Genomic DNA, 56525 nt, shown 5'->3' on the forward strand with positions numbered 1-56525 from the left:
TCTTGTTCAGGAATCCCGACGAAATCTCGCAGATTTGTGGTGGTGTCGCATGCGCCCGATGAGCAGGAACAACGGCCCACGCAGGAACTCTGGGGCTCAACGAACCCACGGCACTAGGGACATGACCAGCCGGGCCATGCCACTGCCTAGCCGCCTCCTCAGCCGAGTCCGCCGCCTGCGCCGAGCCTCGACTGCGCGCGACGAGCGGGGATCGGCGGGTGTCGAGACCCTCATCATGGCGACCGCCGCACTGAGCATCGTGCTGGTCGTGGTCGCCGCCGGTCGATACGTCGACGGCTCAGCGCAGGCCAACGACGCCGCGTACGCCGCCGCCCGCGCCGCGTCCCTGGAGTCCGGCATGGGCCCGGGCACCATCGCCGGCCGCCAGGCCGCAGAGAAGTCACTCGCCGAGCGCGGCAAGAGTTGCCAGAACCTCACCGTCTCCTTCGCCGGCAGCGACTTCACCTCCGGCGGGCAAGTCGTCGCCGAGGTCACCTGCACCGTCAGCCTCATCGATACCGGCTCCCTCGGCAAGCAGCTGGGCCTGCGCCCGAACACTCAGTTCACCGAGCGCGCCGTCGTGCCGATCGAGACGTACCGGAGCGAGTCGTGACCACGCGAGCACCCGAGAGAGCCGTACGTCGCGCCGTCCTTCGAGCCGCCCGAGTGATCGCGACCGCCAGCGGCCCAGGACCACACGAGAACCGACCGCCCGCACCCGCCCGGCCTGCCGGACGCTTCCGGCGGGCACGCCGCATCCGAGACGAGCGCGGCGCCGCCGCGGTGTGGACGATGATCATCGTCACCACCGCCTTCGTCGCGCTCATGGGTCTGGTCGGTGGAGGAGGCGAGCTCATCAACGAGCGCGTCGAGGCCAAGCGCGCCGCCGAGCAGGCCGCGAGGGCCGGCGCCGACGAGCTGTCCGCCTCGGCCGTGCGCTCGGGCACCGACCAGGTCGACGCCGGCGAGGCCATCGCACGAGCCAACAGCGTGCTTCACCAGGCGGGCTGGTCCGGGTCGGTCCAAGTCCAGGGCAGCCGAGTCGTGGTCACCGCCACCGGCAGCCGCAAACCCCAGTTCCTCAGCCTCATCGGCGTGGGGGCGATCCAGATCAACGAGACCGGCACCGCCGACGCCATCTCCACACCCGACGGCTGAGACGCCGGTCAGAGCACCGAAGCGGCGACAGCGCGGACAACGCGACGCCGACCCGAGAAGGAGGAGCACCATGCTGAAAAGGCTGATACGCGGGGTAGGAGCCCTGATCGTGTTGGTGGCGCTCCTGGTGGGCGCGCCCCTGGTCCTGCTCGCGTGGGTCGGGAACCCGTGGCCGGCCGGCGGCTGGTCCGAGGTCCAACTGCTCACCAACCGGACCATCCTCGGTGCCCTGGCCGTCGTCGGCTGGCTGGCCTGGGCGCAGATGGCCGCGTGCATCCTGATCGAGCTGGCAGGCGCAGTCCGCGGCAAGGCGCCCCAGCGGGTCAGGTTCGCCTCTGGCGGCCAGCAGCAGTTCGCCCGCGTGCTCATCACGTCGGTGATCGCCCTCGGGATCGGCGCCAGCACCGTCGGACCGTCCCTGGCCGCCACCACCGCCGCCACTCCGCAGCCCGAGACCGCGCCGACGACCAGCCACACAGTCGAGCGCCGCGACGCCGGCCAGGTCGCGCCCGGGCCCACCGTCACCATCGACCGCGACACCACGGTCTGGAAGCTCGCCGAGGTCCACCTCGACGACGGCTCGCGGTGGCGTGAGCTCCTCGACCTCAACCGCGGCGAGGCCCTTAGTGACGGCACCGCCCTCACCCAAGCCACCCAGACCATTCCTGCCGGGTCCACGCTCCGCCTCCCCGCCGGCGCACACCTCAACGACGCCCCCACCAACCAGCTCGGCCAGCGCGGCCAGCAGGACCGGCCGGACGGCAGCTACACCGTCAAGCCGAACGACACCCTGTGGGACATCGCCGAGACCAAGCTCGACGACCCCGCCCGCTACATGGAGCTCTACGAGGCCTCCACCGGCACTGTCCAGCCCGGCGGCGAGCACCTCGTCGACCCCGACCACATCGAGGTCGGTTGGAAGATCACCATCCCCGGTGGCGGCACGGCACATGACAGCGGAGACCGAGGCGGCCAGGAGGACCGAGGCGGCCGGGGTGACGGGGCCGACGAGCAGACGCCTGAGACCCCCCACGTCACGCCCGAGGACCAGGGTGAGCAAGGCGAGCAGGGTCAGCAGGGCGGCGAGGCCGGCGCTACCGAGGAGCAGAACCCCAGCGCAGAGACGGCGGGGGACCAGAACGCCGACGAGGCCAACGACGAGAGCGTCCTCGACGCTGGCTGGGTGCTGCCCGGCCTGACCGGTGGGGGAGTGCTACTCGCCGGATCGCTCTACCTCGGCTTGCAGCGTCGGCGCCGGGCACAGTTCGGGGTGCGCCGGCCCGGCCGAGCGATCGCGGCACCGCCGCCCGAGCTGGCGCCGACCGAGATGACGATCAACGCCGCCGGCGGACCCGTGGCAGCCACGGTCGCATTCATGGACGAAGCGCTTCGCCGTCTCGCCGAGCACGCCCGCACCCACCAGGCCGAGATGCCGCCCCTCGCGGCCGTGCAGCTCCGTGAGGATCTGGTGACCCTCCACCTCAGCGGCCCGGCCGACCTGCCCGCTCCCTGGGAGGGGAGCCCGGACCGGCTGCATTGGTCGTGCTCAACAACTGCGGCGGTTGAGGACCTCGGTCCTGACCACGGGTGGGCCGAGGCTCCCTACCCGATGCTCGTCACGATCGGCGTCGACGACCGAGACGACGCGGCCGCGGCGCCGTCGGTCGGCGACAGCGATCACCGCAGCGAGCACCACGGCGACTTGTGGTTGCTCAACTGTGAGGAGCTCGGGACGCTCGAGGTCGTGGGTGACCCGACCCGGGCCGGGGACTTCGCGCGACACCTGGCCGCCCAGCTGGCGGTCAACCCGTGGTCGAAGCAGGTGAACGTCGACTGCGTGGGCATCGCTCAGGAGACCGAGGGTCTGGGCGAGCGCATCCGCTACTACGACGTCGGGTGGGAGGGCGACCGCGCCACCTCGGAGGTCCTCGCCGAGGCGGTGTCGATGGTCGACCGTGCCGACAGTCACGACACCGACGTCAGCACCGGCCGAACCGGCGGCCTCGACGACGACGTGTGGCCCGGCCGGATGCTCGTGGTCACCACCGAAGCAGCCACCGAGGGCGCCGTCGAGGACGCTGTCGACGGCGGTGTGCTGCACGAGCTGCGACACCTGGTCGCCACGCACGTCGGCCGGACGGGAACCTCGATCTTGGTCGCCGCGACCTCGCCGGCCGCGCAGGACCTGGCCGGTGATCGTGTCGTGCTGTCCGGCGAGGGGCAGACGGCGACCACCGTCGTGGAGCTGACCAGCACCGGCCGCGTGCTCCTCCGCGACCAGGGGCTTGATCTGGCGGCGGTCGGATTGACCTGCGAGGAGGCGCACGGCTGTGCGCTGCTCTACGCCCACAGCGAGATCCTCGACGACGTCGAGATCCCCGTCGACGAGGAGGCCACCGAGGGGTGGGAGGCGCTGGTCGACCAGACCGGCGCAGTGCGGCGGGAGCTGACCTTGCCGCGCAGCACGTCGGAGGAGGACCTCGACGAGCCGGCGACGAGCCTGCTGGACGCCGCGGACGAGGAGTACGTGGCAGCCGCACCAGTGGTGGTCGAGGACCTGGACGCGGTCGCGCCGAAGGTGCCGGAGAGCGTGCTGGCTCAGGTGAAGGCAGAGGACCCGGCCCTGGACGCCGACCTGGCCGACTGGTTCGACCCGCACTGCCCGCGCCCCAAGCTCACCCTGCTGGGCCCGGTCGCGGTCCGTACGCACGGCCGCCCCCTGGCTAAGTACAAGGCGTTGTGCACCGAGATCGTCGCCTACCTCGCACTGCGGCCGCGGAACGGCGCGACCCGCGACGAGCTGGCCGAGGCCGTGGGATGGGACGACCCCGCCCGCGTCCGCAAGTACATCGACCTCGTCCGGCACTGGCTGGGCGAGGACCCCGAGACCCACGAGCACTACCTGCCCCACGCCAGCAAGTCGCCCGCGGCCAAGTCCCGCGGGGTGAACGTCTACCAGGTCACCGTGATACCGGGGACTGGCCTCCTCACCGACTGGGACCTGTTCCGCCGCCTACGGGCCCGAGGCACGCACAGCGACCTCCTGCAGGCGCTGGAGCTGGTCACCGGCCGGCCCTTCGACCAGCTGCGTCAAGGAGGCTGGAGCTGGCTGTACCAGGGCGACCCGCACGACCAGCACGCCGCCCACGCCATCGCCGACGTCGCCTTCACCGTCGTCACCCACTGCCTGCACGAAGGGGACCTGGTCCGTGCCCGGGCGGCCACCGAAGTCGCCATCCTGGCGGTCCCGGACGAACAGGTCGTCCAGCTGTGCCAGGTGGCGCTGACCGAGGCCGAGGGCAACAACACCGAAGCCATGCGCATCCTGCTCGAGGACGTCTGCAACCGGTCCGAGGACGGCGACGGACCGCTCGACCTCCCCGAGCGCACCCAGGAGATCATCCGCAACCACCAGTGGATTGCCAGCTAGGGGGACGAGGAGCGGCGTGATGTTCGACGACGGGCCGCTGCGGGACTGGCTACACGACAACGTGCGGGCAGTCCTCGATCAGCACGAGGACATGGACGGCACACCGGTCCCGTCACTCGCCGTCGCGAGCGAGGCCGTCGAGCGCAGCCTGACCCAGCTCGGCATCGACTGGCTCTACAGCTCTGGGCTGGAACGCAAGAACCGGTGGGGTGCCGATGAGAGCAACCGGGCGGTGAGCCAGGTGGTGGGTGTCGCAGAGGCCGTCACTCAAGAGGCAGTCGCCAGACGCTGGCCTGCTCGGTGACGCGTCGGGGCGTCACCGTCCGGCTTGACGGGGTCACACGCCGACGACGTCGACGAGCTGCTCGAGGCCGGCGAAGTCGACCGGGTTGCGGGTGTACAGCCGGGCGCCGTGCGCGTGTGCGGTGGCCGCGATGAGAAGGTCCATCACCCGGCCCCGGGGCCGTCGCCCGGCGTCGACGACGGCCGCCGATAGGCGGCCGTAGCTGGCGGCGACCGCGTCATCGACCGGTAGGGCGTCGAAGCGCTGCTGGAGGATGCTGAGCCGACGCAACCGCTCCGCGCGGACCTCCGTGGTCTTGGCTACCAGGACGCCGAAGTGGAGCTCGGCGAGTGTCACCGCACTGATGGCCAGCACGCCGGGCATCGGGGACAGGCCCTCGTCGATGACCACGCTGGTGTCCAAGATCGCCCGATCAGCCGGCGACCCGCTAGGGCCCAGGTCCGAGGTCACCGACCGGCCCAGGGGTCACGCAGCTCGTCGTCGACGAGCTCTCGGTCCTGCGCCCAGTCCGGGTCGGCGGGACCGTGGAACAGGTCCTCGACCTCCCGCCAGGTCCTCCACCGGGTGGGTCGCACCGGCACCAAGACGGCACTAGGACGTCCGGAGACGGAGATCGTGATCTCCTCGCCCGCCTCGACGCGACGGACGAGCTCAGAGGCGTCCTGTCGCAGCTCACGCAAACCAACGGTCGTCATGAGCTCATAGTAGTAGCACCTGTGCTACCCAGGGCTAGTTCGTTGCGACCGTGTTCGGCGCACCGGGTGAGACGAGCCGAACGCAACCCCTTCCCTGAAGATTCTGCAACTTTCGGGGGGACGCCCTCTGACCTGCGCAAACGCGCGTCCCCCGACTGTGTCCCCCCATCGATTTGAGGTGTCGGGGGGACAACGAGAGGGACACCCGAGAGCCACCTTCCTGCCGTGCAACGACACGACGGAAGGGAGGCCCCGGCATGAGTGTGGGCGACCAGCTTGGACTGGAGGAGAACAGCGAGCTGCTGGACCAGGCGAGACGGATGTGGCCCCGCTGGGTGGCCGCCGACAGCCGCCTGGGAGTCGTCGAGAGGTTCGACGACCTGCGGCCCTGGCTCCCCACGGTGACCCGCGAGGAGGCCGACGAGGTACTCCTCGCCCTGGCGATGCTCGCCGCCCCCGACGGCGGCGACGACATCGCGGCCGCGGCGGCGCTAGCCAAGTGCCTGCTCCCCGGCGCGTGCCGGCTGGCTGGCTGGCTCAGCTCCCTGCCCACCAAGGAGGTCTTCCGCGACAGCCAGCCGATCCAGGCCGGGGCCTGGTGGGCCGTCGAGCGCATCGACGAGCTGGTGGCCTCGCAGCTGTGGATCGAGGTCCGCTCGTTCCCGTGGCGCCGACTGACCAAGGTCGCCTCCAACATCATCGTCAACACCAAGGTCGGGGTCCTGCGGGAGGTCGGCGACTACTTCTACCTCACGCGCGCCGACCGGACCTGGGCGCACACCGACCTGGTCGAGTCCTTCTCCTTCGGCGACCTGCCCAGCGGCGGCAGCGATTGGGCGGACGGCGAGCGGCCTCCCACCGAGCGCGGTGCCAGCGCCCTGGGCCACCAGCCCCACGCGCTCGCGGCACCTGACCCGGCCGAGCCGGACACTTCACCGGCCGAGGAGCTGCTCGAGCTGCTCACCTGGGCGTGCGAGCAGGACGTGATCAGCGAGGCCGACCGGCGCCTGCTGCTGTGCCTGGTGCACGAGGCCGACCGGGTCCAGACCCGCAACCTCGGCCGCGGCTACGGCGGGCTGATCGGCAACGAGCTGTCGATGCGCGTCGCCCCTCAGCTGGGGGTCTCCCAGGCCACCGTCCGGCGCAACGCCTCACGCAGCGTCCGTGCGTTGGCGCAGGCGGCCGGGAGGTTCGGCCATGACGAATGAGCCGAACAAGAAGCCGGCGAGTGATCGCTCCCGCCCCTCCCGCGGACCTAGGCGACTGGAGGTGGTGAAGGACATGACCGACACCCAGCACACCATCGGGATGGACGCGGAGCACGGGCGCTCGGTGCAGGAGATCTCGACCCTGTTCGACATCGCCGGCCGCGAGAGCGAGGTGATCGCCGGCCTCGCGGGCGGGATGGACGACCTGCGAGCCGTCCAGGCCGCCAAGCAGGCGCTGGCCCGGCTCAGCCCGGCCGAGGTCCGCGACGCCCTGGCCTACCGGCGCACCCTGCAGCCCGGGCTGCTGAGCCAGCCCGGCGCCAGGCCCGCGGGGGAGTCGTCATGAGCAGCAGCACCCTGAACCGCGGCAGAGGCCCGACCTCGCGGCCATACGCCCTGGAGGAGGTCCAGGCCGCGGTCCGCGCCCTCCAGGCTGGCGAGTTCCGAGACGCCCGCCCCATCACCCGGGCCGCGTCCCCGGACGGACCTACGGCAGAGCCGCGCACCGCGGGCCGGACTCCGGCGCGGGCCGACGCAGCCGACTGGACAGCTCAGCCGGGGGAGCGGGTCCTTGCGGTGATCGGCACCTCCGGCTCGTGCGGAGCCAGCACCGTGGCTCTCGCCGTGGCGTTGAGCGCCGAGCAACCCGCGCGGGTCGTCGAGTGCTGCTCGGCCAGCGCCTCCGGTCTGGCCGCCGCCACCACCGCCGAGCTCGGCCTGCACCCCACCGGATGGCGGCAGGGCCGGCGCGAGCAGGTCCTCATCGAGCGCGTCTGCGAGGTCCTCGCCGGCGTCGACGAGGTCCCCTCACCCACACCGGCCGCGCACACTACCCAGCTGACCGTCCTGGACATCGGCTGGGAGGTCGGTCAGCTGACGACCACCGACTCTTGGGTCAGCGACGCCGTCACCAGCGCCGACCAGGTCCTCCTGGTCAGCACCGCCACCGTCCCCGGCATGCGCCGACTCGAGGGTGCCCTCGAGCTCCTCGTCAACCACGTCGGCGCAGACGTGACCGACCGGACCTGGGTGGCCGTGGTCGGCCCCCGACGCAAGAAGTGGCCGCGCGGCGTCGAAGGCGCCGGCGGACCGCACGCCCGGCGGGCACTGAACAGCGGGCGCGTCGTCGAGATCCCCGAGGACCGGGGCCTGTCAATCCATGGCCTCGACTCCCGCCCGGTACCGCCGCCCCTGCTCGCCGCTGCCGCGCGCGCACACACCGCCGGCCCGGACGTCGACCACGACGCCCATCACGACGTCGTCGACGAGGCGGGCGCTGACGAGCTCGACCTCTTCGCCGATCACGACCTCACCGACCAGCCGGCCGACCGGTCCGGCTGACACCCACGCAACACCAGTCCGCAACACCACCCGCAACACCACTCCGCGACGCCAGTTCGCGACATCGAAAGGAACCGACCGATGGACCTGATGACCCGCACCACCGTGATGGCCGCCAAGGTGTGCCCGAAGGCACCGCCCGGGGCCGAGGGGCCGACCAACGAGATCACCGGCTACGTGCTCTGGGGGGTGATCATCCTCTTCGGTCTTGCCATCATCATCGGGATCGGTGCGGTGATCGCCGGCCGGATGTTCGCCCTGCCCCACGCCTCGAAGGTCGGCGTGATCTCGCTGGTCGTCGTCTTCGGCTGCGCGATCGCCTACCTGGTCCTGCCCGGGATGCTCAACGGCATCCTCGGCAACGGCTGCATCTGATCGGAGCTCGCCGATGGGTGCCATGCAGTCCAAGAGCACGGGTCGCTCCGGTCAGGAGACCTCGGGCGTCCGCGAGTGGAGTCGCGGGCGCCTGATCACGATCCTGACCGGAGCCGTCGTGGTCGCCGTCGCACTGCTCGTCGGGCTGGGGTACGCCATCTACCTGGCGGTGTCCGGGCTCAACGGCGACGACTCGGCGACCAGCGACGTAGCCACCGGCGAGACCGAACGCTCCACCGTCGCTAGGGGCGCCAGCCACCGCGACGAGATCGCCGCCGAACCGATGCTGAGCGTCCCGCCGGGCGCCGCGTTCCCCGAGGACCCCAACGACCCCGATGCAGGTGGGGGCACCGCCGCCGACCAGGACGCCATCAAGATCCCGACCGGCACCGGCATCAACGGTCCCGGCCTGGTCATGACGGGCTTCCCCCGCACCCCCGAGGGCGCGATCGGGCAGCTCGCTCAGATCGACACCGCGGTGTTGCAGTCGATGAGCCTGCAGACCGCTCACGAGGTCTACGCGAGCTGGGCGTTGCCCGGCGGCGTCGGGGCCGACGACTGGTGGATCACCTCGAGCGTCGAGGCCTTCCTGGGCAGCAGCGAGATGGGCAGCGTCAAGAGCGCCACGGCCTCGGTGGCCGTGGAGCCGGCGGCAGCCCTGGTGAAGGGCACAGACGGGCCCGACTGGGCCACGGTCTGCGTCCTGATGAAGGTCACCGCGACCTACCGCTCCGAGGGCCACGCCGCGTTCGGCCACTGCGAGCGCATGCAGTGGGTCGGGGGTCGCTGGATGCTCGCGCCCGGCGCACCCCCGGCGCCCGCACCGGCCACGTGGCCCGGCACCGAGCTGGCCGTCGAGGCGGGCTGGCGTACCTGGACCACGGACCCGTCGACCGGAGCGCCCGGCGAGCACGGCGAGGACCACAGCGACGAGCAAGGAGGAGCACACTCATGAGCAGCCGCAGCACATCCACCATCCCCACCCCGGCGGGCAACATCGCCCGCGTCGCCGTCCTGGTGGTCATCGCCATCGTGGCCGCGAGCGCGGTCTGGCTCGGCACCCGCGGAGACGACGAAGCCGCAGATCGCGACGCCGGAACGGGAACCGCGGCCGGCACCCCAGGTGAGTCGGTAGGGGACTCTTCGGGTGGCTCCGCAGGTGGCTCGGGCAGTGAGCAGCTGGCACCGGAGAGCGCCGCGGCCGCACCGGACGACGGTGTCGCCCTGCCGACCGGGTCGAGCCAGACCGACGGCTACCCGACCGGGTTCCCCTACACCGACCTCGGTGCGGTGGCGCTGCAGGTGGAGCTGGCCAAGGCGCAGGTCGGGTTCGACTACGACCAGGCCGCCACGGTGGCCCAGCTGTACGCCGACCCCGCCGACCAGGCCGTCTTCGAGCAGCGCTCCCACGACGCGGTAGCACTGCGACGCGAGCAGGCGGGAGTGCCGGCCGAGGGCCAGGTGCCCGCACCCGCCTCGTACGCGGTCACCCCGATGGCCTACACGCTCACCGAGCTCGACACCGACTACTACGTGGTCAACCTGCTGAGCTACGTCACGCTGACCAGCGTCGATGGCGAGGCCCGTGACGGTCTCTACGCCGGCACCCAGCTGGTGCGCTGGGTGGCCGACCCCGACGCCGACAACGGCGGTGACTGGAAGGTCGTCGAGGGCAGCACCACCGACCTCGAGAACCTCGTCGCGCAGGGGCAGCCCAAGGCCGTCGCGCCGGAGACCAAGGAGTTCCAGGACGCCGGCTGGATCATGATCGACCCCACCGGCGGCACCTCCTCGGCCGAGGCCGGTGAGTCGTCGTGACCAGCGAGCTCCTCGCGCGCCTGCGCGGCCTGCGCCGGGCTGGCGCCCTGGCCCTGTTCGCCGGACTCCTGGTGGGCCTGTTGAGCGGGCTCATGGGCCCCGCCGCGGCAATCGAGCCGGCCGCGGCCGCGCCGGCCACCGGCGCAGCCACCAGCAGCAGCTCCATCAGCTCCAGCAACACGGTGGTCGCGCTCGACACCCGGCTCGTCGCCGCCCCCGGACTAAAGCAGGGCTGCCCCGGCCCCGACGCGCTGTGCGACCTCGGCGGCGACGTCCTGGACTGCGCCGGCAGTCCCGTCGACTGCGGTAAGGACGCCGCCGGCGAGGTCAAGGATGGCGTCGAGAACGGCGTCGACGCCGTCAGCGGCGTGGCAGAGAACCTGCCCGGCATCCCGGGCCTCGGCGGGTGCGGCGTCCTCGACGCGGTCTGCGACGTCGCCAGTGGTGGGCTGCCCGGCATCCCGGGAATCCCGGGCATCCCCGGACTGCCCGACGTCGGTGACATCTTCGGCGGCGGGTTCCCTGGCCTGGGCGACATCCCTAACCCCATGGCCGAGCTCGGCGACATCATCGCCAAGGCGGCCGCGGATGCCTGGACCGCCGCGATGCTGGCCATCTGGAACTCCGGGCTGTTCGTGCTGCGGATCGTGCTGACCTACTCCGAGCTGTTCCTCACCCCGGACCTGCGCGGCGACGGCCCCGGCAAGGACGTCTACAGCTTCGCGCTGTGGCTGGCCCTCGCGATGGTGGTGCTCCTGACCGTCATCCAACTCGGAGCCGCCGCCTTCAAACGGGAGGGCAAGGGCCTCGCGCGAGCACTGATCGGCGCGGGCCAGTTCGTCGTGGTGTGCGCCACCTGGTTCGGCTACTGCGTGACGATCGTCGCCGCCTGCGGTGCCCTCAGCAGAGCGCTGATGAAGGCGCTGCTCAACGTCAACACCTGGCCGGAATGGGAGCCGCTCGGCGGGCTCGGCAGCGAAGACATCGCCGACGCCACCGTGGCGACGGTGCTGGCCTTCCTCGGCATCTTCTTGTGGCTGGCCGCCATCGGACACATCCTGGTCTACCTGGCCCGCGCCGCCTCGTTGCTCGTGCTGACCGCGACCGGCCCCATCTCAGCGGCCGGCCTGGTCTCCGACTTCACCCGCTCGTGGTTCTGGAAGAGCCTGCGCTGGTTCCACGCCGCCGCGTTCACCCCGGTCCTGATGATCATGGTGCTCGGCATCGGCGTACAGATGTCGAACGGCGTCGCCGCCCACCTCTCCGACGGCACCCAGAAGGCGATCGGCACCGCACTCCCCGCGGTGATGCTCATCCTGGTCAGCGTCGTCGCCCCGCTGGCGCTGTTCAAGCTGCTTGCCTTCGTCGACCCCGGCACCCCCAGCGGTGCCTCGTTCCGCCAGGGCATGGCGGTCCAGGGAGGCATCCAGGGACTGCTCTCCGGTGGCGGGGGTGCCGGCGGCGGGTCCTCGGCCGCGTCCTCGGCCGACTCCAGCGGCCGCTCGGCCGGCGAGCAGAACGCCGAGGGCTCCACCGGCGACCGGTTCAATCAGTCCGCCCAGGGGTTCCTCGGCAGCCTCGGGGCCGGGGGCCAGGCGATGGCCAAGGGCATGGGGATGATCAGCAGCGCCGGCGCCAAGGCCACCTCCCTGATGGCCGACGAGACCAACCAGGCCGGCGTCGGGCAGAACACCTACGGACCCGACTTCAGCGGCGCCCGCAGCAACAACCAGAACAACAGCCAGTCCAGCGACCAGTCCGGCAACGACTCGGGCGGCCAGTCGGGTGGGCAGGGCGGAAACCAGCCCGGCGGACCGGGCCAGGGCCCCGGGGGAGGCCAGGACGGTGCCGGCTGCTCGTCGGGTGGCAACGGTGACGGCGGCGGGTCGCCGACTCCACCGACTCCGTCGGTCACCCCGGCGAACCTCCCCGTGGGCGCACCCAGCGGCGGCAGCGGAGGCGGTGGCGGTGGCGGTGGCGTCACCGGCGGCGGTGGCGGTGCTCCCAAGCCGCCGGGAGGTGCCGGCGGTGCCGGGGGAGCGGGAGGTGCCGGCGGAGCAGGTGGAGCGGCAGGTGGCGCCGCGGCCGTCCCGCCCGTCGCCTAGCCCAGCCATGGCACCTACTCGCACGCCTCACCTCCGCGTTAGCGCCACCAGGTCATCTGCCGGCCCGCTCGGGTCGACCAGCCAGGAAGGAAACCACCGACCATGACGACGTACGCCGACTACCAGCGAGACCGCATCGGTTGGTTCTTCGGGCTCTCCGGCGGCCAGCTGCTGCTGCTGGCGCTAACCAGCCTCCCGGCCTTCTGGGCCATCAGCCGGGGTGCGTGGTTCTCCGCGCTGCTGTTCGCCGGCATCTGGGTGATGGTGCTCGCCGTCACCGTCGTCCCCGTCCGCGGCCGCTCGGCCACGGGCTGGATGATCGCCTCGATCGCCTACGCCTTCGGCGGGCTGCTCGGCTGGACCTCGTTCCGAGCCAAGGCCACCCGCGGCCGGGCCGAGGACCTCGAGACCCCCGACCTGCCCGGGGTGCTGCAGGGCATCCAGATCCACGACGGCCCGCCCCACGGTTCGCAGCTGCAGCGGGTCGCGGTGGTCCAGGACCACTCCACCCGCACCTGGTCGGTCACCGCCGCGGTGGTGCACCCCGGGATCGGCATGCAGGACGGCGACGAGCGCACCCGCTACGGCGAGGCGCTCGCCGGCCTGATCGACGTCGCGGGCCGAACCGAGAAGATCGACGAGATCCTCTTCGTGGTCCGCACCGTGCCCGAGGACGGCGCCGAGCGGGAGCTGTGGGTCACCAAGCACCGTCGGCCCGGCGCCCCCGAGCTCGCCGAGCGCGTCAACGCCGACCTGGCCCGCGGCCTGACCCAGGCGTCGGTGCGAACCGAGGTGTTCGTGACCCTCGTCGTGCCGGAGGCCCGCATCGCCCGCTCGGCCAAGGAGTCCGGCGGGGGACTGGAGGGCAGGTGCCGCGAGCTGTACCTGCTGCTCGGCGAGATCGAGGCGCAGCTGCGTGGCCCGCTGGGGATGACCTCGGTGCGGTGGCTGACCTCACCGGAGCTGGCTCTGGCCTGCCGCACCGGCTTCGCGCCCGGCGACCGGGCTGGCATCGTCGAGGCGCTCTCGATGCGCGAGAAGGACCCGAGCGTGGCCGCCGACGTCCCCTGGGCGATGGCGGGCCCGTCGGGTGCCGACGCCACGGTGCGCCACTACAGCCACGACGCGTGGAACTCGATCAGCTCTACCATCAAGCTCCCGACCCGCGGCGCGGTGATGGGAGCCCTGGCGCCCATCCTGACCCCCAGCGAGGCCGGCGAGCGGCGCAGCTTCGTGGTCGCCTACCCGATCGTCTCGCAGTCCAAGGCCGACCGGCAGAGCGGCAACGCCGAGTGGGCCGCCGACATCGCCGAGGGCATGAACGAGCGACTGGGCCGCAAGACCCGCGCCAAGCAACGCGACGACGCCAGCAAGGCCCGCGGTCTGGACATGAAGCTGGCCCGCGGCAACGCACTCACCCGTCCGTACGCGGTGTGCACCGTGACCGTCCCCAAGACCTCCCGGATCAGCGAGTTCGGCCGCCGCCTCGACGCCTCGATCCGCCGCGCCGGGTTCGCCCCGCTGCGCCTGGACCTCGCCCAAGACGTCGGATTCGCCGCCTCCACGGTGCCGCTCGGCATCAGCCTGACCCGGGCGGGAGACGCCTGATGAGCAACAACACGATGCGTCGCCGCGGTGGACGTAGGGGTGGCCGCGACATGGCCGCGCTGCTCTCCGACTTCGGCCACGACCTGCCCACCGTCCCCACGCCGGCACCGCAGGCCAAGGAGGCCCGGCTATTCCGACACACCCCGCGCCGAGGCGCCGCCCGCCCCGGCCGAGGGTGGGCGGCCGCCAAGGCCACCGCGATGGCCTACCGGATGACCAGCGACCAAGCCCCGGTGTTCTGGCCCTTCATCTCCGCCCCGGCCCTGCCGCCCACCGGCGCCCAGATGGGCATCGACCAGCTCTCCGGCGGCTCGTTCTACTTCGACCCCTTCGGCTGGGTCCTCGACGACGCCGTGCCGGTGACCAACCCCAACGTCTTCTTCTTCGCCAAGCCCGGACTCGGCAAGTCCGCGACCACCAAGGCGTTCTGCCTGCGGATGATGCCGTTCGGCTACAAGGTGCTCATCCTGGGCGACCCCAAGGACGAGTACGAGCGGCTGTGCCGCGCCTTCGGCGTCGAGCCCTTCGCGATCGGCCCCGGCATGCGCACCCGGATCAACCCGCTCGCCATGGGGCCGCTGGGCCAGGGCTGGGAGAACCTCTCAGCCGAGGAGGCCCAACGACGCGCCACCATCATCTTCGGCCGCTGGCTCACCCTGGTCCGCGGCCTGGTCGGGTCGATGCGCATCGGCACCAACCACGTCCCCTTCGGCCCCACCGACGCCGACGTGGTCCACACCGCACTGGAGCACCTCACCGGCTACAGCGAGGGCAGCTCGGTGCTGCGCGAGACCACCATCCCCGAGCTGTGGCACCTGCTGCACAACCCCACCGAGGACCTCGTCGAGCGCTCCCGCTACGCCACCCGCCAGCAGTTCCTCGACGAGACCCGGCTGCTGCGCGACGCGCTCGGCCAGCTCGTCAAGGGCGCACTCGCAGGCCTGTTCGACGCCCCCACCAACATCGAGGTCGACTGGTCCGCACCGATCCAGTCGCTGTCCCTGTCGCGACTCGACGACCTCGGCGACGAGGCGGTGGGCATCGCGCTCCTGGCGCTCAACTCCTGGGGCCGCGGCATGCGCGAGACCGCCGACGCCGGCGACCTGCGCATCGTCGTGCGCGACGAGTCCTGGCGCCAGCTCCGGCTGGGCCCGGACGCGGTCAAGAGCTTCGACGCCGACCTGCGGCTGAGCCGCGGCATGGCCGGCCGTGGTGGCGACATCCAGTTCGCGATCGCCCACAAGCCCTCCGACCTCCTCGCCGCCGGCGACGTCGGCTCCCAGGCCGCCACCATCGCCAAGGACCTCCTCGACCTCGCCGACGTCAAGATCCTCGGCGGGCAAAACCCCAAGGTCGCCCGCGAGCTCGACTCCATGCTCGGCCTTGGACCCATCGCCCAGGACCTCGTCACCGGCTGGGCCCGGCAGGACAAGGGCCGCGCCCTGTGGTCGGTGGGGGAGTCGACCTACAAGGTCCAGACCGTGCTGCACCCGCTCGAGAAGCAGCTCACCTGGACCAACGAGGCCATCGAGACAGCTCGTTAGAGCTGGCTGATCTGAGGTCGAGACTTCGTGAAGAAGGTACTCCTAGCGGCTCTGCCGGTGCTGGTGATCCTCACCGCGCTGCCCCTGATCGGCGCCGTGATGATCACGATGTCGACCCAGGCGGCCGCCGAGTGCCGCACTCAAACCGACACCACGGTGTCCAGCGCGCTGGGTGACCTCGGCGAGATCGAGGGCCCGGTCGGCGGTCCGGTCAAGGGATCGGTCACGTTGGCGCAGGCCAACATCAAGGTCAGCCTCCCGCTGTCGGCCTTCAACTCCGACCTCACTACGACACTCAGGTCCGATCCGGACTTCGTCACGCTCAACGAGATCAGCAGCCGCAGCCTCGACCAGATCCAGAGCGCGGCCCCCGGCTACGAGGTCTTCCGTGAGGCCCCCGCGGGCGGCCCGGACTCGATCGAGTCGATGGGCAACGCCGTGCTGTGGAAGCGCGACACGTGGACCAAGGTCAACGCCGGCCGGGTCAAGATCGTCGCCGACGACCAGCTCTACTTCAAGGGCAACCCGCGCACCTGGGACCGCTACGCCACCTGGGTGATGCTGCAGCGCAAGAGCGACGGCGCCGTGGTCTCGGTCATCGCCACGCACCACATGACCAACCCCCACAAGTTCCCCCGCCAGCACGGCAACCCGGCCCTGACCCGGGCCCAGCAGTACGGCGCCGGGATGGACATCCTCGTCCAGCTGACGAACTCGCTGGCCTCCCACGGGCCCGTCGTCATCGGCGGCGACATGAACACCCACGCCTCCTACACCGACCTGCCCTGGTCGGCGGTCTCGAAGATGAAGGCCGCCGGCTACGGGTGGGCGAACCACTCGGTCGACTTCGTCTTCTTCCCCCAGAGCCAGGGCGCACGGCTGGCCAACAGCTCGACCGGGCCCCTGGTCTCCGACCACCAGTGGCTCACCGCCCGGATCGACATGAACGGCGCCGGACCCACGTCGACCTCCCCCCTCGACGCAGGCAACGTCGACGCAGGCACCGCCACGGTGGCCGACACCTCGAGCAGCACGTCAGGGAGCTCCGGCGACGTCGGCGCCGACGTCGACGCAGCCGCCCCGCCGGCCGGCGATGTCCTCCCCGCGCTGATGCAGCTGCGCTTCTCCGACGCCTACCCCACGCTGACGACCGAGCAGGCCCGCAACGCGGTCACCATCGCCCAGGTCGCGCGCGACCTGCGCGTCCCCCGGTACGGCCTGCAGATCGCGATCGCCACGGCGATCCAGGAGTCCAAGCTGGTCAACCTCGACGGCGGTGACCGCGACTCCGGCGGCCTGTTCCAGCAGCGTCCCTCAACCGGCTGGGGCAGCCGCGCCCAGGTCACCAACCCCACCCTGGCCGCCCAGGCGTTCTTCGGCCGCGCCCAGCACACCAGCAACCCCGGGCTGCTCGACATCCCCGGCTGGGAGCAGATGCCGTTGACCGAGGCCTCGCAGGCCGTGCAGCGCTCCGGGTTCCCCGACGCCTACGCCCAGTGGGAGGACGTCGCCGGCGACATCACCGACATCCTCGGCGGCGACCTGCCCGACATTCCCGGCGGCGACGTCGAGAACGCCTCCTCCACCACCAGCTGCACCGACGGCGACACGATCGCCCCGATCACGATCGGCACCCTCAACCTCCTCGGCGCCGGGCACACCTCCGGCCCCGACGCACGGAAGGGATTCGGCAGCTGGCAGGCGCGCCTGCCCGGGGCGATGAGCTCGCTCGAGGACGCCGGGGTCACCATCGCTGCGCTCCAAGAGGTCCACGGCCCGCAGGCCGACGCACTGGCCAGCCGCTACTCCCAGCAGTGGGGCATGTACCCGTCCTCGGGCCCCACCCAGAACAAGGTCATCTGGGACCTCAACGAGTGGACCGCCACCGACCAGCGGCTCGTCGACATCCCCTACTTCGGCGGCAAGAACGTCGGCATGCCACTGGTGCAGCTGACCTCGACCACCACCGGGCAGGCGATCTGGGTCTGGAGCATCCACAACCCGGCCAACACCCAAGGCAACGCCTCCGGTCACCGTGCCGAGGCGCTGCGCCGCCAGCTCGACACCCTCGACGACCTGGCCGCCACCGGTACGCCCACGGTCATCGGGGGCGACTTCAACGACGGCGGCGACGGCCAGAACGCCTCGCACTGCGTGCTCACCCCGACCCTGACCAACGCCTTCGGCGGCTCCTCGGCACCGTGTCGCCAGCCAAAGGAGGACGCCCCGATCGACCACATCTACGGCGCCAACCTCACCTGGGCCAGCGCACGGGTCGACAACAGCACCCAGTCGCAGAAGATCAGCGACCACCCGCTCGTCGTGGCCACGACCGCCGGCAGCAGCGCCGGATGCGCCGTCGCGACGAACACCGACTACAACCTCGGCCAGGTCAAGCCCCAGCTGACCCAGCTCGTCAACGTGCTGGGCCCGATGTTCGACATCAAGACCGTCGGCGGATACCGCGACAGCGCCACCGACCCCGCCGGCCACCCGGCCGGTCTCGCGGCCGACTTCATGGTGCCGCTCACCTCCGCCGGCCGGGCCCAGGGACAGGCGCTTGCCGACTACGCCAAGGCCCACGCCAGCGAGCTCGGGATCGACTACATCATCTGGTACCAGCAGATCTGGTCGACCAGCCGCGCCGGCGAGGGCTGGCGACCCATGGGCGACCGAGGCAGCGCCACCGAGAACCACCGCGACCACGTCCACATCAACGTCAAGCCGGGCGCCGGCGTCAGCCCCATCTCTAGCGGCGGCGAGACGGCCAGCTGCTCCGAGATCGTCTACCCGGTCCCCGCCGCCTACGTCGGCAACGACGCCCACAACTGGCACAGCCAGGGCAGTGCCTGGGACTCCTGGCACACCGGCACCGACTTCGGAGCCCCCTGCGGCACCCCCGTCTACGCCGCCCACTCCGGCACCGTCGAGATCGACACCACCCAGGCGTGGGCCGGCCCCACCCTGGTCAAGGTCAGCACCGGAGCCAACTCCCTGACGACCTGGTACGCCCACATGCAGCAGGTCACCGTCAGCCGCGGCGAGACCGTCCAGGCCGGCCAGCAGATCGGCATGGTCGGCGACGAAGGCAACTCACGCGGCTGTCACCTGCACTTCGAGGTGCACCTGGAGAACGGCTCGATCTACGGCCCCGACAACGTCGACCCCTCCCAGTGGCTGGCCGAGAACGCCTCGCCGAACGGCGGCACTGCGGCCGCTCGCGCGGCGGCATGAGGGCCGCCGACACAACCAGCGGATGAGCGACGTCCAATCGTGCGGCTCAACACCAGCAGCACCGCGGTGATCGCTCCCGCGCCTCCCGCGGCCCTAGGAGACCGAGGGGACAACCGGGTGGACCCGGCCCCCGAGAAGCATCTGGCAACGGAAGGCGGAACATCGTGCAGCGAGAACGTCGACGAGACCCCTACCCCTGGACCTGGGAGATCCCCGTGGGCGTGGCCCTGGCCGGCGGGTTCGCCCTCGTCACCGGGCTGCAGCTCGGGCGCTCCCTGGCCAACCTCCTCGCCGGCGCCGGGTGGACCTGGCCCGACCCGGACGCGGGGCAGTTCACCTCGCCGATCGGCACCGCCTTCTGGACCAGCCTGCCCGGCGTCGTCACCGGTGACTCCAGTGCCGGCCTGGCCGAGCAGGAGGCCAGCAACGGCCGACTCGCCGGCCCTTCGCTGACGTGGGGCTGCCTGATCGTCACCGAGCTCTTGGTGGTCGTCGCGCTCGGCTGGTTGGCGATCTTCGTCCTGCTGCGCTGGGGGCCCGGTCGCATGCGAGGTATGGCCACCTCGGCCGAGGCCGAGCGGATGCTCGGGGTCACCAGGCTCCGCAAGGTCGCCGGCATCGTCCGTCCCGATCTGCACGGCAAGCACGCCGGCGCGGCACCCGCCACGTCTCTCGGTGGAGCGGGCGGCCGCGTGCAGCGCACACCCGGCGACCCATCTCTCGACGCTGCCGAGCAGCCCGGGCCGCAGCTCGGCCGGGGGCTGAGCCCGTGGCTGGTAGCCGGCCGAGGAACGAAGGAGAAGCGATGAGCAACCAGACACCATGCCCGACCCCGCTGCCGCTCGAGGTGGCGTCATGAAGCTCCGCTTCGACCCCTGGGACGTCGGCTGGCGCATCGGCGACGCCCACGAGCCGCGCGGCGGAGAGCTGTGGGTCCCGTGGGACCGCACCGCCGGCGTGATCGGGCCGCAGGGCTCCGGCAAGACCCTCGACCTGCTGACCCCGGCGCTGCTGGGTGCCCCCGGTGCCGCGCTGGTGACGCTCACGAAGGTCGAGGATCTGCTGCTGAGCCTCACCGAGCGCTCCCGCGACGGCCGGCCCTGCGTCGTGCTGGACCCGTTCGGCCTCGCCGAGGGCATCTGGGGTCACGGGGTCGACGAGCTGATCTGGGACCCGATCGCCGGCTGCGTCGACCCCAAGGTGGCCGAGCGCCGCGCCAAGGCCTTCACCGCCGGCACCGTCAAGGGCGCGATCAACGGCGGCACCGGCGACGAGGCAGCCCGGTTCTACGCCGCCGAGTCGGCCAAGGTCCTGCAGGGCTACTTCCATGCCGCAGCGCTGACCGGCAAGACGCTCGAGGACGTGCTGCAGTGGGTCGCCAACCCGACCGCAGCCTCACAGCCGATGGAGATCCTGCGACGACACCCGCACGCCGAGCCGTTCTGGCACGGTCTGCTCCACGGTGCGCTCAACGGCGACGACCGCACCGCCGGCAACACGATCACCACGGTGCAGCAGGCGGTCTCCCTGTTCTTCCAGGCCGAGACCCGCCGCCGCTGCATCCCGGGCCACGGGCGGCCGGCGACCGACCTCGCCGACGTCATCCGGCGCCGCGGCACCATCTACCTCCTGGGCCGCGAAGACCCCTACGCGAGCGCCAGCCCGCTGATGACCGCCGTCGCTGAGCACGTGCTAGACACCGGGCTGCTGCTCGCCAACAGCTCCCCGTGGGGCGGGCGGCTGTGCCCACCGCTGGTCTCGGTGCTCGACGAGCTGCCCTCGACCGCGCCGCTGCCGACCCTGCGCACCCGAATGGCCAACGAACGCGCCCTCGGCCTCTCGTTCATCTGGGCCGCGCAGACCCGGCCACAGCTGACCAGCATCTTCGGCGAACACGAGGCCCGGGCGCTGCTCGGCCTCACCAACGCCCTGGTCATGTTCGGCGGGTCCAAGGACGTCCAGTTCAACCAGGAGATCTCCGACCTCCTCGGCACGGTCCGCGTCGGCCGCGTCACCCACCAGGCCGGTGGGACCCACGGCGGCGGCCGCAGCTACTCCGGGGACGACATCCCGATCATGCGACCCGAGGAGGTCCGACAGCTGCCCGAGCGCCAGGCGCTCGTGATCGCCGAGAACGGCAAACCGATCATCGCCAAGCTCCACCGCTGCGTCGAAGGCAAGGCCGGTGCCCGGCTGCTCGCCGATCAGCGCACGCTGCGCGAGCAGCTCAGCAGCGACCGCCGCATGGTCGTCACCCCCGACGCCCGGGCGGCCGCCGCCCTCGCTGAGGCACGGCGCCTCGGCTTCGTCGACGACGACACCGACCACACATCGAGTGGCCTCGACCACGGCGACAACCGCGCAAGGAGCGATCGGTGACCAGTCCCCAGCACAACCGCCGTACGGCCCCCACGTCGATGGTGGGCGCGTTCCCAGCCCCGGGTGAGGAGGTCCGGCTGGCCTACCGCGAGCTCCACATCGCCGTCAACGGCTCAGAGGAGCAGAAGAAGGCGCTGGGCAACCACGCGCTGCTGCCGCGACCGTGGGAGCCGGCGAGCTGCCTGGACCCCGATCTGCGACACGGGCTGTGGGAGTGGCTCGAGGACGTCGTGATCTGGCTCAACCACGACTACTCCTGGGACGTCGCGGGCCTCATCCCCAGCTGCTGGCCACTCCACCCTCACCTGGTCCACGAGATCGCCGTCCTTGCCGACCAGCGTCGACGAGCCGGACTGGCGATGACCAGCGACGCGCTCGAGGAGTGGCACCGCTACTGCCTTCCCGCCTTCACCGACCGGATGCGCAACCGCCTACGCGCGCACTGCGACGACGACCACAAGGGCTGGCCGGCCAAACCACGGCACAGCGAGCACGTCGCCGAGGCCGCCACCGAGCGCCGCGAGAACGCCTTCGCCCACGACGTCGACGCCCTGCCCGCCAGCCGCCGCCGCGCCGATGACCAGTCGACCCGACGCGACGGGCCGCCCCGGCTCGGCCTGGTCGACCTCGACACCGGCGAGATCCAAGACGACGAGCAGCCCGGTGCGCAGAAGCGCACCCGCACCGAGAAGGGACCCCGGGAATGACGCAGGAGACGACTAGACGATCCAACGCCGCGGCGATGTCGATCGGCGAGCGCTCCCAAGCCATCGGACGCGCCCAGCGCGCTCTCAAGGCGCTGGGGGAGCACCCTCGCTCGAGCAAGAAGGAGCTCGGCCACGCGCGCGAGCACCTGAACGCCTGCTACTCCCACGGCTCGGGTGACCACGTCTGGGACGCGGTCTCCAAGGTGGAGACGATGGCCGAGCGGCGCTACGGAGTGCCGTGCCCGGACGAACAGGACCACACCGTCGAGTCCAGCCGTGAGACCTCCGACCCCGAGGAGCCTTCGACACACCGACGCGGCCGCGCCGAGGAGGACCGCGACGTCCCTTGGTCGACGCCGACCGATGCCGACGCGCGCCCGGCGCCCACCGCGGCGCCATGAATGGCCCCTCAGCACGCCTGACGGCCCGAAACGGGCTCAGAACGCCGCTGAGAGACGCGATCCACCGTCGCACGACCGCCCCCGAGCGGGCCGCTTGCGTGGGAGCGAATCTGAGCGCTTCCACGACGGCGACGCGACGGCCCTAGAACCATGCCCGAACCGGCACGCGACGCGGCACTGATCCTGCTGACCATCGCCTACCTGGGCGGTGCCGTGCTGATGCTTGTAGCGCTCACCAAGGTCCTCCTCGCCTGGTCGACCAGCTGGCGACCAGGCAAGGACGCCGACCCGGGCCATCTCGGGGCACCAGGAGGCCCGAGTGACGTCGACGGCCTGCGACGTCGAGCAGCCGCAGCGATGACCGTGGTCGCGTCGCGCGCACGCGTGAGGACGCCTGCCGTCGACGTCGTCGAGGTCCTCGGAGCGCCACTCGCCAGCAGCGGGGGACCGGTGACCGGCGATGGTGGGCTGGCTGTCACGCGGTTCCAATGCGGCCGCCCGCCCACCGTGGTGTTCGCGGCCGCTGCGCTGACCGGGCTGAGCCCGGCCGCGCTGCACAGCCTGGCTGCCCACGATCTATTGACCGCACCAACTGAAGTGTCCTGAGCCGTCCCAAGGGACATCCGGGCTGAGCGAATCGCCGATGGAGGTGGATGTCCACCGTTCGCGAGATGGTGCGTGCTGCCGTTCGACGCGACGAACGACGAGCGGAAGGACGCATGAGGTGGAGCGTGATGTGACGGGCTTGGTCGTCCCGAGGGTCGGCGCCGTGGCCCACAGCAAGGCAGTGCCAGGCACGGTGTTGCTGGATGCCACGGGCGTGCCGGTCGAGGAGGTCAGCGAGTTCTTCGCCACGATGCTGGCCTGCGGCGCGAGCTTCAGCTCGCTGCGCTCCTACGGCATGGCGCTGCTGCGATGGTGGCGGTTCCTCGCTGCGATCGACGTGCCCTGGCAGCGTGCGAGTCGGATTGAGGCGCGCGACTTCGTGCTGTGGATGCGGCTGGTCGGCCCAGGAGGTCGACCGGGTGGGTACGCGCCGGCGACCATCAATCATGCGCTTGCGGTGGTCAAGATGTTCTACGCCGACCGCCTCAGGGCGGGCGACGGGCCGTTGCTCAACCCGGTGCCTAGCGCCGACCATCGAGCCGGTCGAAGGTCGCAGGCGCACCACAACCCGTTGCAGCCTTTCGCGTCGGGACCGCGGGCCGCGTTCCGGCAGAAGATGCCCGAGCGGATCCCGCGCCACCTGCCTGATCGGCTCTTCGATGAACTGTTCGCGACGCTGCGCTCGGACCGGGACCGGGCGCTCTTGGCGTTCTACGCCTCGACCGGCGCCCGTGCCTCGGAGTTGCTCGGCGTCACTGTGGACCAGGTGAAGCCCGGCGACCAGCGCATCGGGGTCCACCGAAAGGGCTCGGGTCGGCTGCAATGGCTGCCGGCCTCGGCGGACGCGTTCGTATGGCTTCGGCTCTACGAGCAACAAACGAGGCGCCCGGACGGCGAGCAGGCGTTGTGGGTGACCCGGCGCAGCCCGGTACGCCCGCTGACGTACTCTGCGGCAAGGCGGATGCTGCAACGCGCGAACGAGTCGCTGGGCACCGCCTGGACGTTGCACGACCTGCGACACACGGCCGCGCAACGGATGGTCGACGACCCGAAGATGTCGCTGAGCGACGTGCAGTGGGTGCTGGGCCACGCCCACATCACTACGACCCAGGTCTACTTGCGTCCCCGGGAGGAAGAAGTCGTGACCCGGGTGCTCGCCCATCACCGCGACCGTGACGAACGGCCAACCTCGGCGCCACCGCGCCCCGTGGACACCGCGGGCTACTCAGCCGAGGTGCTAGCGGTGTTGTTCGGCGGTCCGCGACCATGAGCGATCACATCGACGCGGTCACGAATCTTCAGAAGGCCGCACGTCCCTCTCGCCACGTCCCCGCCAACAACGGCGCCCTACGCCCTAAAGCACCGACCCCGACGCTGCCGACACCTTCGATCGCCCGGTCAACGGTGTGGCCCGCCTCGCAGATGAGCTACGAGGAGGTGCTTGACGCGGTCCACGACCTTGAACTTGCCAACGGTGACACCTCACCGAAGCAGGCCCGCAGCCAGGTGCTGTTCGCCGAATCCCTGCTCGCGTGGCTGCTCAGGTTCCCCGGGGAGTCGTGGCAGCAACGGTGGCACGACTCGGGAGCTGACGCGGCCGGGAAGGAGTGGACCACGTTGGCTGCGGCGCCCGGCCGGCGCGGCCACCTCGTGGCTGCGGTTGGAAGGCTCCTGCTGCTGGACGTGATCCGCCCTGACTACTCCTGGCTCTACGCCACGCACGCCACACCAAGGCTCTACCAACGGCTGCGGGCGCTGCGTGACCCAGAGGGGTTCGCCGACATTGAGCGCCGCTGCGCCGCAGACGCGCGGATGCTTCAGAGCGACCGGCTCCAAGCACTGAATCAGCTCACACGAATCCTGGTCCACAACGGCGGCACGCTGGCCGGCATTACGCTGTCGGACTGCATCGAGGCCCACCGGGCACAGGACGGCTACCGCAACCGGTCTCACCCCCGCTGGTACACCCTGCTGCGAGAAGCCGCGATCCTGCCAGCCGACAGCCCGCCAACCATCTCCGCCGCGTCACGACGCGGGCAGCTCACGATCGAGGAGATGGTCGACCGCTACGACGTCGCCTGCCGCCCTATCAGAGACCTGCTCGTCGCCTACCTCTACGAACGCCGTCCCGCCATGGACTACAACTCCATCCGCTACCTGGCATCCAAGCTCGTGCTGCTGTTTTGGCGCGACCTCGAGATCCATGAACCCGGCATCGACTCCCTGCACCTGCCGGACGACGTTGTCCGCCGCTGGAAGACGAGGCTCAGCGGCCCGGTCCTCTACGGCAGCAACCGCATCGGGAAGAAGCGGGAGGACCCCTACACGATCCTGATGGCCGTCCGTGCCTTCTACGCCGACCTGTCGCACTGGGCGCTGGAGGACCCCGGCCGCTGGGCCGCGTGGGCAGCACCCTCACCGGTCGACTCCCGCGACCTGGCAGGCATGACCAAAATGCTCAAACAGTCGCGCTCACGCACGCACCAGCGCATTCGAGAACTCGCGCCGCTGCTTCCACGGCTCGTGGACGCAGCCAGCGACAACCGAGCCGCGGCCAAGGAGCTGCTCGACACCGCGACCGCGACCGCGCCCGAAGAGTCGTTCACCATCGCAGGCGAGACGTTGCGGCGGGTCTCCCTGAACGACGCGCGCTCGGGCATCAGGGCCAGCCGTGGGCATGTCTACGTCGACACTCCGGCGCGTAGCGGCAGCAGCGAACGCCCGCAGGACAACCGGAGAAACCTCAGCCTCGAGGCCGATCGCGCGTTCTGGGCGTGGGCGCTGGTCGAGGTCCTGCGTCACACCGGGGCGCGCATCGAGGAGGTCCTTGAGATCACCCACCGCTCCTTCGTGTCCTACCGGCTGCCCTCGACAGGTGAGGTGATCCCGATGCTGCAAATCACCCCATCCAAGACCGACAAGGAGCGGCTCTTGGTCATCGGCCCCGAGCTCGCCGTGGCGTTCGCCGAGATCATCTCCCGTGTCCGCGGCGATAACGCTCAGTTGCCGCTGGTCAGCCGTTACGACAGCGCCGAGCGCGTTCACAGTCCGGAGCTTCCGTTCCTGTTTCAACGGCCATGGGGCACGGGCAGGGTCGCCATGAGCTCTTCCTACGTCGTCAAACTGCTCGATGAGCTCGTCACCACTGCGGGCATCGCGAACAGCGACGGCACTCCGGCGAAGTTCAGCCCGCACGACTTCCGAAGGATCTTCGCCACCGAGGCAGTCGCGTCCGGGCTGCCGGTGCACATCACCGCCAAGATTCTCGGCCACGACTCGCTCGCCACGACCCAGACCTACATCGCGGTCTACGACCACGACGTGATCGAGCACCACCGCGCCCACATCGCACGACGGCGGTCCCTTCGACCGTCGCAGGAGTACCGCGAGCCCACCGACAGCGAATGGGACGAGTTCCTCGGACACTTCGCCCAACGCAAGCTCGAGCTGGGCACTTGCGGGCGGGCCTACGGTTCCGGCTGCCAACACGAACACGCCTGCATCCGCTGCCCGATGCTCCGCCCGGACCCCGACCAACATCAACGGCTCCAGGGCATCATCGACAGCCTCGAAGAACGCATCGCCGAGGCCAGCGAACGCGGCTGGCTTGGCGAAGTCGACGGCCTGCGGACCAGCCTCGCCGCCGCCGAACAAAAGATCACCCAGATGCAACGCACCGCAACCAACCTCGGCATGCCGATCGTTCCGCTCCGGCCCGACGCCGCACGGCAGTCCTGACTGCGCTGTACTTGTTGGCGCGAACGCTGAATGCGGCTATCCCCGGTGCGCGAAGCCATCTACTTGCCCAGGCGAGGTCGCGAGGGGTTGGACTCAAGACGATGAGCGGATGTCTCTCAGGCCGGTTCACGCCAGGCGTTGGCTGCTGAGGAGGTCGATGAACTCGTCGGCCATGTCCAGCCGTTTGGCGAGGGCCTCGCGTCGCTGCTTCGCCTCGCTCAGGAGTCTGGCCAGCCGTTCGCGGGCTTGGACTGTGCTCGTGTCAGGGTCAGGTCGCTGAATTGTCTCGATGTCCCTCAAGGCCGCGCTCATCTCGTCCAGGGTGAATCCGAGCGGCTTCATGCGGCGAATGAGAAGAATTTTGTCGACATCGGCCTCTGTGTAGAGCCGGAAGCCGCCGTCGGTGCGACCGGACGGGCGTAGGAGGCCGACGTCGTCCCAGTGTCGGAGGCTGCGCAGGGAGAGCTCGGTGCGGGCGGCGACTTCGCCGATGTGCATGGCTGGTGGCACGGTTTCGGAGTGGGTGCTGGGTGTTGCTTCGCTTGGCACAGTGGTCCCTCTCACTCCGGACGGATTACAACCCTAACGTTATGTGAGGGTAGGGTTGTTCTCAGACTTCCGCTGGCGACGACGCCGGCACTCGCACCGTCATGGTGCGCACCATCGACCCTCTTAGCCAAGTCGGTCGGGTCTGTCCTCACGCAGTGACGGGTCCGACCGGCTGTCCGAACGGAGCCCCCTTGAGCACGTCCACTACAGATGCGCCGGTGACCCACCGCGAACCGTCGGTCCGCGAAGCACTGCGGTCTCCGAGGATGCTTCGCACCGAGGTCCTAGCGGGCCTCGTTGTTGCGCTGGCTCTCATCCCTGAGGCCATCTCGTTCTCCATCATCGCCGGGGTCGACCCTCGTGTCGGTCTGTTCGCGTCGTTCACGATGGCGGTGTCCATCTCGTTCCTCGGCGGACGCCCGGCCATGATTTCTGCTGCGACCGGTGCCATCGCCCTGGTCATCGCACCGGTGATGCGCGAGTACGGCTACGACTACCTCATCGCCACCGTGCTCCTCGGTGGACTCATCCAGGTCGGACTCGGCTTGGGCGGGTTCGGCAAGTTGATGCGCTTCATCCCCCGCTCCGTCATGGTCGGGTTCGTCAACGCCCTCGCCATCCTAATCTTCATGGCCCAGATCCCGTACATGGTCGACGTGCCCTGGCTGGTCTACCCGATGATCGCCGTCGGCATCGCCGTCATGGTCGGCCTCCCGCGCGTCACGAAGGTCGTCCCGGCCCCGCTGATCGCCATCGTCGCCCTCACCGGATTCACTGTGCTGGCAGCCATCACGGTTCCCAACGTTGGCGACGAAGGTGAACTCCCCGACAGCCTCCCGGCATTGTTCATCCCCAACGTGCCCCTGAACCTGAACACGCTGGAGATCATCGCGCCCTACGCCCTCGCGATGGCGCTGGTCGGCCTACTGGAGTCGCTGCTGACCGCCAAGCTGGTTGACGACATCACCGACACGCACTCCAACAAGACCCGCGAGTCCTGGGGCCAGGGCGCATCCAACGTCATCACCGCGTTCTTCGGCGGCATGGGAGGTTGCGCCATGATCGGGCAGACCCTCATCAACGTGAAGGCCTCTGGTGCCCGCACCCGCATCTCGACGTTTCTTGCCGGCGTCTTCCTACTCATCCTGGTCGTCGGGTTCGGCGATGTGGTCGCCGTCATCCCCATGGCTGCGCTGGTCGCCGTCATGATCATGGTCTCGATCGGCACGTTTGATTGGCACTCCATCCAGCCCGCCACCCTGCGCCGGATGCCGAAGTCCGAGACCACCGTCATGGTCGCCACCGTCGCGGTGACCGTCGCCACCCACAACCTCGCCATCGGCGTCGTCGTTGGCGTACTGGTCGCGATGACCCTGTTCGCCCGACGGGTCGCCCACCTCACCGAAACCCGCCGCGAGGTCGTGGAGGACCGCAACGGCGTTCCCACCGCCGTCTACCACGTCACCGGGCAACTCTTCTTCGCCTCCTCCAACGACCTCTACACCCAGTTCGAGTACGCCGACGACCCCGACCGGGTCGTCATCGACCTCAGCGACTCTCACATCTGGGACGCCTCCACCGTCGCCTCGCTCGACGCCATCACCAACAAGTACGAGCACAAGGGCAAGACCGTCGAAATCGTCGGCCTGAACGACTCCAGCGCAGAGCGGCACGACCGGCTCACCGGATCTCTTCCCTCGCACTAGAACTGGTTCGCTCACCCGCGTTCTGTGCGTCAACGCGGGCGGATCTGCAGCTGCCAGTACGACCATCATTCGATCCACACGGCCAGGCCGGCGCGCGAGTCGCACCTGAGATGCATGACCAACGCGTGCACGCCTCGACTGCCCTGGTGCAGGAAAGAGCTCGCTCACGTCATCCGACGCGAACAAGGCTCGCCCGCGGGCCGCTACGTGTGGCTAGTCGGCTACCTGGTGCTCATGGTGGCCGGCGCCAGTCTCAGCGTGATTGCGATGGTGCGGGTGCCGCAGCTGGGTGGCCTGGCGTTGATGGCCACGCTGGCCACCGCGGTCGCGTTCCTAGGCCTCCAGGTCGCCTTCGACCGGCGCGAGGAGATCGCCGCGGACCTGTTCGCGGTCGAGCTGACCCACGACCTCGACGCGGCCGCCGAGCTGATGCGGTTCCTCGACGAGCACGTGACAAGGCCGCTGCCCGATGGGCGGCTCGCCCGAGCAGCGACCCGCCTCGAGCGCTGCTGGTTCGCAACCCACCCACCGGCGCCGGCGCGGCTCGCGGCCATGCGCCGTCACCTGGCCGAACAGGGCGGACGATAGAGGCACCAGGACCTGCGCGGCCGCCAGGTCCTGCTGGCGCCGATCGGCGTCCACGTGCGGCGCGGTCGACGCCAGCCAGCCCCAGCTGTCCCGGCGCTCGGTGCCGTCGCGCACACTGCCCGCCCGGGCGACCTGGGGATCAACGCCGCGGCGCACCACCGCGCGGCCGCCGCGGCTGGTTGACGTCCTGCCGGCCCCGCTCCGCACCCTTCGACGGGCCGACAGGGCGAGTCGGCGCCGCTGTGCTCTCGTCGGTGTCGACCGGCAGCTCGAGGCGCGCGACAAGCCGGTAGCGCAGGTCGCGAGCCGGGCTGTCACTCAGCGGCCTCTCGGCGAGGAGCGCGCGCGTGGTGGCGTTGACGTCGTGGCCCTGGTCTTGGGCCTGCTGCAGCCTCGCCGCGGTAGCCGGCCAGTCCCCCTGCTCCAGCAGCCGCGGGTCGAGCTCGCGTGCCAACGAAGCCCACCGCTCGGCCGGTGTCTCTGCTGGCGTCCCTGCGGGCGAGTTCGTCTGCGTGTTCGCCGGCGCCTCGGCGGGTGCGGGTGTCGCTGGGGCGATAGCGGCTGCAGCGGCCGCCAGTCGAGCGCGGACGTCGCTGCTCTTGTGCAGCTCGGTGGCGGCCGCCTTGCGCGGGTCGGCGTCCCAGGTCGTGACCGCGTCGCGCAGCTCGCGGCGGGCCTCCGTCTCGGAGAGCTGGAGCCGGTCGGCGACGAGCTCGGCGCGCGGCGTCCAGAGCCGGCTCGGTCGCGCTGAGATGATCCGCATGGCGGCGGCCCGAGCCTGGTCGGGGTCCAGGTTGTCGAGCCGTTCGGTGAGCAGCTGGTCGCCGAGTGACTGGAAGGCCGGTTGACCGCTGGCCAGCGCCGCGGTGAGGGCAGCCGCACCCCGCTGGGCCAGCAGGTCCGCGGGGTCCAGCCCGTCGGGCAGCTGCGCGTAGCCGGGGTCGATGCCGTGCGGAGTAAGCAGCCAGAAGCCACGTTCGGCAGCGACCTGCCCAGCCAAGTCGGGGTCGGTGGCCACGATCGGGTCGCGTCCGGTGGCGCGATGGATGGCGGCGAGCTGGGCCGCCTGCTCCTCGGTGAGCGACGTGCCGAGCGGTGCAACGCCGACGTACAGGCCGACGCTGCCCAGGGTGACAGCGACCGCGTCCATCGGACCCTCGACGATCACCGGTGTCGCCCCCTCGCCGATCGACTCGGGCACCAGGCCGAAGAGCTGCGCGCCCTTGTGGAACAGGGCGGTGTCGGCCGTGTTCAGGTACTTCGGTCCCGCCTTGTCGTCGTCGGTGAGGTCCGGGCGCCGGCGGCCGACGAACCCGAGAACCTCGGGGTGCCCACCGGCGTTCGGGTTGTGGTGGATCACGGGGAACATGACTCGGTCGCGGAAGCGGTCGATCAGCCGGCCAGTGCGTGCGACGGTCGCGACGCCGACTGCCACCATCTCGTCGTCGCTGACGCCGTGTCGGCGCAGGTGGTCGACCAGCTTCGTCCAGCCAGCGGGGGCCTGACCGGGGCGGAACCGCTGATCGCCGGCGAGGTCGTCGCCGAACCGGCCGGCCAGGTAGTCGCGCCCCCACGAGTCGGTGAACTGGCCCTCGAAGAACGCCAGCGCGAGGTCGTTGACCTCGAGCATGCGCTCCCGTGAGACGGGGGAGTCGTACCACTCCTCGGCGCGGGCGTGCATGAGCCGCAGATCGGCCTCGGTGGGCTCCAGCGGGGTGCCGCCGAGGTCGCGGATGTAAGCCGCGATCGTGAGGTCGCCCTCGACGAACCGCTCCTCGTCGACGTCGACCTGGTCCTCATCGACCGGGCCGAGCTGGTCGGCCTGCTCCTGGTCGACCGGGTGCTCGTCGACGGGGTAGGGCTCCTCGGCCAGGGGCCAGTCAGCCCAGCTGGTTTCGGCGGAGTGGTCGACGAGCGTCGCGGGGTCGACCTCGACGCCCGACCACAGGTCGGCCGGAGGCTCGTCGTAGTCGTACTCGTGGCCGTACTCCGTGCTCTCGTCGGGTGCCGATTCCAGCGCGATCGAGGCGCGCCAGACCAACGCCTGGCACTCGTCGACGCCGTCCCAGCCATCGCTGGGCAGCGCGCGCCCGGCACCCAGCAGTGCTTCGAGCTGCCAGCCGCGCTGCAACCCGTGGTCGACGTTGGCGACCAGGGCTGGCCACCAGCTGCTGGCCTGGATGCCAGCGGCCCGCTCGGGGCCCAGCAGGTCGGCAAGTCGGTCGGCCCACTCGGTGGTGACGCCCTCGCCGTGGGAGCCGTCGCCGATCTGGGCGGCGACGGCCGGCGTCAGCTGGCGCGCCATGCGCCACCACAGCGCGGCCGCGGCGTGCTCGTCGGGCAGCGCCCCGGCCGGGTGGTCGGGGTCCGCGGCGGTGCGCAGCAGCTGGTGGGCGGTGACGCCCGCACGCGACATCGCTGCCAGCCGTTCGGCCAGGAGCGGGGTGAACTCGTCGTCGCGGACCTGCGGAGCCATGGAATGAAGCAGGTGGCGCCACTCCTTGAGCGCGGGCGTGTGGTCACCGGTGACCGCGCGGTTGAGGCGTCGCTGCCAGGTCGCGGAGGCCTTCTGCAGTTGCGGGGCGCCGGTCGGTCGACGGTCATCGGCGGGGACCTGCATGGCCGCGCGCCAGACCTCGACGTCGGCCACCGTGGTGTCGGCCGGCCGTAGGCCGTTCTGTGCCCACGCCGGCAGACCACCCCTGTCTGCCTGTTCGGCGGCGCGGTCGCGGACCTGGCCCGCGGTCTCCTCGACCAGCTGTGCGCGCTGGGTCAGGTAGGCGCCCCAGTGCGGGTCGTCGGCCAACCGGGCGGGGATGCCGGGCATCCAGGGCAGCGGGCCTGCGCCGGCGTTGCGGAGTCCGGAGGCGTCCAGGCGCCAGTCGAGGACGGCGGCGCGGTCGCGGGCGGTGTCGAGCTCGCGGTCGCCGGCTGCGGCCCGCAGCGCCTCGACGGGGTTCTCACCCGCGGCGCCAAGCAGGAGCAGGTGGGCGCGCAGCGTGGGCCAGGCTGCCTCGTCCGAGAGGCCGGGTGCGAGCTGGTCGACGGCGAGGTCCAGCGCGTCGACGAGGTTCGTCTCGGTGCCGTCGAGGGACCGTGTGGTGTCGTGGCGCAGCAGGTTCTCGGCCGCGACGTAGAGGCTGTCGAGGTAGCGCTGGGCTGCTTCGCCGAGCCGGGTGGCGGGGTCGGCCTGCTCCCGAACGAGGCTGCTCGCCGATCGTGGCGCGTCGTCGCGAGCCAAGATCGACTCGAGGATGTCGGTCGAGGTGAGGGGGCGCACCAGCGTCGGGTGGATGACCGAGTGGGGGTCGCCGTCGCCGACGACTTCGAGGTAGACGTGGTTGGCCCGAGCGCCGCGGGTCATCATCGTGTAGAGCTGCTGGCGCGACTCGGTGCCGGTGGCCAGGCCGTGCATGCTGTCGGCCGTGACGCCCTGCGCGGTGTGGACGGTGCACGCGTAGCCCAGCTCGGTGGCCTGCGCGACGTAGTCGCTGGGCAACCGGACCGTGCGGCCGTGGCGGGTGTGCTGGACGGTCAGGTCGCCGTCGTCGTGGATCTCCAGGACGTTCCAGCGGTCGCCGTTCTTGACCCAGTCGGTCGCCGACGTGCGCAGCCGGCGGTCGTTCTCGCGGGTGATGATGAGCTCACCGAGCGAGGCTTCGTTGCCGTCTGAGAGGCGGCGTACCCGCGCCATGTCCTGTGCCGTATCGCTGCCAGGGTTGAGGGCACTGTCGGTGCCCTCCTGGGCAAGACGGTGGGCACGAGCCTGCTGGTTCAGCTCGCTGACCAGGTCGCGGGTCGGGGCGAGCATGATCGAGTCCAGGCCGGCGGCGCGGTCGGCCTGCCAGGCGCCAAAGACGTCCTCGGTCATGGTGGCGAGGTCGCCGACGTGCACGCGGCCGCGGTCGAGGTAGAAGCCGAGCGCCTCGGGCTTGCCCTCGCGTAGCGCCAGCGAGGCGGCGCCCTCGGCGGGGTCCTTGAACCGCACCAGCTCGCTGAGCTGCAGCGCGCCGTGGGTGGCCTGGATGTCGCGCAGCACACCGCCGGCGCCGATGGCGGAGAGCTGTTGGTCGTCGCCGACCAGGCGGACGCTGCCGCCGCGCTCGAGGATGTAGGAGACCGCGGCGTCCAGCGAGAGGGTGTCGGCCATGCCGGCCTCGTCGATGACCACGAGGGTGGAGGAGTCGATCCCGGCGACCCAGTCCGGGACCGCGGCACCGGACTCGCGCGCCTGCTGCAGCGAGTGGGTCAGCTTGGCCAAAGTGTCGGTCTGGGTGTCGATCTGAGAGCGCAGCGCGTCGGCGGCCGCCGCCGAGGGGGCCAGGCCGACGATGGTCCCGCCACCGTCAGCCCACGCCGTGGCGAGCGCTCGCATGGCGGTGGTCTTGCCGGACCCGGCTGGCGCGATCGCCAGCTGGAGGCGTGCCCCGGAGGTCGCCATCTCGCGGACCAGCGTGGCCTGACCGGCGTTGAGGGTGACCCCGTTGGCCGTCGACTCCAGCAAAGCGAGGTCGACCGAGGAGGCGTCGACGGCGTACCCGTCGTGCCGCCCGGCGACGTCGACGAGCCGCTGTTCAGCGGCGAGGACCTTGCTCGAGGTGAACATCTCGGAGCCGGCCTGGGTGTAGACCGAGGCGCCATCGGCCCGACGCAGCTCGACCGGCTCGCTCGTGGTGTCCCACGGCCGGGCCATGCTCATCGAGCGTCCGTCGAGAACCTCACCGACGAGCAGGTCGACCACCTGGGCGACCTGATTCGTGGGGACCTCGGCGCCGCGGACCTGGCGCTGTGCCTCGGCGTAGACGTGCCAGAACTGCCAGGTGCTGCGGCTGCCCTCCATCGTGGCCACGATCCGGTCGCTGGCCTTCGCGAACCACGCCGAGTCGGCCAGCGACCGAGCGGCGCCCGCGGGGTTGAGGGCACCGTGGACCATCTGCTTGACGCGCTGCGGGGTGCCGAGCACCTCGACCGCCTCGCGGTGCCACGCCTCGCGCTGCTCGGCCAGCGACCGCGGCTCGTGCTTGGCCTCCCGGGTCTCCAGGGTCGCCTGCTGGGACAGCTGGATGGTCTCGACCGGCGTGGGCGGGCGGCCGTGGGTTGCCTGGAACGCGGCGGCGAGGACCTTGCGGCGGTCCTCGACGCTGATCCGGCGCTTGGAGAACCGGCGGTTCAGGTCGGGGTCGACGCCGACGATCTCGCGAACCGGTCGCTTGCGGGCGTCCTCGTTGGGACGCTCGGCGAACCGCACCCCGAGGGCGTCGACCAGGTGCCGCTCCAGAGCGGTGTTGTAGGTCTCTGAGGCCGACACGACGGCCTTGTGCAGCGGCCTCCCGTCGATGGCCAGCCAGGCCCCGTCAAGCGTCTTGACCTTGTTCGAGATGGCCAAGTGCGTGTGGAGATCCGGATCGCCGGCGCGCGAGTCGCGATGGGTGAACGCAGTGCCGATCAGGCCTTCGACGTCGACCTGGCGCACGCCGTTGGCGCCCCGGCGGGTGAACAGCGCCTTGGACTCGATGAAGCTGACGGCGTCCTTGATCGCCGCCTGGTGGGCCCGCTCGATCACCGCGGCGGTCTTCGAGTCGGAGATCGCCCACAGCACCGAGACGCTCTTGACCGGGGAGAACGTCAGGTCGTAGCCGGCCACCGCGTTGGTCCTGGGGCGGGAGTGCTTGGCGATCGTGGCCGCGAGCTCGCGGGCATCAGCCGGCTCGCGGCCGTGCTCGGCGCGGAAGAACTCGCGCGCGACGTCGGTACGGACCTTGGCCCGCTCCGGGGCCGGCACCGGCCAGTCGCCGGGCAGCCCGGCGGCCGCGTTCACCGCGGCGATCCGCTTGGCGACCTCGATCCGGAACGGGGAGACGTCGTTCTCGTAGACCTTGTACGGCGTGCCCAGGCGGGCCGCGGCCTTGTAGTCGGCCGCGGTGGGGGAGGGCTGGTCGGGGCGACCGATCTGTAGATCGAGCGCTTTGGTGCGCTCGGTGGCCAGCGGGTGGTGGCCGGCGCCGAACAGGTTCTGCATGTGGTCGGCGGTGACCAGGTCGCCGGCGTCCAGGCCCTCCAGGCCGGCCATCCCGGAGCCGACCCACACCCCGGGGGTCTCGCCCTTCTCGGTGTAGTAGCTCGCCAGCCCGACGTGGCCCTTGTCGGTGGCGTCCATCGCGGCGACCTGACGGGTCAGGTAGTCGTACCCCGAGCCCGCGGTGAGCTTGTGGATGCTCATGGTCACGGTCACCTAGGTGCGGGCCGCCGGCGGGGGCGATCACCGTGGCGCGGAATTCTTTGCTATTCAATCTATTCACGTCACCGAGAATGCAAGAGGTGTGTGGCACTTCGTCTTTCGCGTCGAGTTGGGGGGACGCATCGAGGTGGTGGTGTCGGTCTGACGTGCGTGGTCGGGCCGGTGTCGAGGGAGGGTGGATTCGGCTGTCTCGGGGTGCAGGTGAGGGTGGGTAGTGCGCTCGTGATGGGTGGTGAATCGCGGTTGGTGGTGTGGCTGGTGATCGCTCCGGGCGGTCGGACTGTCCTAGGGGACCGGCAGAGTGCAACCGAGAAGGAGCGAGGAGTTCCGGGATGAGCCAGCAGACGATCAAGCAGCAGGCGCGGCGTACGGCGCGTGAGGTGGCCGAGCGGCGGCGTCTGGCGCGGGTGGAGAAGGAGCGCCGGATGACGGACCTGGCCGAGCAGGTCATGGTGGCGGTCGGTGAGCGCGACCAGGCGGTGATCGCGGCCGAGGCACGGGCCGGGGCGGCGCTGCGGGAGTGGACCGAGGTCGAGGGGCTGACGCTGGCCGAGATGGTCGAGTGGTGCGACGGCCTGCTCACGCCGCGTGAGGCGACGCGGCTGCGGCGGCTGGCCGACGACGGCGACGGCGGCGACGACAAGGGCCAGGGCGGCGCACGCACCGACGAGGCCGGCGACCAGGCCGGCGAGGCTCGGAAGGGTGACCTGAGCGGGGGAGCGGGTGGCGGCTCGACGGCTGGATGAGGCGGGGCTGGCGGCGCTGGGGTCGGCGTTGGGCGACCCGGTGGTGCTGGCGCGGTATCGCGCCAAGATCACCACGGTGCCCGGCAGCGAGTGCCTGTGGTGGACCGGAGCGGTGTCGGGCCGGTCCACCCAGGAGCGCACCGACGGGGGCGGGCACGGGCGGTTCTGGTTCGCGCAGGGCCGCGTGATCATCGCCCATCGGTTCGCGTTCGCGGTGATGCACGGCGTCGAGGCGCTCGACGACGCGAGGCTGTTGGGACACCGGTGCGACAACCCGCTGTGCCAGCGCATCGCACCGGAGCACGTCGTGGTCTCGAGCGCTGCGCAGAACCGGCGCGAGTGGTCGATCCGGCGCAACCTGCCCGACAGTCCGCTGGCCGACCCACGCGGTCCCCGGCGACGTGCGCGCGAGCTGCGCGACATGGCCCGGGTGGACCCCGAGCTCGTGGCCGCCGACCTCGCCCGGCTGCGTCAGCTCCTCGGTGAGCAACTGACCCTGTGGTGACCCGCGTGCTGACGGAGCGGGCATGCCAATGGCGGGCCGGGCTGATCACCACGGCCCGCCACCGACGTCGGGGGAGTGGAGCGTCAAGCCGCGTCCGTGTCGGCGTCCCCGTCGATATCGTGGTCGTCCTGGTCGCCCAGGAGCAGTCGCTCGACGTCGCTGGGCTCGTAGCCCCACTCAGCGAGCGCCCCGAGCACGCGGGCGTCCCAGCCGGTGGGGTTGCGCCAGGTCTGCTTGCCGGTGGAGTCCTCCCAGGCGGCGAGCACGGCGGCGAGCACGGTCATGGTCGCGCCCTTGGGCGTGGTGGCCTTGGTCGCGATCTTCTGGCACTCCTCGTAGCCCGCGCCGTAGTAGCCGCTCGGCACGTCGATGCCGAGCAACTTGAACAGCATCGGGTGGCGGTGGTCCATCGCCTTGCTCAGCGTGTGGTTGCCGGTGAGCACGGCCTCGCAGATCAGCGCCTCGGCTCCCTTCGGCGCGCTCTTGCGGGTCAGGAACCCGGCGAGCCAGTCGCGACGGACGGTCTCGGCGCTGACCCACGCCTTGTTGTTCGCGATCACGGTGCGCCGCTCCTGGCGCTTCGCCTCGGCCTCCTCCTCGGCGCGGGCGGCGTCCGCACCGTCCGAGGCCGCGCCGGAGTCCGGGTCGGACGCGGAGCCGTGGGAGCGGCTGCCGTAGACGAGGCCGGTGGCCTCGACGTCGGTGACCACCCAGGTGGCGGTGAAGACCTTGACCGGCTCGGGGTCCTCCTCCTCGGCGTCCTCGTCGGTCTGCTCGTCGGTCTCCTCCTCGGAGTCGCCGTCCGCGCTGTCGTTGGTGGCGGGCTCGGGGTAGTCCCACTCCTCGGTGAGGATGACGGCCGCGCCCGTGACGCTCGGCCAGTCCTCGACGGGCACCGGCTCGCCCTCGGGGGTGCGCAGGTCCTCGATCGCCACGGCGGTCGCCTGGACCTCGGTCGCCTCCTCGGCGGTGAGGACCGGCAGGCCGTCGCCGCGCAGCCGCTCGACCTCGGCGGCGTACTCCGCACGCTCGGTGGCCTCGTCGCGCAGCCGCTGCGCCTCGTGGTCCAGGCCGTGGCCCCAGCGCAGGCGACGCTCCAGGCGCTCGACGGCGTCGGGGTCGTGCTCGAACTCCGCGAAGATCGCGGCCTCGGCCAGCGTGAGGTCGCCGGAGTCGAGCCGGTTGCGGCTCTGGTCGGCCTTGGTGACGGCCAGGGCGGCGTTCACGGTCGGGCGCGGCACCGAGAGCCGCTTGGCGATCTGGGCCGCGCTGACGCCGACGAGGGTCAACTCCTCGACGCCCGCGACGATCTCGGTCTCGCGCATCCCCGCGCGGTGGATGTTCTCGACCATCTGGTCCACGATCCGGTCGGCCTCCTCGGGCTTGGCGACCACGCGCGCCGGGATCAGGCCGGTGGGCGTGCCCACCGACGCGGCCTCGACAGTGCGGCGCTGACCTCGCAGGCACACGTGCTGGCCCTCGTCGTTGCGGTAGACCGTGACGGCCTCCAGGACGCCGCGCTCCTTGATCGAGCGACGGAACTCCTTCGCGTCCGGGAGGTCGGTGCGGACGTTGCTGCCGATGATGATCGAGCCCGGGTCGAGGTAGACGAACTCCTCGGCCGCGCCGCTGCTGGCGTCGGTGATCGGCTCGTCGGTCGTGGCAGTGGCGGTGGCGGTGCTGGTCATGGTTGACTCCTCGGAGTTGAATAGAATGAACTGTCAACGCCTACGTTTCCAGGTTCAGCCGTCGTCCTCGTGGTGACGGGAGTCCGCTGTGGATGGAGGCCAGGAACGCCGCGCTGGGGATAACCAGACGCGCGTGATGTCGACGCGCGGCGCACGCCGTGGTGGGCCAGTCGCGCTGCGTCCCCTCGATGCCGATCAGCTGTAGGGAGAAGAGAACGTGGGAAGGTACGAAGACGACGACCAGGACCGGAAATGCAGCGGCGTTGGTGTTAGCGGTCAGCTGGTCGACGAGTTCGGCGACCTGGTCTTGGGGATGAGGCGGCGAGGCGAGTGAGCACCGACGCGAGGCCTGTGCGGACCGGGATCTACTGGAAGCCGTCCCTGTGGGCCCTGGCCCGTTCGGCGTACGTCGCGGACCTCGACCACGACCCGGGCTCGCCCGACGCGTTCGTGGCGTGGCTGGGGCGCGTGCTTGAGCAGCACGCCGCACGGACGCCGGCACAACGCGTCGCGATCGCGGAGGACCCGCAGCTGCAGAACGTGACGGGGGCCGGCGTCAACCGGTCCCACCCTCTCGAGGTCCGCACGATCGAGCTCATCGAAGAGGCAGTGATCGCCGACCGAGGCGAGCTCGGCCGAGTGGTGTCTAGGTCGGCCTTCGCTGCCGAGGCGGTAGTCGCCGCGGCACAAGCCGCCCGCGAGCGGATCGGACGGCCCCTTCCTCCGCCGCCGGCGCGGTTGAGCAACCGGCCACCCCGGCGACCGACACGGCCCGTTTCTTGACGGAGATCCCGTCGCCCGATCGGGTGAGGCCGGGCCAGGGTCGATCTCAGGCCCCGCCCTGGCCATTCCCCCGAAGCCACGGCGGGGCTTTCTGCATGTTCATCGCGATGTTCTGGCGCCGCTGGTGATCGCTCCCGCCACCCATCGGCCCCTAGGAGACCGCAGGCGCACCGTGCGCGTTGCGAAGACCCAGGAGGAGCGATGTCCACCACCGTCACGTTCGCGGGGAACCTCGCCGAGGACCCCGAGCTGCTGTACACCCGCGACGACAAGCCGTTTGTCAGCTGCCGGGTCCTGGTGACCAACCGGACCCGCAACGCCGAGGGGGAGTGGGTCGACGGCGAGCCGACCGCGCACAACGTCAAGGTCTACGGCAGCGCGGCGATCAACCTCTACGACTCCGCCGGCCGGGGCGACCGGGTGATCGTGCACGGCCTGATGAAGACCGAGACCTGGACCGACCGTGAGACCCAGCAGAAGCGCACCAAGCAGGTCGTCGAGGTCAGCAACCGGTTCGGCGAGGTGGGCGGATCGTTCAAGTTCGCCGCAGCTCGCATCGAGCGACAGCGCCCGGCCACGCCGTCCGACACGTCTCCGGCCACCCAGGCGACTGACGAGCAGCCGGCGGCCGTCGAGCCCGCGGCCGGCTGAGGGGCCCGGCCATGGATCTGGTCGTCCAGTCACCCGACGAGCTGATCGCCGCGGTGCCCCACGTGCTGGGCTTCAAGCCCGAGGAGTCGATCGTGCTGATGCCGATCACCAAGGGACTGCCGTGTGCGCGGGTCGACCTGCCGACGACCGCGAGCGATCGCGACGGCGTTAGCCGCGCGCTCCGCGTCCCGTACGGCCAACACGCACGACCAGGCGCCATGGTGGCGCTGGTGTGCGTCACCGAGGACCGCCGATCGGCAGAGCTGGCCAGCCAGCACATCGCCGCCGGCCTGGCCGAGGTCGGTGTGGAGACCAAGCTGCGGCTGTGGGCCAACGGCCAGCGGTGGGTTGAGCTCGACACCGGCGCCTCCGGCTACCAATCGCAGCAGGCGGCCGACCGGATGGCGGCCACCACGGTGCTCGCCGGAGCCGTCCAGCCCGCGGCCAACCGCGACTCGCTGGCCGCCTCCCTCGCCGGCGACCACGAGCCCGTGGCCGCCGTGCTCCCGGCCGCACACGACGCCGCCGAGAACAGCACGCCCGGCCGCGAGCGTGACTGGGCTCTGGACCGCCTCGAGCAGTTCCACGCCGATGGGCGGCGTCTCAGCGACCCCGAGGCCGCCCGCCTGCTCCTCGCGGTGAAGACGACCGCCACCCGAGACGCCCTGTGGGAGGACATGAGCCGCGAGAACACCAGCTCGCACATCGCGCTGTGGACCGACCTGACCCGCCGGGCACCCGACGAGGTCCGTGCCGCGCCGGCCGCCCTGCTCGGCTTCTCCAGCTGGCTCAACGGCGACGGGGCACGCGCCTGGTGCGCGTTGGACCAGGTGCCCGCCGACCAGCCCTACCCGCTGGCCGCGATCGTCGCCTCGGCGCTCCAGAACGGCCTGCATCCGCGTGAGTGGGAGCGCGCCAACGCCACCATGCGCGAGATCGCCGGCGAGCTCGACGAGTCCTACGTGCCCGATCGCCGCCTGGGAAGCGTCAACCGCCACCTCAACGAGCCCGGGATGCGCGGCGGCCCGCGCCCGGGCGACGGCCCCAACCGCGCGGCCCCCGGCCGCTGACCTCAACAACGACACGGACAACGACACCGGACAAGGACCCGTCCATGGAAAGCAACACCTCATCCGACCCGTCCAACGCGACCGCCAGCGCCGGCGAGCGACGGCTCGCCCGCCTCGTGGTTCCCGCGCCCTCGGCCTACGAGCCGCACCAGCGGATCGACTGGGTGCACGACCCGCCGTCGCCGGCCGACGTCGACCAGGGCGCCCCCAGGAACGACGGGGGCCGTCGTGGTCCTGGTCTCCCAGACGCGTGAGCTCGGCCGACGTCTCGACGCGGGCGGCTGCTGTGGATAACCGCGGTCGGGCCGACCGCGCCACTTACGGTGGAGACGACGTGACTCGTGAGTCCAGACCAGGGAGGACACGTGATGACAGCCAACGGAGATCCGCGCGCACGCACCGAGGCGCTCGGCGGTCCTCCCGGGGCGCCCTTGCGCCCGGTGCGGGTGGACTGGGTCCACGACCACCAGCTGCGCCGGCTCCTCGAGCAGGACGACCGTCAGCTGGCTCGGGAGCTCGGCATCACGGGCTGGAGCTGAACGCCCGCCGCGCTTTCGCACTAAGAGCGGTTGTTTGCTCGTTCCGCCCCCATTGCCCCGGTTCTCGGGAGACGCTGTGGACGTGATTCAGCCCAACCGCCAGGTGCGCCCCGCGCTGCCGGCGTTGGCGGCTGCCCTGCTCGGCCGCGCCGCGGCGGTGCGGGGAAAGGCCCGGCCACGGGGAGCTGCGGCATCACCCGGCGTCCGTCGACTGCCGGCCTGGGGACGGTGGGCACCCGGCCGCAAGGCCATCGAGGAGGTCATGCGGGCAGCCGATGAGCGCGATCACCGGATGGCTGCGGCGACCCACGACTTCCTCAACGCCCTGGCCGGCCTGGCCGGCTACCTCGAGCTGCTCGCAGACGAGCCGGCCACCGAGCAGTCCCGCGAGCTGCAGCGCAAGGCCCACAACGTCGCCGAGCGCCTCGGCTACCTCGGCGAGGACCTGCTGGTGCACGCAACCGCCGGCAGCGGCCAGCTGAGCAACGAACCTGTCGTGGTCTCGGTATCGGAGGAGCTGCGAGCCTGCGCCTTGGCCTTCCCGCGGCTGGAGATCCACCTCGACGTCGACGAGCACCTGACGGTCGTTGCCGACCGACTTCGACTGCACCAGGTCCTCGGCAATCTCATCCGCAACGCCCAGCGATACGGCCGGCCACCGGTGACCATCGCCGCTCGTGCCACCAGTCAGGACTGGGCCGAGATCGTCGTCAGTGACGCCGGAGACGGCATCCCGCCCGACTTCGTCGCCGCGATGTTCGATCGCCACACCCGCGCGACAGGCACCGGCACCATCGGCACCGGCATCGGACTCGCCGTCGCCCGCGAGCTGGCAGAGCGCCAGGGCGGGAGCTTGGACTACCGGCCTGACGGCAACCGCTTCATCCTCGGCCTGCCATCATGCGCACCCGACACTGCCGGCGACGCCGACTGAACGTGCCGACCCTGGCCGGCGCCGCCTTGCGTCACGGCGTCCAGTTCGGATCAACCGGTACAGGAATCAGATCAGACTTGGCGATCCACTCCATCTTGCGGACGGGCCTGAGAGCGGCGTCGTCGAAGTAGACGACCAAGGCCTCGCGAGAGCGGCCCTGGCCCTTCCAGTCGAGGATCAGGCCCCGGCACGGGCGTAGCTTGCCGACGCTGCGGACCAAGACGAACCGGATGTCTGGCCACGGTGGCCAGCGGTCGTTCTTGGGAGGGTTGGCCGACACGCACCAAAGATAGAACACATGTTCGATGTAGCCTGCTGGTGTGAAGATGCTGGCGACGTCGCGGCCGACGGGGGACACCTCGGCGCCATCCCACACATGGGAGGTCGAGGACGACGACTACGACCGCGCGCTCGAGCGCGTCCGCGCAGAAGTGCCGGCCGGCTCGACGACGCTGCTCTACATCCGCGTCGAGCGCATGGCCTGACGCGCGGCCTGCGTCGCGGTGCCGAAGTCTGCTCAGCGCGCTGCTTCGATGAACTCCTTCATGGGTTCCAGGTCGTGCGCCCAGAACAACGTGAGCCCGTGATCCTGCGCGTACTCGAGGTTGGAGAGAGCAAACACGCCCGACAGGATCGCGACCGGCACCACGTTGTTCTTCCCGAACTCCTCGCGCCACACCACCGACTTCACGGCGGCGTCGTTGTTGATGCGCTTGTAGGAGTTCGTGGCTGAGTTCGAGACCTTGCACTCGGTCGGCATCAGCCGCCCGTCCCACAGCCGGATCGGAACATCTGAGAGTCGGGACCCGACCAGGACCTCGCCGCAGAACTTGCCTGGGTCGGGGGCCTTCTGGAGGTGAGGGATGGGCTCGGACTTGCCTTCGGTGAAGCCGCACTCGCTGACCAGGAACGCCTTGACGGACGCCTCCTGCTGCTTCTTGCCAGTCGTGCGGCGGGCAGTCTCACTCAGCCGTGTGGCGCGTAGCGCCGCGGAGGCAACAATGGCGGCTTCCCTCTCCGCCTCGGTCGGGTCGCGCCCCTCGGAGAGCCAGGGGAACCGCTCCCGGTCGAGGCCGGCAAGGATGGTGTCCATCAGCTTGCGGCCGCGATCGGGGTCCTTCTGGATCAGGCTGCGGGCCATCGTCACCTCGGCGATGGTCTCGAGATCGTCCTTGCTGATCACGGGCGAGGCGAGGTAGCGGCCGGCTTCGGCCATCTCCTTGTCCGACATGACCTCTGGGGCATACAGGCGCGCCTTGTCCAGATCCTCGGTCAGCTCCAGGACGTTCTCGATCGCTTCGCGCGACGTCTGGAAGAACCCGAGGTAGTCCTCGAGCGGCTCGGTCACCCGCTCTTCACGGAACCAGGAGATAGACGTCTGCCGGTCAGCCTCCAGTCTGGCCTTATCCCAAACAGGAGGGCGCGCCGTCATGGGGCCTTGGTGAGCAGGTCCGGGTGTGGCACGGGAAGACGCTCCATCTCTCGCGGCTCAAACTTGGTCAGGCCGCCAGCGTAGGTGCGACCCTGTCCAAGCGTCACCGAAACTCGCAGGTGCTCGGCGAGTTGGGTCAACGCGTCGTCGGTGAGTGCGACGCGGGGGTAGATGCCGTGAGCGATGTTGATGTGACGTGCGTCGGCGAGGTTTCGTACGAACGCCGGCGGGCGCCGGGCCATGTAGGTGGCCAGGATCGGGGCAGCATGCCGGAGGCCGACTGACCACCAGGCGCGGCGGTTGTTCGCCACGTAGCCGTCCTTGGCGGCCTTGACCGTTGGCTGACGCAAGAACGCGTTCACGGCCCTCCGGTCGGCCGCGTCGAGCTCGTCGAGATCCACGGGGAGGTCGATGACGACGCGCAGCGGGGACGGGTCCTCAAGCGTGGCCCCGGCAGCGAAGAGCTCTTTGGCCTTGGTGACCGAGGACCGCAGGACGGTGTCGGGCAGCTTCGTGGCGCCGCGGTGGGTGACCCACACGTTGTTGGCGCCCGTCACGGTGCCGCGGTGGACGCGGGCCAACTCGCCGAGCTCGACGTAACCCTCAGGGAGCTTGGGGGCGGCGCGGAGCAGCGGCGTCCAGCGGGGTGCTTCGATCAGACGCTCGCGCGCGACCTTGCGACCTCCCGTCAACGTGCCGAGGTCGGTGAGACTCTTCGCGGACTGGAGCTTGATGGACCTGACGGGTTCACCGACCTTGAAGCAGGTGATGGCAGCAGTGGTGGTCGCATCGGTGAACGGCATTGCTTCGGGCGCCACGACGTGGATCGAGTGGCCGCCGAGCTCGTCGACGAGCATCTGTCGGACCAGGGAGCCGTAGTTGACGTCGAGCCACTCACTCGAGGTGACGAAAGTGCCGTAGTCCCCTCGGACTGCGTGTTCGAGCGTTGCGAGGAAGAAGTGGACGTGCAGGCCAGCGAGCTGACTGGCCTTGTAGCCGTGCAGCGCGGCGGTCGCGGTGAGCCACTGCTTCCAGGCGGGCGTGATCCCGTGGTGCCGTACGTACGGGGGGTTCCCGACGTACAGCGTCGGACCCTCAACGGGCGGCAGGTCCAGGCTGCGGTAGTCGAGCAGCTCCACGTGGGCGCGCTCGGACAGGCCGGCGGCATGCAGGTTGGCCCGCGCCATGAGGGCGGCGACCGGGTCGAGGTCGGCGCCGATGAGGTCGGCCTTCTTGTGAAGGCGACCTGCGGCGAGAAGGTAGCGACCGGAGCCAACGCCTGGGTCGACGACGCGCACAGGCGCCTTTTGGCCCAGTGTCCAGCCGACCATCGATTCCACGATCGGCGGCGGTGTGTACGTCTGCCCCTGAGGTCTGCGGTCTTCGGCACTGCGGATCAGGCAGAACGCGTCTCCGAGGGGGTCCTGGCCCGCGCGGATGGCGTCACGAAGCCTCTTGGTTTCGATGCGTGCGTTCGAGGCGGTGTTGGCGAGCTCCTTCTCGGCCGCGGAGATGCCGCTGACGTTCTCGGCTCCCAGCGCCAGAGCGGCGGCGACAAGGTCTGAGATTGAGGTGAGAGCCACTGGCTGGATGATGTCGTGCGGCACCGACATCTCGCTGGTCGTCGTCATGACCGGCCCTGGGATGCGTAGGCGACAGGACGGGCTCGCTCGAGGTAGCCGTCGAGGTGCTCGTGGTGCTGGCCGGCGTACTTGCGGAGTTTGCGGTCGAGCAGGGCTGCGTCGTGCTCGGTCAGCGAGTACAGGCTGCGACGCAGGTACACCGACCATGACTCAGGCTTCGGGAAGCTGGTCATCTTCTCGATGGTGTCGGCCACATTCACGCCGTCGCCCAGGGGCGCGAGCGCTCTGATACGGACAGGAACTTCGATGGGCAACTCTCGGTCGCGGACTACTCGCGGGTTGGGCGGCCGTTCGAGGTCGCCCATGACTGTGGCGGTGCCGATGACGAGGCCGCGGTCCCTGCCGGGGTTCCTGTAGCAGCCACGGGTCGTGTAGAGGTATAGCTGATCGCCGGCCGCGAGGGCCGGAAAGATGTGGTGGTAGCGAGGTTCGGGGAACGCGAGGCGTTGTTCCTGAAGCACCCAGCCGAGTGCCTGGCGGTCCCCGATGATCGCGAGGTGGGGGTTGATGTGTGGCACGCGGTCAGACTACCTACGGTCGACGGGGGGTTACGGTCGACTCGCCGACATTCTTTCGCCAGCACCGAAGCCTCCCTCGGAGCTTGCACGGCAGGTGCGGTGCCCGTCCGATGCCGACCCTCGGTCCGGGCCGAGCGAGACTGTAGGGATGATGCGATGCGTCGGCGGCCGCCGACACATCGGGGAGGGCTGTTATGACGCTCACGTTCGCCGCGGTCCTTGCCAGCGCAGGTGTCGACCCGGCTGATGCGCTGGTAATCCGGCACGCCTACGTGCGTGAGCACGATGACGGAACAGTCGGCATCCACGGTGACTCCTCGGAGGCCGAGATACTGGCTTACACCCGAGTTCAGTCGGCCAACACGCGCACCTTCCCAGCGAACCCTCCCGGCACCTGGATCGTTTTCTTGCCCGAGGGCGGCGACCGAGCCCGGCTGTGGTCGGTCTTGACCAATCGGGGCCAGGTCGCCCACGACGGGGAGCGTCGGACCTTCGACCTGGAACCAACCGAGTTGATGGCCGAGCTACGGGGGCGCCTCGTGATCGGCTGGCGCTCACCGCGCACCTGGCGGATCAATGCCACCACGGCGGCCGGCTACCCCGTCATGGAAATCGCCGATGCCGAGCCAGTGCGGTTCCCGGGATTCGACGCCCTGACCCTCGACCACCCCCAGTTGCAAGCAGTGATCCGCGAGCACCGATACGCGGCGTGGCGCACCGCCTTGTCCTCGGTCATCGGCATCTACCTCATCACCGACACCCGCGACGGTCGGCACTACGTCGGCAAGGCCGACGGTGCCGAGACCATTCTCCAGCGGTGGGCGGCCTACGCAACCAACGGTCACGGCGGCAACGTCGAGCTGCGCAACCTCAACCCGCTCACCTTCCGATTCTCGGTGCTGCGCGTCTTCGACCCGTCCACACCGACGCGGGATATCGACGCCGCCGAGGGCCACTACAAGCAAGCCCTCGACTCACGGTGCCACGGTCTAAACCGCAACTGATGTAGCAGCGCTACCTGACGCGTGTCGCTATCGGGACCTGGTCAGCGGACCATTCCTGACCGATGCCGTGGTTTCGGACGAAGCACGGCCGCCGGCGGTGACCTAAAGAGCCGGTTGGGTGCGGTAGACCTGGACCTGATCACGCAGTTCACGACTGGCGATCTCCAGACCGGCGTAGGTCGCAGCTGCGGCCGCGAGGTTGAACGACGATGATGGCGCACACACGACGTCGGAGTCGCTCAAGGTGCCATTCTCCAGACGGTCGGCGAAGGTGTCGGTGGCGGCGGCCGCGTCCGCTGCGTGCTGGGTGATCCCAGCGGGCACGGGCTTGCCGGTGCCGGAGACGAAGGCCTCCCACACGAACAACTCGGCGTCGCCGACCAGCCACAGCTCCGGCCGGGTCGTGCACCGGAGCCCGGGAAACCCGGAGCCCACACGCTCGAGCACCCAAGCCATCTGAACCAGCCCCGTAGCGAGTGCGCCGCTCCCGGCGCCGGCTGACCACGGCCTGGAGCGACCGTCGACGGTTTCGCCCTGGCGCGCCTGCCCTAAGGTCCTCCACCCGTCGGCGGGCCCGACCGGGCTAACCGGGACCATCAGCGGAGCCTCGAACCCAAGTGCCACGGGAACGTCGTCTCCGAGCGCTTCGAGGACTGCGAGTGCCGCGCCCTCAGGGTGGCTCCCGCCCTCGCCGACCGGTCGCCTGCCAGGCAGATCCAGGGCGGCCCAGGCGAAGTTGGTCCGGACAGACCCGACGTCGATGGCGACAACTCGTGGCCTCATCAGCGCATCATCCTTTTCGCGGCCGAGGTTGTGGGCGCTAGCGAGCCGTCGTCGAGCAGGACGAACGCGGCAATACCCGCCGTCTCTGCCCAGGCCCGCGCATCGGCGGTGTAACCGGACCGCGAGAAGAACGCTCCTTTCTTGCGCGCGTGGGATGCCGCACCGTGGAGCTGCTGGAGCTTAGGCCGCCCGACCGGGGCGGCCTCCCACTTGACCTGGGCGACGACCTTGCGGGCGATGACATCGACACCGGCGTCCTTCCCGGTCGGAGTCACCTTGGCGTCGTTGAACCCCATGTGACGCAGCCACGCGCAGGCGGCGGCCTCGGCCTGTTGCCAGGTGCCGATCGGCGCGGCCCGTTTGCGCCCCAGGAAGCCGGTTCGCCGAACGACCGGGATGGTGGGGACTCCATCGGCGGCGGTGACGCGTCGTGCCTGCTGCTTGGCGGTCCGCTGGCCTTCGGCGACGGCATCGAGTTCCGCCCACCGACGCACGAGCTCAACGACTGCCTCCAGTGCGCGAGGTTCGCCGCGGATACGGGCCACGACCGAATGAATGGGCTGGTTGTGGAACAGGGTGAGTTCGGTGCCGCGCAGGTCCCAAGCTAGCGAGCCGCGGCCGATGCCCATGGTCGGCCGGGACTTCGCATCGGCTCCGACTGCGACGAAGGTGATCTTCGTTCCCGTGCCCACAACGACGACCTCGCCGCCAGGTAGTGACGGATGCAGGGCGACCTGGGTGGCATGGACCAGGCACTGGGCCTTGGCGGACCCGAGTGAACCGAGCACGGCGTCGGCGATTGGTCCGGTCGCAGGTGGCGGAAGGGGACTGGCTGCGTACGCGGCCTTGGTCTTGGGCGACGTGGTCAGGTCGAGGACGACAGCGCGGACCGGGCGGGCGTCTGCCGGTAGCCGGAGCGCCTTGAGCAGGGCGGTGCGCTGCTCGGGCCGCCCGACCAGGCGCAAGGGAGTTGAGGAGCTGCCGTCGGACAGCCGCAGTACGCCTTGCACGGTCCGGGTGTGCTCGGTGACCTGTACGTTCCGGCGCACCATTCTGCGGAACCGGTCGGTTAGGACGGTCCACGACAAGAGCCGCTCGGTGGTGACGGCCACAAACACGTCCCGGGACCCGTCGGTGAAGACATCGAGGTACAACGTCAGCTCGGTCGCGTCGAGCTCGGCCAGCAGGCGACGCCACACCCGTGAGTCCGGCAGAGCGTGGGAGGCGGCCCGGGAGGACGCTTCCCACGCTTCCCGGGTGCGCGAGTCGGTGCTGACGTCCATCGCTGAGGTCACGGGACCAGGTTGACGCGGTAGACGGTCGGGTCGGCGGCCGCCACCACGGTCTGGCGGTCGAACTCGGCCAGCGTTGGGTCGGTGAGGGCGCCGGTCACCACGGCCAAGGCCCAGTCGGGGTCGGTCTTGGCGGTGCGCAGCTCGTTGCGGGTTAGGAGAACCGACGGCATGGAGCTGGACACGCCTTTGACCTCAAGGTGGCGCTGCTGGTCGTGTCGCGTCGCGGTGAGGTCCCAGCCGCACTTGAGGTGCGCGACGCGGGTGATGGTCCACCCTGCGGCTTCGTAGTGGTGTTGAACTGCGGCCTCGGCGGCCAGCTCGACCTTGCGGTTTGTGGCCGGGTCGCCGAACCCGGCTCCCCAGGCGCCCACAGCGATTGTGCTTGAGGACTCGCGCGGGTCGCCGGGGTGGACGGGGGTCTCGATGACGCCGCTGTACTCCCGAACCAGCACGGGCACCGAGCGCGGGTGAGTCCGGTAGCCGAGGCCGCGCTCGGTGAGGAGCTTGACCAGGTCGGTGCGGAGCGGGATCAGACGGTGGCGTGTCTCGGTGCCGATCTCGAGCAGCTCGGCCCACAGGGTCATGATGTTGCCCGGGGAGCGGTGCCATTCCTCGTCGTAGGGTGCCGCGGTGTCCCATAAGTAGGCGTGGAGAAGCGTCAGGAGCTCCTCTTGTTCCTCGGGCGGATAGAGCTTGAGCGGGACGCGTGCGCGGCCGTCGTCGTCAGCTCGCCCGAGACCGGCGCGGATCAGCTCGACGAGTCGGGCGTTGGAGTCCTGTGAAGTCACGGTGATTGCTCACGCGCTCGCGGGTAGTCGAGGTCGAAGTGGTCGGCGATGACCTGTGTGGTCTCACAGCCCCAGCTCGAGCGGCGATCCATCGGGTCCGGCTCGTCATCGGGCGAATCGCAGACACCCGTGCCGGATCCGCAGTCGCGGTGCAGCGCCAAGAGCTTGCGGGCGAGTGGGTCGTTGATCGTGTTGAGGCGACGCATCGCGTCCACCCATCGGGAGACTGGGGTTGCGGAGTCGTCGACCTCGTGGACGACGTCCATGCGCCAGGTCGCGCTGGCCTCCCCGTCGTACTCGTTGCGGGTCATCAACGCACGCCGTTGACGTGGGGATGGCGTCCAGATTCGTCGAGCCGGCTGCGCAGCTCCTCGGCGCGGGCGCCCTGCAGGTGGGCCGCGGGCATCCGGACCCAGATCACGCCGGCGCCCCCCGGGGCGAGCCATCCCAGGTCCTGCATGGCCTCGGCCGCATCCTCGATTGTGTACGCCAGGAAGCCCCCAAGGTCGTCGACCAGGGCATCGTCCTCTGCCCAGGCCCACTCGGAGTGCTGGGCAACCAACCGTGCCAGCTCTGTCGCACTGCGTCGGCGGCCCTCGGTGAAGCGAGGGGCCTGCACGGTGATCGCCTCGCGCGCGGCTTCGCGCAGCCACTCCGCACGGCGTACACCTCGTTCGCCGGCCGCGGTGTCGACGCGCTCGAGCAGCTCGGGTGGCAGACGGGTGGTCACGCGTTCGCCGATTTCAGGCCTGGCCATGCTGGTAGGGTAGCGCCGCAATGGGATCTAAACAACGCCGAAAAAATCAATAAACGACGCCGATAACTAACCTTATGTCAATCACTAGTCTGCCGGCAGGATGAGGGCTCCGGCTTGGCCGGTGCCCCCTCATCGCGGTTACGGCGACCCAAGGATCCGATCCGCGATGCCAGTTCCTCTTTACCGGGCTGAGTGTTTCGGGCTCAAGTGCGCATCGCGGCAACGGCGGCCAGGATCTGCGAGCGCGACGGGGGGTCCATTCGGCAGCGGGGTTGACCCGAGACCGGCTGGCCTGTGGCTACGTCTATCCCTTCGAGAAGGAGGGTGGGTGAGGGATAGTCGCCGACGAGCACCTCGACCGGGTCCGAGATGTGAGTCTCGGTGAGACAACTCTCAAGATCGTCGATGAGTCGGTCGACGAGTGGACAGTCAGGCACTTGGAGAACTTGGATCCGCGCATTCATGGCTGTGGAACTTCCGTCATGAATGGGACGCCGGGGCTGTTACGTGCGTTGAGGTATGACACGCTGGACACGCTGTAGGGGATTAAGTAGTTGGCCAGCGCACGGAACAGCGTGGCCACGTCGGCCTCGCCGGCCGCTAGCTCGGTCCCTTGGTTGACGGCGAGAAGGATGGTGCCGACCACGAACGCGATCGGGAGCGCGACCTGCCTCGTGTGTCCGCTCAGGATCGGCCAGGCCCATCTGGACCAGGTCGTCGTCATCATGACGACGATGATGCCGTTGAGTTGCGGCCTTGACTGTAAGGGCGCCCACGTTGGCGATCACGCCCTCGGCCTGAGGGCGGAGTGCACTGCCACACGAGCTATCGGTCCTTCGGACGGCGACGACTCTCCAGCCCACCCCGTTCTCGGGGCGGGCGGCAATCCGGCTCCGGCTGACTCAGGTCAGCCCGGCAACCTTCGCGAGGACCTCGTCGAGCGGCGGGTAGTGGCCGATCCGGGTGCCGATGTGACGCCAGCGCACCGAACCGGTCTGGTCAAGGACCACGACGCCGGGGCTGCGAACGGTGTCCTTGGTGATGCTTTGCGGCCGGAATCCCTTGGCGAGTGAGCGGGTGTAGGCCGCGGCACCGCGCGGGTCGGCCATTCTCCAGCCCAAGGGCTTGGAGGCGCCCACGTAGTCGCGGAAGGTCTGCGCGGGGTCGAGGAGCAGCGGGATCCGGACACCTCTGGCTTCATGCAACCACACTGCCTGGTAGTCGGCGGAACCACCGATCGCGATGGCGCCCACGCTCTCCTTGGCGAGTTCGCCGGCGATCCGGTCGAGGTCGATGAGCCACTCCTGGCAGGGCAGGCAGCCGAAGTAGCGGACCAGGTGGACCAGGGTCAGCCGCTCGGTGAGGAGATTGCCCAGTGCAACGGTGGTCCCGTCGGCGGTGGACAGGTCCAGGTCGAGCGGGACGGCGTTGGTCGTGATTTCAGCGGCCACGAGACGGCTCCTCCGGTTGCGATAGCTGCTGGCGGTCACGGCGCGTCGCGGCGCCTGGGCGCCAGCCTCCCTGAGATCAGCCGCAAGTTGTGTAACCCCGCACACGTAACGAGACAGCTCCTGGATCCGAGGCCTGAGTCTGGATCCGCATTCCGGGGCCTGAGGCCGGCTCGACCTCGACCTCAACCGTTTCGGCGGCTTTGGGAGTTCCGCCGCTATGTAAGCGCGCTCACCGACTCGGCCTCCCGGGTGGCCAACACTCGTGCCCACGAGTTCTGGCCCGACCGGGTCAGCCAATCGACAAGGAGCACCCACTATGACCCGCAACACCAGCACGGCCAGCTTGCGCCGAGCCGTCCTCGTTGGCGCCGGGGCCGGCGTGATCGCCTCCCTGGTGATGGCGATGTATGCGATGCTCGCGGCCTACTTCAAGGACACAGGCTTCTTCACCCCCCTATACCACATCGCGTCGCTGGTGACCGACGACGCCGACATGATGACCTCGATGATGGCCGATGGTCAGGGCGGCGACGCATTCACGTTCCTGGCCGGCCCCGCGATCCTGGGCGCGATGATCCACATGATGACCGGCGCGATGTACGGTGCCGTGTTCGGTCTCATCGCCTCCCGACTCCGCCTCGGCCTTGCCGCACTTGCCGGCGTCGGAATGGCCTACGGCTTCGTGGTCTTCGCGATGAGCGCCTACGTCGGGCTTCCCCTCGCCGCATCGATCTTCGACAGCGGCGACCCCATCAAGAACATGGCCGAGATGGCCGGATGGGGCACGTTCATCATCGAGCACCTGATGTTCGGCGTCGTCCTCGGTGTCCTAGTCGCCGCGGCACGAACCAAGCGCTCTCTCTCCGCGCCCGAGACTGTTGCCGCCCACTGACGACCTCAACGAGTCGGGTGGCGGCCAGCCGCCACCCGACTCGCTCCGTCCGCGCATACTGCAATGAGGCTGAGATGATCCGAACCCGATCACACCACTGCCTGAGCATCGCCGACCCCATCGATCTGGCCGGGGGTGGCCGCCCCTGGTCGCCGGGCCGCAGAGAGGAAGATGTGGATATCGAGCGAGCAGCGCGCGAGGGCCCGGACCAGCTTTGGTGCATGTCTGAGGTAGACATCTTCTGCGACCTCGACGAGTCCGAGATGGCGACGCTGTCTCAGGCGGCGCCGATGCGGCGTTATGGCTCCGGTGAGCTGGTCTACACCCCGCACCAGCCCCTTGAGGCGCTATTCATCCTCAAGCAGGGGCGGATCCGGATCTTCCGTGTCTCTCCTGATGGTCGCGCGCTCACCACGGCCATCATCTCCCCCGGCACCATCTTTGGTGAAATGGTCATCGTGGGGCAGCAGATGCACGACAGCTTTGCGGAGGCCATGGAGGACATCGTTGTGTGTGTCATGTCCGAGGCCGACGTGCGCCGCCTCCTGCTCGGTGACTCGCGGATCGCCACCCGCATCTCAGAAACGCTCGGGCGACGGCTCGGGGCGCTCGAGCAGCGACTCTCCGACGCCGTCTTCAAGTCGGTCCCGGAGCGCATTGCCGGGGCGCTCGTAGCGCTTGCACAGGGCGCGAGCAGCGGCTTCGGGCGGGAGGCTCACGTCAAGCTCACCCACGATCAGCTCGCCGCCTTGGCGGCGACGTCGCGCGAGACGACGACGAAGGTGCTGGGTGAGTTCGCCGACCTGGGATTGATCTCACTGGGTCGCGGCAAGATCACCGTGCACGACCAGGAGGGATTACGTCGGTTCGCCGACTCTTGAGTAGCGGATCCGTCAGCGGTACTCCGGGTTGGGTTGTTCGGGGTCCGAGAGGTCCCAGTTGGTGGTGATGTTGCCGTGTGCCGGGACTCCCCCGTCGTCCTTGAGCCGTCGGGCGGTGTGGAGCATGTTCCAGGCGGCGAAGACTGCGTTGCGGGTGCTCCAGTGGTTGCGCGGCCCGCGGTTCTCGTCGAGGTAGGAGGGGCCGGGGCCGGCTTCGCCGTTCCAGTAGGCGTCGACCTGCGGCGGGATGGTGAAGCCGATGTGGCTCAGTGCGTAGAGCATCTGCGCTGCGCAGTGCTTGCCGCCGTCCTCGTTGCCAGTGATCACGACCCCGCCGACTTTGCCGTAGTAGCTCCACTGGCCTGCCGCGTTGAGCTCCCCGGACCAGCCGTAGAGTCGCTCGATGGCGAGCCGGGTCAGTGATGACTGGTCTCCGAGCCAGATGGGGGTGGCGAGGACGACGATGTCCGCTGGCTCGATGTGCGAGCGGTAGAGGTCGGGGAAGTCGTCTCGCTCCCAACCGTGCTCGCGCATGTCCGGCTGGACGCCGGGCGGGATGAGGTGGTCGACCAGCCTCACGACGTCGACCTGCGCACCGACGCCCTCCAGCACCCGGCGGGTCACGGTAAGCAACCCGTCGGTGTGGCTTGGTTCGGGTGAGCGCTTGAGGGTTCCGTTGAGTACAACTACGCGCAGATCGTCGTACGCGGTGGTGGCAGCGGCCACCTCTGCGTCGATGAACCTGGCGACGGATGCGGGGATCATGTGAGGCTCCTCTATTGGGCGGACCGGGTCATCGGGTTCTCGGACCCGACTCGTCGGCGACCGGATGGACGATGACCGGTAGGGCAAATGCCACCCGCCCCCTGACCTCGCGGGACCACCATCGTGGGCGGGCGATGCACCAGGCCACGTCGGCGGCACGCGTGTCGTCGACGTAGACGTCGAAGCGGGCGGAGGTGCCCCGCAGAGACGGGCGCAGAGAGACGGGCCGTAGATGTCTGAAGACCACGTCTTGCGGGGCGAAGTAGTGGATTCCGCCGCGGACGACGGTGTCGTTGCCCTCCGCCAGGACCGTTCCCTCCAGCTCGGCCCGCATGGTCATGAGGTCAGCACTTCGTCGGGCCCATGGGTGGTGACGATGTCGATCTCGCCCAGCAGGGTGCGGTGGATGGGGCACCGGTCCGCTATCGCGATCAGTGCAGCACGACGGTCCTCTGGCAGGGACGGGTCCAGCTCGATGTGCCGATGCACTCGGTCGAGGTGTCCTGACGTGGTCTCGCACGACTCGCAGTCGGAGGCGTGAATGCGTCCGTGACGCAGCGTCACCCGTGAGGGGCTGTAGTCCCAGCCCTTTCGCCGGGCGTACATCCGCATCGTCATGGACGTGCATGCCCCGAGGGCGGAGAGCAACACGTCGTAGGGCCCGGGGCCGCTGTCGGCGCCGCCGACCTCGAGCGGCTCGTCGAGGAACCAGGTGTGGCGCCCCGAGCGGACTCGGTGCGCGTAGCCCTTGAGGTCGTCGACCTCGTCGACCACCACATTGGTTGGCGTTGCGGCGGGGGTGGGAGGCGACGCGGCTCTCTGCGGGAGGTACCGGCCGGCCCACGTCGCGATCATGGATCCGGCGTAGTCGGCGTCCTCGGCGCGCAGCAGCAGGTGGTCGGCCTCGTCGAGGGTGACGAACGACTTGGGGTGCCGTGCGGTCTCGAAGATCACGCGGGCCTCACCGATGCCCACGACGGCGTCCCGGGGCGAGTGCAGGACCAGGAGAGGCTTGCCCAGCGCGGAGATGCGCTCCAACTGAGGTTGGGCGGACAGATCGCGGGCCAGGTCTGGACTGATGTGGAGGCTCCTGTTGCCGATGGTGACAGCAAGGTGTCCGTCGCTCACCGGAACCGCACCAGACAGGAGCGTGGTGACGTGCGCTGGGGTCGATGGGGCACCGATCACCGCGACCGACTCCACAGACTCGAGCTCTCCGGCAATGGCGAGGACGGCTGCACCCCCGAGCGAGTGCCCGATGAGTAGCCGCGGCGCCTCGAGCTCCTGGGCGAGCCAACGGGCGGCGGCACGCAGGTCCTCGAGATTGGTGCTGAACGTGGTCTCCGCAAAGGAGCCGTCGGAGTCTCCGAGCCCAGTGAAATCAAAACGCAGGACCGCGTACCCGGCGCTCGTCAGGGTTCTGGCGACTCGTGATGCCGCCCGTGAGGTGCGATCACAGGTGAAGCAGTGTGCGAACAGTGCCACCGCCCGGACGGGGCCGCCCGGAAGGTCGAGGGTGCCCGTGAGGTCGGAACCGCCGCCCCCCGGGAAGGTCACGCCCCTGCGATGGAGCTCTCCCCCGCTAGTCATCGGCCAGAGGAGCGACGTGCGAGCGAACGAACCTTGCCAGCAGACGGGTTGGTGAGCACGACCGAGCCGACCCGGACG

The 56525-nt window shown here is 70.1% G+C and carries 55 protein-coding genes (1 of these 55 running past the window's edge); 35 read left to right on the forward strand and 20 right to left on the reverse strand.

Annotated features, from left to right (window positions below; all coding sequences use genetic code 11):
- The first annotated feature begins 136 nt into the window (after positions 1–136).
- The 4 genes from AB7I40_RS22195 to AB7I40_RS22210 all read left to right on the forward strand — a co-directional run bounded on the left by AB7I40_RS22195 (position 137) and on the right by AB7I40_RS22210 (position 4892).
- Positions 137–613 (forward strand): TadE/TadG family type IV pilus assembly protein, encoded by a 477-nt coding sequence (locus AB7I40_RS22195; protein ID WP_428347588.1) that lies wholly within the window; start codon positions 137–139, stop codon positions 611–613.
- A complete protein-coding gene (locus AB7I40_RS22200) occupies positions 610–1158 on the forward strand; it encodes a pilus assembly protein TadG-related protein (protein ID WP_428347587.1) in 549 nt (182 codons plus the stop codon). The genes AB7I40_RS22195 and AB7I40_RS22200 overlap by 4 nt, the downstream gene beginning before the upstream one ends.
- A gap of 70 nt (positions 1159–1228) precedes the next feature.
- On the forward strand, positions 1229–4588 hold the full coding sequence (locus AB7I40_RS22205; RefSeq protein WP_428347586.1) for a LysM peptidoglycan-binding domain-containing protein: 3360 nt from the start codon (positions 1229–1231) through the stop codon (positions 4586–4588).
- A gap of 19 nt (positions 4589–4607) precedes the next feature.
- Positions 4608–4892 carry a hypothetical protein gene (locus tag AB7I40_RS22210; protein ID WP_428347585.1) on the forward strand — a complete coding sequence of 95 codons (285 nt, stop codon included), beginning with the start codon at positions 4608–4610 and terminating at the stop codon, positions 4890–4892.
- A 33-nt stretch (positions 4893–4925) separates the two neighbouring features.
- On the opposite strand, the gene AB7I40_RS22215 is transcribed toward AB7I40_RS22210, so the two are convergent.
- Positions 4926–5294, reverse strand: a complete 369-nt coding sequence (locus AB7I40_RS22215) for a type II toxin-antitoxin system VapC family toxin (RefSeq protein ID WP_428347584.1) — start codon at positions 5292–5294, stop codon at positions 4926–4928.
- Positions 5295–5338: 44 nt separating this feature from the next.
- The gene (locus AB7I40_RS22220; protein ID WP_428347583.1) at positions 5339–5587 is read right to left on the reverse strand and encodes a type II toxin-antitoxin system Phd/YefM family antitoxin; all 249 of its coding nucleotides are present in this window, start codon (positions 5585–5587) and stop codon (positions 5339–5341) included.
- A gap of 257 nt (positions 5588–5844) precedes the next feature.
- Between AB7I40_RS22220 and AB7I40_RS22225 the strand changes: the two genes are divergently transcribed.
- The 17 genes from AB7I40_RS22225 (at position 5845) to AB7I40_RS22305 (ending at position 26651) form a co-directional block, all read left to right on the forward strand.
- Positions 5845–6795, forward strand: a complete 951-nt coding sequence (locus tag AB7I40_RS22225; RefSeq protein WP_428347582.1) for a hypothetical protein — start codon at positions 5845–5847, stop codon at positions 6793–6795.
- Positions 6785–7141: a hypothetical protein gene (locus AB7I40_RS22230; RefSeq protein ID WP_428347581.1), complete on the forward strand. Its 357-nt coding sequence runs from the start codon at positions 6785–6787 to the stop codon at positions 7139–7141. The genes AB7I40_RS22225 and AB7I40_RS22230 overlap by 11 nt, the downstream gene beginning before the upstream one ends.
- The gene (locus AB7I40_RS22235) at positions 7138–8136 is read left to right on the forward strand and encodes a hypothetical protein (protein ID WP_428347580.1); all 999 of its coding nucleotides are present in this window, start codon (positions 7138–7140) and stop codon (positions 8134–8136) included. The genes AB7I40_RS22230 and AB7I40_RS22235 overlap by 4 nt, the downstream gene beginning before the upstream one ends.
- Before the next feature lie 81 nt (positions 8137–8217).
- Complete coding sequence (locus AB7I40_RS22240) at positions 8218–8511, forward strand: hypothetical protein (RefSeq protein ID WP_296213832.1); 294 nt, start codon at positions 8218–8220, stop codon at positions 8509–8511.
- 13 nt (positions 8512–8524) lie between these two features.
- A complete protein-coding gene (locus AB7I40_RS22245; RefSeq protein WP_428347579.1) occupies positions 8525–9466 on the forward strand; it encodes a hypothetical protein in 942 nt (313 codons plus the stop codon).
- A complete protein-coding gene (locus AB7I40_RS22250; protein WP_428347578.1) occupies positions 9463–10329 on the forward strand; it encodes a hypothetical protein in 867 nt (288 codons plus the stop codon). The genes AB7I40_RS22245 and AB7I40_RS22250 overlap by 4 nt, the downstream gene beginning before the upstream one ends.
- Positions 10326–12434 carry a type IV secretion system protein gene (locus tag AB7I40_RS22255; protein WP_428347577.1) on the forward strand — a complete coding sequence of 703 codons (2109 nt, stop codon included), beginning with the start codon at positions 10326–10328 and terminating at the stop codon, positions 12432–12434. The genes AB7I40_RS22250 and AB7I40_RS22255 overlap by 4 nt, the downstream gene beginning before the upstream one ends.
- 102 nt (positions 12435–12536) lie before the next feature.
- Positions 12537–14042, forward strand: coding sequence for an SCO6880 family protein (locus tag AB7I40_RS22260; RefSeq protein WP_428347576.1), 1506 nt, complete (start codon positions 12537–12539; stop codon positions 14040–14042).
- The gene (locus AB7I40_RS22265) at positions 14042–15586 is read left to right on the forward strand and encodes an ATP-binding protein (RefSeq protein ID WP_428347575.1); all 1545 of its coding nucleotides are present in this window, start codon (positions 14042–14044) and stop codon (positions 15584–15586) included. The genes AB7I40_RS22260 and AB7I40_RS22265 overlap by 1 nt, the downstream gene beginning before the upstream one ends.
- A 27-nt stretch (positions 15587–15613) precedes the next feature.
- Positions 15614–18820 carry a peptidoglycan DD-metalloendopeptidase family protein gene (locus tag AB7I40_RS22270; RefSeq protein WP_428347574.1) on the forward strand — a complete coding sequence of 1069 codons (3207 nt, stop codon included), beginning with the start codon at positions 15614–15616 and terminating at the stop codon, positions 18818–18820.
- Between the two features lie 164 nt (positions 18821–18984).
- Positions 18985–19629, forward strand: a complete 645-nt coding sequence (locus tag AB7I40_RS22275) for a hypothetical protein (RefSeq protein WP_428347573.1) — start codon at positions 18985–18987, stop codon at positions 19627–19629.
- A 46-nt stretch (positions 19630–19675) separates the two neighbouring features.
- Entirely contained in the window at positions 19676–21199 is a 1524-nt protein-coding gene (locus AB7I40_RS22280; RefSeq protein WP_428347572.1) for a type IV secretory system conjugative DNA transfer family protein, read from the forward strand.
- A complete protein-coding gene (locus AB7I40_RS22285; protein ID WP_428347571.1) occupies positions 21196–21906 on the forward strand; it encodes a hypothetical protein in 711 nt (236 codons plus the stop codon). Before AB7I40_RS22280 ends, AB7I40_RS22285 begins: the two co-directional genes overlap by 4 nt.
- A complete protein-coding gene (locus AB7I40_RS22290; RefSeq protein ID WP_428347570.1) occupies positions 21903–22307 on the forward strand; it encodes a hypothetical protein in 405 nt (134 codons plus the stop codon). The genes AB7I40_RS22285 and AB7I40_RS22290 overlap by 4 nt, the downstream gene beginning before the upstream one ends.
- Positions 22308–22457: 150 nt before the next feature.
- Complete coding sequence (locus AB7I40_RS22295) at positions 22458–22913, forward strand: hypothetical protein (protein WP_428347569.1); 456 nt, start codon at positions 22458–22460, stop codon at positions 22911–22913.
- 163 nt (positions 22914–23076) lie between these two features.
- Positions 23077–24183 (forward strand): tyrosine-type recombinase/integrase, encoded by a 1107-nt coding sequence (locus AB7I40_RS22300; RefSeq protein ID WP_428347568.1) that lies wholly within the window; start codon positions 23077–23079, stop codon positions 24181–24183.
- Complete coding sequence (locus AB7I40_RS22305; protein WP_428347567.1) at positions 24180–26651, forward strand: tyrosine-type recombinase/integrase; 2472 nt, start codon at positions 24180–24182, stop codon at positions 26649–26651. Before AB7I40_RS22300 ends, AB7I40_RS22305 begins: the two co-directional genes overlap by 4 nt.
- Positions 26652–26777: 126 nt before the next feature.
- Here AB7I40_RS22305 and AB7I40_RS22310 read toward each other — a convergent pair whose 3' ends face one another.
- The gene (locus tag AB7I40_RS22310) at positions 26778–27149 is read right to left on the reverse strand and encodes a MerR family transcriptional regulator (protein ID WP_428347566.1); all 372 of its coding nucleotides are present in this window, start codon (positions 27147–27149) and stop codon (positions 26778–26780) included.
- Positions 27150–27418: 269 nt separating this feature from the next.
- Between AB7I40_RS22310 and AB7I40_RS22315 the strand changes: the two genes are divergently transcribed.
- Together AB7I40_RS22315 and AB7I40_RS22320 are read left to right on the forward strand one after the other, a co-directional pair.
- Positions 27419–28906 carry a SulP family inorganic anion transporter gene (locus tag AB7I40_RS22315; RefSeq protein ID WP_428347565.1) on the forward strand — a complete coding sequence of 496 codons (1488 nt, stop codon included), beginning with the start codon at positions 27419–27421 and terminating at the stop codon, positions 28904–28906.
- A 114-nt stretch (positions 28907–29020) separates the two neighbouring features.
- A complete protein-coding gene (locus tag AB7I40_RS22320) occupies positions 29021–29494 on the forward strand; it encodes a M48 family metalloprotease (RefSeq protein ID WP_428347564.1) in 474 nt (157 codons plus the stop codon).
- A 139-nt stretch (positions 29495–29633) separates the two neighbouring features.
- Here the strand turns inward: AB7I40_RS22320 and mobF are convergent, their stop codons facing one another.
- The gene (mobF, locus tag AB7I40_RS22325; RefSeq protein WP_428347563.1) at positions 29634–35714 is read right to left on the reverse strand and encodes a MobF family relaxase; all 6081 of its coding nucleotides are present in this window, start codon (positions 35712–35714) and stop codon (positions 29634–29636) included.
- Between the two features lie 350 nt (positions 35715–36064).
- Here mobF and AB7I40_RS22330 point away from each other — a divergent pair, with 350 nt between their 5' ends.
- Together AB7I40_RS22330 and AB7I40_RS22335 are read left to right on the forward strand one after the other, a co-directional pair.
- Positions 36065–36478: a hypothetical protein gene (locus tag AB7I40_RS22330; protein ID WP_428347562.1), complete on the forward strand. Its 414-nt coding sequence runs from the start codon at positions 36065–36067 to the stop codon at positions 36476–36478.
- On the forward strand, positions 36456–36983 hold the full coding sequence (locus AB7I40_RS22335) for a hypothetical protein (RefSeq protein WP_428347561.1): 528 nt from the start codon (positions 36456–36458) through the stop codon (positions 36981–36983). Before AB7I40_RS22330 ends, AB7I40_RS22335 begins: the two co-directional genes overlap by 23 nt.
- 83 nt (positions 36984–37066) lie before the next feature.
- On the opposite strand, the gene AB7I40_RS22340 is transcribed toward AB7I40_RS22335, so the two are convergent.
- A complete protein-coding gene (locus tag AB7I40_RS22340) occupies positions 37067–38671 on the reverse strand; it encodes a ParB/RepB/Spo0J family partition protein (RefSeq protein WP_428347560.1) in 1605 nt (534 codons plus the stop codon).
- 330 nt (positions 38672–39001) lie between these two features.
- On the opposite strand from AB7I40_RS22340, the gene AB7I40_RS22345 reads away from it, so the two are divergent.
- The 6 genes from AB7I40_RS22345 (at position 39002) to AB7I40_RS22370 (ending at position 42648) form a co-directional block, all read left to right on the forward strand.
- Positions 39002–39454: a hypothetical protein gene (locus tag AB7I40_RS22345; RefSeq protein WP_428347559.1), complete on the forward strand. Its 453-nt coding sequence runs from the start codon at positions 39002–39004 to the stop codon at positions 39452–39454.
- A 201-nt stretch (positions 39455–39655) separates the two neighbouring features.
- The gene (locus AB7I40_RS22350) at positions 39656–40105 is read left to right on the forward strand and encodes a single-stranded DNA-binding protein (RefSeq protein WP_428347558.1); all 450 of its coding nucleotides are present in this window, start codon (positions 39656–39658) and stop codon (positions 40103–40105) included.
- 11 nt (positions 40106–40116) lie between these two features.
- Complete coding sequence (locus AB7I40_RS22355; protein WP_428347557.1) at positions 40117–41175, forward strand: DUF4192 domain-containing protein; 1059 nt, start codon at positions 40117–40119, stop codon at positions 41173–41175.
- A 44-nt stretch (positions 41176–41219) separates the two neighbouring features.
- Positions 41220–41429, forward strand: a complete 210-nt coding sequence (locus AB7I40_RS22360; protein WP_428347556.1) for a hypothetical protein — start codon at positions 41220–41222, stop codon at positions 41427–41429.
- Positions 41430–41543: 114 nt separating this feature from the next.
- Positions 41544–41714, forward strand: coding sequence for a hypothetical protein (locus tag AB7I40_RS22365; protein WP_428347555.1), 171 nt, complete (start codon positions 41544–41546; stop codon positions 41712–41714).
- Between the two features lie 82 nt (positions 41715–41796).
- A complete protein-coding gene (locus AB7I40_RS22370) occupies positions 41797–42648 on the forward strand; it encodes a sensor histidine kinase (RefSeq protein WP_428347554.1) in 852 nt (283 codons plus the stop codon).
- A 31-nt stretch (positions 42649–42679) separates the two neighbouring features.
- Here AB7I40_RS22370 and AB7I40_RS22375 read toward each other — a convergent pair whose 3' ends face one another.
- A complete protein-coding gene (locus AB7I40_RS22375; protein WP_428347553.1) occupies positions 42680–42928 on the reverse strand; it encodes a hypothetical protein in 249 nt (82 codons plus the stop codon).
- A 40-nt stretch (positions 42929–42968) separates the two neighbouring features.
- On the opposite strand from AB7I40_RS22375, the gene AB7I40_RS22380 reads away from it, so the two are divergent.
- Entirely contained in the window at positions 42969–43133 is a 165-nt protein-coding gene (locus AB7I40_RS22380; RefSeq protein WP_428347552.1) for a hypothetical protein, read from the forward strand.
- 32 nt (positions 43134–43165) lie between these two features.
- Here AB7I40_RS22380 and AB7I40_RS22385 read toward each other — a convergent pair whose 3' ends face one another.
- The 3 genes from AB7I40_RS22385 to AB7I40_RS22395 all read right to left on the reverse strand — a co-directional run bounded on the left by AB7I40_RS22385 (position 43166) and on the right by AB7I40_RS22395 (position 46241).
- On the reverse strand, positions 43166–43996 hold the full coding sequence (locus AB7I40_RS22385; RefSeq protein ID WP_428347551.1) for a XamI family restriction endonuclease: 831 nt from the start codon (positions 43994–43996) through the stop codon (positions 43166–43168).
- Positions 43997–44076: 80 nt separating this feature from the next.
- Positions 44077–45711: an Eco57I restriction-modification methylase domain-containing protein gene (locus AB7I40_RS22390; RefSeq protein ID WP_428347550.1), complete on the reverse strand. Its 1635-nt coding sequence runs from the start codon at positions 45709–45711 to the stop codon at positions 44077–44079.
- The gene (locus AB7I40_RS22395; protein WP_428347549.1) at positions 45708–46241 is read right to left on the reverse strand and encodes a hypothetical protein; all 534 of its coding nucleotides are present in this window, start codon (positions 46239–46241) and stop codon (positions 45708–45710) included. The genes AB7I40_RS22390 and AB7I40_RS22395 overlap by 4 nt, the downstream gene beginning before the upstream one ends.
- Before the next feature lie 194 nt (positions 46242–46435).
- Between AB7I40_RS22395 and AB7I40_RS22400 the strand changes: the two genes are divergently transcribed.
- A complete protein-coding gene (locus AB7I40_RS22400; protein ID WP_428347548.1) occupies positions 46436–47245 on the forward strand; it encodes a GIY-YIG nuclease family protein in 810 nt (269 codons plus the stop codon).
- A 102-nt stretch (positions 47246–47347) separates the two neighbouring features.
- Here the strand turns inward: AB7I40_RS22400 and AB7I40_RS22405 are convergent, their stop codons facing one another.
- The 7 genes from AB7I40_RS22405 to AB7I40_RS22435 all read right to left on the reverse strand — a co-directional run bounded on the left by AB7I40_RS22405 (position 47348) and on the right by AB7I40_RS22435 (position 52319).
- Positions 47348–47692 (reverse strand): hypothetical protein, encoded by a 345-nt coding sequence (locus AB7I40_RS22405; protein ID WP_428347547.1) that lies wholly within the window; start codon positions 47690–47692, stop codon positions 47348–47350.
- A gap of 335 nt (positions 47693–48027) precedes the next feature.
- On the reverse strand, positions 48028–49323 hold the full coding sequence (locus AB7I40_RS22410; RefSeq protein WP_428347546.1) for a restriction endonuclease: 1296 nt from the start codon (positions 49321–49323) through the stop codon (positions 48028–48030).
- The gene (locus AB7I40_RS22415; protein ID WP_428347545.1) at positions 49320–50111 is read right to left on the reverse strand and encodes a DUF3883 domain-containing protein; all 792 of its coding nucleotides are present in this window, start codon (positions 50109–50111) and stop codon (positions 49320–49322) included. The genes AB7I40_RS22410 and AB7I40_RS22415 overlap by 4 nt, the downstream gene beginning before the upstream one ends.
- Complete coding sequence (locus tag AB7I40_RS22420) at positions 50108–50422, reverse strand: hypothetical protein (protein ID WP_428347544.1); 315 nt, start codon at positions 50420–50422, stop codon at positions 50108–50110. Before AB7I40_RS22420 ends, AB7I40_RS22415 begins: the two co-directional genes overlap by 4 nt.
- On the reverse strand, positions 50422–50868 hold the full coding sequence (locus AB7I40_RS22425) for a CopG family transcriptional regulator (protein WP_428347543.1): 447 nt from the start codon (positions 50866–50868) through the stop codon (positions 50422–50424). The genes AB7I40_RS22420 and AB7I40_RS22425 overlap by 1 nt, the downstream gene beginning before the upstream one ends.
- 460 nt (positions 50869–51328) lie before the next feature.
- Positions 51329–51595 (reverse strand): nitrate/nitrite transporter NrtS, encoded by a 267-nt coding sequence (nrtS, locus tag AB7I40_RS22430; protein ID WP_428347542.1) that lies wholly within the window; start codon positions 51593–51595, stop codon positions 51329–51331.
- Positions 51596–51770: 175 nt separating this feature from the next.
- Positions 51771–52319 carry a redoxin domain-containing protein gene (locus AB7I40_RS22435; RefSeq protein ID WP_428347541.1) on the reverse strand — a complete coding sequence of 183 codons (549 nt, stop codon included), beginning with the start codon at positions 52317–52319 and terminating at the stop codon, positions 51771–51773.
- A 316-nt stretch (positions 52320–52635) separates the two neighbouring features.
- Here AB7I40_RS22435 and AB7I40_RS22440 point away from each other — a divergent pair, with 316 nt between their 5' ends.
- Positions 52636–53211 carry a hypothetical protein gene (locus tag AB7I40_RS22440; protein WP_428347540.1) on the forward strand — a complete coding sequence of 192 codons (576 nt, stop codon included), beginning with the start codon at positions 52636–52638 and terminating at the stop codon, positions 53209–53211.
- A gap of 74 nt (positions 53212–53285) precedes the next feature.
- Positions 53286–54092, forward strand: a complete 807-nt coding sequence (locus tag AB7I40_RS22445; RefSeq protein ID WP_428347539.1) for a Crp/Fnr family transcriptional regulator — start codon at positions 53286–53288, stop codon at positions 54090–54092.
- A gap of 12 nt (positions 54093–54104) precedes the next feature.
- Here AB7I40_RS22445 and AB7I40_RS22450 read toward each other — a convergent pair whose 3' ends face one another.
- The 4 genes in view from AB7I40_RS22450 to AB7I40_RS22465 are tightly spaced (at most 29 nt apart) and all read right to left on the reverse strand, a layout consistent with a single transcriptional unit that may run on beyond the window.
- On the reverse strand, positions 54105–54857 hold the full coding sequence (locus tag AB7I40_RS22450; protein ID WP_428347538.1) for a flavodoxin family protein: 753 nt from the start codon (positions 54855–54857) through the stop codon (positions 54105–54107).
- 28 nt (positions 54858–54885) lie between these two features.
- Entirely contained in the window at positions 54886–55197 is a 312-nt protein-coding gene (locus tag AB7I40_RS22455) for a DUF427 domain-containing protein (RefSeq protein WP_428347537.1), read from the reverse strand.
- The gene (locus AB7I40_RS22460; RefSeq protein WP_428347536.1) at positions 55194–56414 is read right to left on the reverse strand and encodes a bifunctional alpha/beta hydrolase/OsmC family protein; all 1221 of its coding nucleotides are present in this window, start codon (positions 56412–56414) and stop codon (positions 55194–55196) included. Before AB7I40_RS22460 ends, AB7I40_RS22455 begins: the two co-directional genes overlap by 4 nt.
- Positions 56415–56443: 29 nt before the next feature.
- Positions 56444–56525 carry the end of a glutaredoxin domain-containing protein gene (locus AB7I40_RS22465; RefSeq protein WP_428348134.1) on the reverse strand. Its footprint extends 275 nt past the window's final position, so the window shows 82 of its 357 coding nt (coding positions 276–357); its start codon lies off the right edge, out of view — the gene reads right to left on this strand; the stop codon is at positions 56444–56446.

This window comes from Nocardioides sp. (assembly GCF_050246775.1).
Classification (GTDB): domain Bacteria; phylum Actinomycetota; class Actinomycetes; order Propionibacteriales; family Nocardioidaceae; genus Nocardioides.

What these genes read in the sequence shown, in the direction of transcription:
- AB7I40_RS22195 (WP_428347588.1), top strand. Translation starts at nt 137, where the DNA reads ATGCCACTGCCTAGCCGCCTCCTCAGCCGAGTCCGCCGCCTGCGCCGA.
- AB7I40_RS22205 (WP_428347586.1), top strand. Translation starts at nt 1,229, where the DNA reads ATGCTGAAAAGGCTGATACGCGGGGTAGGAGCCCTGATCGTGTTGGTG.
- AB7I40_RS22210 (WP_428347585.1), top strand. Translation starts at nt 4,608, where the DNA reads ATGTTCGACGACGGGCCGCTGCGGGACTGGCTACACGACAACGTGCGG.
- AB7I40_RS22220 (WP_428347583.1), bottom strand. Translation starts at nt 5,587, where the DNA reads ATGACGACCGTTGGTTTGCGTGAGCTGCGACAGGACGCCTCTGAGCTC.
- AB7I40_RS22225 (WP_428347582.1), top strand. Translation starts at nt 5,845, where the DNA reads ATGAGTGTGGGCGACCAGCTTGGACTGGAGGAGAACAGCGAGCTGCTG.
- AB7I40_RS22230 (WP_428347581.1), top strand. Translation starts at nt 6,785, where the DNA reads ATGACGAATGAGCCGAACAAGAAGCCGGCGAGTGATCGCTCCCGCCCC.
- AB7I40_RS22235 (WP_428347580.1), top strand. Translation starts at nt 7,138, where the DNA reads ATGAGCAGCAGCACCCTGAACCGCGGCAGAGGCCCGACCTCGCGGCCA.
- AB7I40_RS22240 (WP_296213832.1), top strand. Translation starts at nt 8,218, where the DNA reads ATGGACCTGATGACCCGCACCACCGTGATGGCCGCCAAGGTGTGCCCG.
- AB7I40_RS22245 (WP_428347579.1), top strand. Translation starts at nt 8,525, where the DNA reads ATGGGTGCCATGCAGTCCAAGAGCACGGGTCGCTCCGGTCAGGAGACC.
- AB7I40_RS22250 (WP_428347578.1), top strand. Translation starts at nt 9,463, where the DNA reads ATGAGCAGCCGCAGCACATCCACCATCCCCACCCCGGCGGGCAACATC.
- AB7I40_RS22260 (WP_428347576.1), top strand. Translation starts at nt 12,537, where the DNA reads ATGACGACGTACGCCGACTACCAGCGAGACCGCATCGGTTGGTTCTTC.
- AB7I40_RS22265 (WP_428347575.1), top strand. Translation starts at nt 14,042, where the DNA reads ATGAGCAACAACACGATGCGTCGCCGCGGTGGACGTAGGGGTGGCCGC.
- AB7I40_RS22280 (WP_428347572.1), top strand. Translation starts at nt 19,676, where the DNA reads ATGAAGCTCCGCTTCGACCCCTGGGACGTCGGCTGGCGCATCGGCGAC.
- AB7I40_RS22290 (WP_428347570.1), top strand. Translation starts at nt 21,903, where the DNA reads ATGACGCAGGAGACGACTAGACGATCCAACGCCGCGGCGATGTCGATC.
- AB7I40_RS22295 (WP_428347569.1), top strand. Translation starts at nt 22,458, where the DNA reads ATGCCCGAACCGGCACGCGACGCGGCACTGATCCTGCTGACCATCGCC.
- AB7I40_RS22305 (WP_428347567.1), top strand. Translation starts at nt 24,180, where the DNA reads ATGAGCGATCACATCGACGCGGTCACGAATCTTCAGAAGGCCGCACGT.
- AB7I40_RS22310 (WP_428347566.1), bottom strand. Translation starts at nt 27,149, where the DNA reads ATGCACATCGGCGAAGTCGCCGCCCGCACCGAGCTCTCCCTGCGCAGC.
- AB7I40_RS22320 (WP_428347564.1), top strand. Translation starts at nt 29,021, where the DNA reads ATGACCAACGCGTGCACGCCTCGACTGCCCTGGTGCAGGAAAGAGCTC.
- mobF (WP_428347563.1), bottom strand. Translation starts at nt 35,714, where the DNA reads ATGAGCATCCACAAGCTCACCGCGGGCTCGGGGTACGACTACCTGACC.
- AB7I40_RS22330 (WP_428347562.1), top strand. Translation starts at nt 36,065, where the DNA reads ATGAGCCAGCAGACGATCAAGCAGCAGGCGCGGCGTACGGCGCGTGAG.
- AB7I40_RS22340 (WP_428347560.1), bottom strand. Translation starts at nt 38,671, where the DNA reads ATGACCAGCACCGCCACCGCCACTGCCACGACCGACGAGCCGATCACC.
- AB7I40_RS22350 (WP_428347558.1), top strand. Translation starts at nt 39,656, where the DNA reads ATGTCCACCACCGTCACGTTCGCGGGGAACCTCGCCGAGGACCCCGAG.
- AB7I40_RS22355 (WP_428347557.1), top strand. Translation starts at nt 40,117, where the DNA reads ATGGATCTGGTCGTCCAGTCACCCGACGAGCTGATCGCCGCGGTGCCC.
- AB7I40_RS22360 (WP_428347556.1), top strand. Translation starts at nt 41,220, where the DNA reads ATGGAAAGCAACACCTCATCCGACCCGTCCAACGCGACCGCCAGCGCC.
- AB7I40_RS22365 (WP_428347555.1), top strand. Translation starts at nt 41,544, where the DNA reads ATGACAGCCAACGGAGATCCGCGCGCACGCACCGAGGCGCTCGGCGGT.
- AB7I40_RS22390 (WP_428347550.1), bottom strand. Translation starts at nt 45,711, where the DNA reads ATGACGACGACCAGCGAGATGTCGGTGCCGCACGACATCATCCAGCCA.
- AB7I40_RS22400 (WP_428347548.1), top strand. Translation starts at nt 46,436, where the DNA reads ATGACGCTCACGTTCGCCGCGGTCCTTGCCAGCGCAGGTGTCGACCCG.
- AB7I40_RS22420 (WP_428347544.1), bottom strand. Translation starts at nt 50,422, where the DNA reads ATGACCCGCAACGAGTACGACGGGGAGGCCAGCGCGACCTGGCGCATG.
- AB7I40_RS22425 (WP_428347543.1), bottom strand. Translation starts at nt 50,868, where the DNA reads ATGGCCAGGCCTGAAATCGGCGAACGCGTGACCACCCGTCTGCCACCC.
- nrtS (WP_428347542.1), bottom strand. Translation starts at nt 51,595, where the DNA reads ATGATGACGACGACCTGGTCCAGATGGGCCTGGCCGATCCTGAGCGGA.
- AB7I40_RS22440 (WP_428347540.1), top strand. Translation starts at nt 52,636, where the DNA reads ATGACCCGCAACACCAGCACGGCCAGCTTGCGCCGAGCCGTCCTCGTT.
- AB7I40_RS22445 (WP_428347539.1), top strand. Translation starts at nt 53,286, where the DNA reads ATGATCCGAACCCGATCACACCACTGCCTGAGCATCGCCGACCCCATC.
- AB7I40_RS22450 (WP_428347538.1), bottom strand. Translation starts at nt 54,857, where the DNA reads ATGATCCCCGCATCCGTCGCCAGGTTCATCGACGCAGAGGTGGCCGCT.
- AB7I40_RS22455 (WP_428347537.1), bottom strand. Translation starts at nt 55,197, where the DNA reads ATGACCATGCGGGCCGAGCTGGAGGGAACGGTCCTGGCGGAGGGCAAC.